The 57,671-nt window shown below is 45.7% G+C and carries 43 protein-coding genes, 2 tRNA genes and 3 rRNA genes (1 of these 48 running past the window's edge); 25 read left to right on the top strand and 23 right to left on the bottom strand.

Annotated features, from left to right (window positions below; translation table 11 throughout):
* Both HMPREF1535_RS13350 and HMPREF1535_RS13345 read left to right on the top strand, forming a co-directional pair.
* Window positions 1–830, top strand: the 3' portion of a protein-coding gene (locus HMPREF1535_RS13350) for an ABC transporter permease (protein ID WP_007657635.1). 481 nt of this gene lie to the left of the window's left edge; 830 of the gene's 1,311 nt are visible here — the last part of the coding sequence; its start codon lies off the left edge, out of view; its stop codon occupies window positions 828–830.
* Window position 831: 1 nt separating this feature from the next.
* A complete protein-coding gene (locus HMPREF1535_RS13345; protein ID WP_046146563.1) occupies window positions 832–1,356 on the top strand; it encodes a histidine phosphatase family protein in 525 nt (174 codons plus the stop codon).
* Between the two features lie 12 nt (window positions 1,357–1,368).
* On the opposite strand, the gene HMPREF1535_RS13340 is transcribed toward HMPREF1535_RS13345, so the two are convergent.
* The 6 genes from HMPREF1535_RS13340 to HMPREF1535_RS13315 all read right to left on the bottom strand — a co-directional run bounded on the left by HMPREF1535_RS13340 (window position 1,369) and on the right by HMPREF1535_RS13315 (window position 7,515).
* Window positions 1,369–1,782: a PaaI family thioesterase gene (locus HMPREF1535_RS13340; RefSeq protein ID WP_007657632.1), complete on the bottom strand. Its 414-nt coding sequence runs from the start codon at window positions 1,780–1,782 to the stop codon at window positions 1,369–1,371.
* Window positions 1,783–1,810: 28 nt separating this feature from the next.
* A complete protein-coding gene (gene xpt, locus HMPREF1535_RS13335; RefSeq protein ID WP_007657631.1) occupies window positions 1,811–2,377 on the bottom strand; it encodes a xanthine phosphoribosyltransferase in 567 nt (188 codons plus the stop codon).
* Between the two features lie 5 nt (window positions 2,378–2,382).
* Window positions 2,383–3,762, bottom strand: a complete 1,380-nt coding sequence (locus HMPREF1535_RS13330) for a nucleobase:cation symporter-2 family protein (RefSeq protein WP_007657629.1) — start codon at window positions 3,760–3,762, stop codon at window positions 2,383–2,385.
* A gap of 24 nt (window positions 3,763–3,786) precedes the next feature.
* A complete protein-coding gene (locus tag HMPREF1535_RS13325) occupies window positions 3,787–5,616 on the bottom strand; it encodes an endonuclease/exonuclease/phosphatase family protein (RefSeq protein ID WP_187386444.1) in 1,830 nt (609 codons plus the stop codon).
* A 226-nt stretch (window positions 5,617–5,842) separates the two neighbouring features.
* On the bottom strand, window positions 5,843–6,868 hold the full coding sequence (locus tag HMPREF1535_RS13320; RefSeq protein ID WP_007657625.1) for a threonine aldolase family protein: 1,026 nt from the start codon (window positions 6,866–6,868) through the stop codon (window positions 5,843–5,845).
* A 137-nt stretch (window positions 6,869–7,005) separates the two neighbouring features.
* The gene (locus HMPREF1535_RS13315; RefSeq protein ID WP_007657623.1) at window positions 7,006–7,515 is read right to left on the bottom strand and encodes an RNA polymerase sigma factor; all 510 of its coding nucleotides are present in this window, start codon (window positions 7,513–7,515) and stop codon (window positions 7,006–7,008) included.
* Window positions 7,516–7,698: 183 nt separating this feature from the next.
* Here HMPREF1535_RS13315 and HMPREF1535_RS13310 point away from each other — a divergent pair, with 183 nt between their 5' ends.
* Window positions 7,699–8,817, top strand: a complete 1,119-nt coding sequence (locus HMPREF1535_RS13310) for an IS110 family RNA-guided transposase (protein WP_046145437.1) — start codon at window positions 7,699–7,701, stop codon at window positions 8,815–8,817.
* Window positions 8,818–9,501: 684 nt separating this feature from the next.
* Window positions 9,502–10,887, top strand: a complete 1,386-nt coding sequence (locus tag HMPREF1535_RS13305) for an NfeD family protein (RefSeq protein WP_044246487.1) — start codon at window positions 9,502–9,504, stop codon at window positions 10,885–10,887.
* Here HMPREF1535_RS13305 and HMPREF1535_RS13300 read toward each other — a convergent pair.
* Window positions 10,882–11,538 (bottom strand): AlbA family DNA-binding domain-containing protein, encoded by a 657-nt coding sequence (locus HMPREF1535_RS13300; RefSeq protein ID WP_046146561.1) that lies wholly within the window; start codon window positions 11,536–11,538, stop codon window positions 10,882–10,884. The genes HMPREF1535_RS13305 and HMPREF1535_RS13300 overlap by 6 nt on opposite strands.
* 70 nt (window positions 11,539–11,608) lie before the next feature.
* Here HMPREF1535_RS13300 and HMPREF1535_RS13295 point away from each other — a divergent pair, with 70 nt between their 5' ends.
* Window positions 11,609–13,870 carry a cation:proton antiporter domain-containing protein gene (locus tag HMPREF1535_RS13295; RefSeq protein ID WP_007657617.1) on the top strand — a complete coding sequence of 754 codons (2,262 nt, stop codon included), beginning with the start codon at window positions 11,609–11,611 and terminating at the stop codon, window positions 13,868–13,870.
* A gap of 28 nt (window positions 13,871–13,898) precedes the next feature.
* The gene (gene kdsB, locus HMPREF1535_RS13290) at window positions 13,899–14,657 is read left to right on the top strand and encodes a 3-deoxy-manno-octulosonate cytidylyltransferase (protein WP_007657616.1); all 759 of its coding nucleotides are present in this window, start codon (window positions 13,899–13,901) and stop codon (window positions 14,655–14,657) included.
* On the opposite strand, the gene HMPREF1535_RS13285 is transcribed toward kdsB, so the two are convergent.
* On the bottom strand, window positions 14,638–15,471 hold the full coding sequence (locus tag HMPREF1535_RS13285) for a DUF6057 family protein (protein WP_007657615.1): 834 nt from the start codon (window positions 15,469–15,471) through the stop codon (window positions 14,638–14,640). The two genes, kdsB and HMPREF1535_RS13285, sit on opposite strands and share 20 nt — an antisense overlap.
* Window positions 15,472–15,707: 236 nt before the next feature.
* On the opposite strand from HMPREF1535_RS13285, the gene HMPREF1535_RS13280 reads away from it, so the two are divergent.
* The gene (locus tag HMPREF1535_RS13280) at window positions 15,708–16,826 is read left to right on the top strand and encodes an IS110 family RNA-guided transposase (protein ID WP_046145437.1); all 1,119 of its coding nucleotides are present in this window, start codon (window positions 15,708–15,710) and stop codon (window positions 16,824–16,826) included.
* A 649-nt stretch (window positions 16,827–17,475) separates the two neighbouring features.
* Here HMPREF1535_RS13280 and yidC read toward each other — a convergent pair.
* Window positions 17,476–19,374 carry a membrane protein insertase YidC gene (gene yidC / locus HMPREF1535_RS13275; RefSeq protein ID WP_046146560.1) on the bottom strand — a complete coding sequence of 633 codons (1,899 nt, stop codon included), beginning with the start codon at window positions 19,372–19,374 and terminating at the stop codon, window positions 17,476–17,478.
* Window positions 19,375–19,385: 11 nt separating this feature from the next.
* Window positions 19,386–20,990 carry a CTP synthase gene (gene pyrG / locus HMPREF1535_RS13270; protein WP_007657611.1) on the bottom strand — a complete coding sequence of 535 codons (1,605 nt, stop codon included), beginning with the start codon at window positions 20,988–20,990 and terminating at the stop codon, window positions 19,386–19,388.
* 231 nt (window positions 20,991–21,221) lie between these two features.
* On the opposite strand from pyrG, the gene HMPREF1535_RS13265 reads away from it, so the two are divergent.
* The 11 genes from HMPREF1535_RS13265 to HMPREF1535_RS13215 all read left to right on the top strand — a co-directional run bounded on the left by HMPREF1535_RS13265 (window position 21,222) and on the right by HMPREF1535_RS13215 (window position 32,474).
* Window positions 21,222–22,760 carry a DUF3078 domain-containing protein gene (locus HMPREF1535_RS13265; protein ID WP_046146559.1) on the top strand — a complete coding sequence of 513 codons (1,539 nt, stop codon included), beginning with the start codon at window positions 21,222–21,224 and terminating at the stop codon, window positions 22,758–22,760.
* A gap of 101 nt (window positions 22,761–22,861) precedes the next feature.
* Complete coding sequence (locus HMPREF1535_RS13260; protein WP_046146558.1) at window positions 22,862–23,281, top strand: SoxR reducing system RseC family protein; 420 nt, start codon at window positions 22,862–22,864, stop codon at window positions 23,279–23,281.
* A gap of 9 nt (window positions 23,282–23,290) precedes the next feature.
* Entirely contained in the window at window positions 23,291–24,256 is a 966-nt protein-coding gene (locus tag HMPREF1535_RS13255; protein WP_046146557.1) for a Fe-S cluster domain-containing protein, read from the top strand.
* A 12-nt stretch (window positions 24,257–24,268) separates the two neighbouring features.
* A complete protein-coding gene (gene rsxC / locus HMPREF1535_RS13250) occupies window positions 24,269–25,600 on the top strand; it encodes an electron transport complex subunit RsxC (protein WP_007657605.1) in 1,332 nt (443 codons plus the stop codon).
* Window positions 25,601–25,612: 12 nt separating this feature from the next.
* Complete coding sequence (locus tag HMPREF1535_RS13245) at window positions 25,613–26,572, top strand: RnfABCDGE type electron transport complex subunit D (protein ID WP_007657604.1); 960 nt, start codon at window positions 25,613–25,615, stop codon at window positions 26,570–26,572.
* Window positions 26,573–26,574: 2 nt separating this feature from the next.
* Entirely contained in the window at window positions 26,575–27,210 is a 636-nt protein-coding gene (locus tag HMPREF1535_RS13240; protein WP_044246484.1) for an RnfABCDGE type electron transport complex subunit G, read from the top strand.
* On the top strand, window positions 27,203–27,787 hold the full coding sequence (locus HMPREF1535_RS13235) for an RnfABCDGE type electron transport complex subunit E (protein ID WP_028728844.1): 585 nt from the start codon (window positions 27,203–27,205) through the stop codon (window positions 27,785–27,787). Before HMPREF1535_RS13240 ends, HMPREF1535_RS13235 begins: the two co-directional genes overlap by 8 nt.
* Before the next feature lie 18 nt (window positions 27,788–27,805).
* Window positions 27,806–28,378 carry an electron transport complex subunit RsxA gene (gene rsxA, locus HMPREF1535_RS13230; RefSeq protein ID WP_007657600.1) on the top strand — a complete coding sequence of 191 codons (573 nt, stop codon included), beginning with the start codon at window positions 27,806–27,808 and terminating at the stop codon, window positions 28,376–28,378.
* A 22-nt stretch (window positions 28,379–28,400) separates the two neighbouring features.
* Entirely contained in the window at window positions 28,401–29,441 is a 1,041-nt protein-coding gene (galE, locus tag HMPREF1535_RS13225; RefSeq protein WP_007657598.1) for a UDP-glucose 4-epimerase GalE, read from the top strand.
* Between the two features lie 299 nt (window positions 29,442–29,740).
* A complete protein-coding gene (locus HMPREF1535_RS13220; RefSeq protein ID WP_007657596.1) occupies window positions 29,741–30,103 on the top strand; it encodes an Hpt domain-containing protein in 363 nt (120 codons plus the stop codon).
* Window positions 30,104–30,116: 13 nt separating this feature from the next.
* Window positions 30,117–32,474, top strand: coding sequence for a hybrid sensor histidine kinase/response regulator (locus tag HMPREF1535_RS13215; protein ID WP_046146556.1), 2,358 nt, complete (start codon window positions 30,117–30,119; stop codon window positions 32,472–32,474).
* A 15-nt stretch (window positions 32,475–32,489) separates the two neighbouring features.
* Here HMPREF1535_RS13215 and HMPREF1535_RS13210 read toward each other — a convergent pair whose 3' ends face one another.
* The 6 genes from HMPREF1535_RS13210 to metA form a co-directional block, all read right to left on the bottom strand.
* Window positions 32,490–33,116, bottom strand: coding sequence for an HAD family hydrolase (locus tag HMPREF1535_RS13210; RefSeq protein WP_007657592.1), 627 nt, complete (start codon window positions 33,114–33,116; stop codon window positions 32,490–32,492).
* A 110-nt stretch (window positions 33,117–33,226) separates the two neighbouring features.
* Window positions 33,227–33,877, bottom strand: a complete 651-nt coding sequence (locus HMPREF1535_RS13205) for an NAD(P)-dependent oxidoreductase (RefSeq protein ID WP_007657590.1) — start codon at window positions 33,875–33,877, stop codon at window positions 33,227–33,229.
* Window positions 33,878–34,031: 154 nt separating this feature from the next.
* The gene (locus HMPREF1535_RS13200) at window positions 34,032–34,850 is read right to left on the bottom strand and encodes a peptidylprolyl isomerase (RefSeq protein WP_046146555.1); all 819 of its coding nucleotides are present in this window, start codon (window positions 34,848–34,850) and stop codon (window positions 34,032–34,034) included.
* A gap of 46 nt (window positions 34,851–34,896) precedes the next feature.
* Complete coding sequence (locus HMPREF1535_RS13195; protein WP_046146554.1) at window positions 34,897–36,738, bottom strand: peptidase U32 family protein; 1,842 nt, start codon at window positions 36,736–36,738, stop codon at window positions 34,897–34,899.
* 33 nt (window positions 36,739–36,771) lie between these two features.
* On the bottom strand, window positions 36,772–38,517 hold the full coding sequence (locus HMPREF1535_RS13190) for an ATP-binding protein (RefSeq protein WP_046146553.1): 1,746 nt from the start codon (window positions 38,515–38,517) through the stop codon (window positions 36,772–36,774).
* A 48-nt stretch (window positions 38,518–38,565) separates the two neighbouring features.
* A complete protein-coding gene (metA, locus tag HMPREF1535_RS13185) occupies window positions 38,566–39,498 on the bottom strand; it encodes a homoserine O-acetyltransferase MetA (RefSeq protein ID WP_007657582.1) in 933 nt (310 codons plus the stop codon).
* A 366-nt stretch (window positions 39,499–39,864) separates the two neighbouring features.
* Here metA and HMPREF1535_RS13180 point away from each other — a divergent pair, with 366 nt between their 5' ends.
* From HMPREF1535_RS13180 to HMPREF1535_RS13150, 7 genes are all read left to right on the top strand, one after another.
* Window positions 39,865–40,641: a DUF4469 domain-containing protein gene (locus tag HMPREF1535_RS13180; RefSeq protein WP_046146552.1), complete on the top strand. Its 777-nt coding sequence runs from the start codon at window positions 39,865–39,867 to the stop codon at window positions 40,639–40,641.
* 176 nt (window positions 40,642–40,817) lie between these two features.
* Window positions 40,818–41,906: an HU family DNA-binding protein gene (locus HMPREF1535_RS13175; protein ID WP_010800195.1), complete on the top strand. Its 1,089-nt coding sequence runs from the start codon at window positions 40,818–40,820 to the stop codon at window positions 41,904–41,906.
* Complete coding sequence (locus tag HMPREF1535_RS13170; RefSeq protein ID WP_046146551.1) at window positions 41,903–42,733, top strand: hypothetical protein; 831 nt, start codon at window positions 41,903–41,905, stop codon at window positions 42,731–42,733. Before HMPREF1535_RS13175 ends, HMPREF1535_RS13170 begins: the two co-directional genes overlap by 4 nt.
* A gap of 26 nt (window positions 42,734–42,759) precedes the next feature.
* Window positions 42,760–44,601: a hypothetical protein gene (locus tag HMPREF1535_RS13165; protein WP_046146550.1), complete on the top strand. Its 1,842-nt coding sequence runs from the start codon at window positions 42,760–42,762 to the stop codon at window positions 44,599–44,601.
* A 61-nt stretch (window positions 44,602–44,662) separates the two neighbouring features.
* A complete protein-coding gene (locus HMPREF1535_RS13160) occupies window positions 44,663–45,808 on the top strand; it encodes a fimbrillin family protein (RefSeq protein ID WP_046146549.1) in 1,146 nt (381 codons plus the stop codon).
* A gap of 41 nt (window positions 45,809–45,849) precedes the next feature.
* Window positions 45,850–46,830: a fimbrillin family protein gene (locus tag HMPREF1535_RS13155; RefSeq protein WP_046146548.1), complete on the top strand. Its 981-nt coding sequence runs from the start codon at window positions 45,850–45,852 to the stop codon at window positions 46,828–46,830.
* A 49-nt stretch (window positions 46,831–46,879) separates the two neighbouring features.
* Window positions 46,880–47,797 carry a fimbrillin family protein gene (locus HMPREF1535_RS13150; protein ID WP_046146547.1) on the top strand — a complete coding sequence of 306 codons (918 nt, stop codon included), beginning with the start codon at window positions 46,880–46,882 and terminating at the stop codon, window positions 47,795–47,797.
* A gap of 93 nt (window positions 47,798–47,890) precedes the next feature.
* On the opposite strand, the gene HMPREF1535_RS13145 is transcribed toward HMPREF1535_RS13150, so the two are convergent.
* The 7 genes from HMPREF1535_RS13145 to HMPREF1535_RS13115 all read right to left on the bottom strand — a co-directional run.
* Entirely contained in the window at window positions 47,891–52,390 is a 4,500-nt protein-coding gene (locus tag HMPREF1535_RS13145; RefSeq protein WP_082207535.1) for a multidrug efflux RND transporter permease subunit, read from the bottom strand.
* On the bottom strand, window positions 52,387–53,553 hold the full coding sequence (locus HMPREF1535_RS13140; protein ID WP_046146546.1) for an efflux RND transporter periplasmic adaptor subunit: 1,167 nt from the start codon (window positions 53,551–53,553) through the stop codon (window positions 52,387–52,389). Before HMPREF1535_RS13140 ends, HMPREF1535_RS13145 begins: the two co-directional genes overlap by 4 nt.
* Before the next feature lie 333 nt (window positions 53,554–53,886).
* A 5S ribosomal RNA gene (gene rrf / locus HMPREF1535_RS13135) occupies window positions 53,887–53,997 on the bottom strand.
* A gap of 104 nt (window positions 53,998–54,101) precedes the next feature.
* A 23S ribosomal RNA gene (locus HMPREF1535_RS13130) occupies window positions 54,102–56,980 on the bottom strand.
* Window positions 56,981–57,111: 131 nt separating this feature from the next.
* Window positions 57,112–57,185 (bottom strand) — tRNA-Ala (locus HMPREF1535_RS13125).
* A 23-nt stretch (window positions 57,186–57,208) separates the two neighbouring features.
* Window positions 57,209–57,282, bottom strand: a tRNA-Ile gene (locus HMPREF1535_RS13120).
* Between the two features lie 147 nt (window positions 57,283–57,429).
* Window positions 57,430–57,671, bottom strand: a 16S ribosomal RNA gene (locus HMPREF1535_RS13115); the annotation flags it as partial.

Here is a 57,671-nt window from a genome sequence, read left to right as displayed (position 1 = left end):
CCATAAAATGGAGTGAAGACGGAAAAGAAAGTGCTTCATCGGCAACCGTCGCTTCGATCATCGGGATGGTGTTCACGTTCATTATCTATATGTTTATTATGATGTATGGTGCAATGGTGATGCAGGGGGTTATGGAAGAAAAGACCAACCGTATCATTGAGGTGATGATCTCGTCCGTTCGTCCGTTCGACCTGATGATGGGGAAAATTATCGGTATCGGTTTTGTTGGTCTTACACAAGTATTCCTATGGGGTATTATCACGACCATACTGGTCAGTGTAGGAGGTTTTATGTTCTCCGGTGGAGTCGATGTGGCATCCCTGCAAGCTGGGCCTCAAATGGGGATGATGGATGCAAACGCTTTAGCCTCTTCTTCCGGGAATGAAATCATGGGAATCATCAATTCAATCAATATTGCAGAAATCGGTATCTCTTTTATTATCTATTTCATTGGAGGTTATATGTTGTATGCATCCATATTCGCGGCTATCGGCTCGGCGGTAGACAGCCAGGAAGATACCCAGCAGTTTATGGCTCCGGTCACGATCTTTATGATCTTTGCATTATATGCCGGAATTTACAGCATGGAGAATCCGGACGGACCGCTGGCATTCTGGTGTTCGATGGTTCCGTTCACTTCACCGATCGTCATGATGGTACGTATTCCTTTTGAAATTCCTTTATGGGAAAAATTACTATCAGTCTCTTTATTATATGCCTCTGCCATCGGCATAGTCTGGCTATCCGCCAAAATATACCGGGTAGGTATCCTGATGTACGGTAAGAAACCGAGTATCAAGGAAATGGTGAAATGGATTAAATATAAATAAGATGGACTCAACAATCTCACTTATATTAAGCCGTCATGGAGAGACGGAAGAGAATAAATTGCGTATTATGCAGGGACAGATGCCCGGGCATCTGTCTGAGTTGGGCAAACAGCAGGCGGAACAGTTGGCCGACCTGCTGGAAGAGGAAGAAATCGACGTTATTGTCAGCAGCGACCTGGCCCGGAGCTACGACACCGCTATGGCTGTTGCCCGCCGCAAAGGATTGGAGCCTGTCCGGACACCGCTGCTCAGGGAAATGGATTGGGGTATCTATACCGGAAAAGTGGCCAATGAAATGGATTTCAAGAATCTGCCGGAAAGCGTGGAAAGCGTGGAGGCTTTATATAAAAGAGCCGGAGAGTTTCTGCAATTCCTGCAAACGAACTTCTCGGGAAAACGTATCCTGGCTATCGGGCACGGAGGTTTCAACCGTGCCATTATCGTCCGTATAGAAAAAAGGCAGCAAGAGGAAATCCTGAAGCTGCCAATCATGAAAAACACAGCTTGCCTGCGCTTTTCACTCTAAATGATATTTACTTTACACCTGGGGCTGCACGACACTGAATGTACCGGATGCTTTGCTGACCAGTTTATCGTCGCAATAAATCTCACATTCACTGAAATGGACGTGCCGTCCCGGTTTGATAACCGTTCCTCTCGCGATCAGTTCCTTTCCCCAGGCAGCCCTTAAAAAGGATACTTTCAATTCGGCTGTCAATACGTCTTTATCGAGCGGCGTCATCGTATAGGCTGCAAAACCGGCTATCGTATCTGCCAAAGCCGCCAATACACCACCATGAATAACGCCGCTATATTGGCGTTGTTCATCATGCAAAGGCATACGCGCCTCAACGATCCCATCTTCAACAGTAGTGAACTGTACCCCCAAATGATTCACATAAGGGTTTGTCTTCACCCTGTCGAGTAATCTTTCTTTTACTTCTGCATTCATTATTTTTACTCAATTAGTTGGTTTCTTTCTAGCGGATAGTAATCTTACAATCATCCAGATTGTCGATAATAGCCAGGCTTTCCACATGGATACCCGACTCACGCAAGGCTTTTCCTCCATCCTGAAAGGCTTTTTCTATAATAAAGCCCATACCGGAAATGGTTGCACCCGCCTGCTCTGCCAGATCAATCATTCCCAGGGCAGCATTACCGAAAGCCAGGAAATCGTCTATAAAAAGAATATGATCGTCTGCCGTCAGGAAGTTATTACTGATACAAACCGTATAATCACGGTCTTTCGTAAAAGAATGGACTACCGTACTCAGCATGTTCTCCATCGTCTTCGGTTGCTTCTTCTTTACAAATACGACCGGCAACTGCAAAATATATCCCACCATAATAGCCGGAGCAATACCGCTGGCTTCGATCGTTACAATCTTATTAATATGTTCGCCTTTAAAACGATTGATGAACTCTTCGGCAACCTTGTACAGAAGCATCGGGTCCATCTGATGGTTAATGAAACTATCGACTTTCAGGATACCTCCCGGATAACATCTGCCATCTTGCAGAATACGCTGTTTAAGTAATTCCATGTGTTTTATTCTGTTTTATCTACTTGATCTTCCTTTACTCTTATCAAAACATTGGCTATGATAGCTGTTAATCCGCCAGTTGTTATACCTGAAGAAAAGATACCTTTAATCGCTTCGGGAGCCGTTTTCAGAATATCGGGCATCAACTCGACACCGAGTCCCAACGACAAACTGACCGCCAGCACCAGCGTAGCTTTCCGGTTGATTTCCTGTGCGGCAATAATACGGATACCGGCCGCTGCCACCGTACCGAACATCAATAAAGTCGCTCCCCCAAGGACCGGATCGGGCATCAAAGAGAAAATAACCCCGACAACCGGAAATAACCCCAACAGGATCAACATTCCGGCAATATAATAACCGACATATCGGCTGGCAACACCTGTCAACTGGATAATCCCGTTATTTTGTGCAAAGATAGAGTTTGGAAACGAATTAAAGACACCTGCGACGAAAGAATTCACGCCATCCGCCAACACACCGCCGGATACACGCTTCAGATACCCCTCTCCTTCAATCGATTTACCGGAAATCATGGAGTTGGCAGTAACATCGCCGGTCGCCTCGATCGCAGTAATCAGGTAGACTAGCCCAATCGCAATAAAGGAAGATATATTAAAATCCAACCCATACTTAAAGGGTACCGGAATATTGAATCCGCTCAGATTTTGTGAAGCGGCAGCGCTCATATCCACCATGCCCAAAGCAAAGGAGAGTCCGTAACCGATACACAGCCCAAGAACAATCGAGCTCATTCGCAGGTATTTATTTTTACAACGGTTGAAGAACAGGACGCTCAACAACACCGTCGCCGCCACTCCCAGATTCTCCAAACTACCGAACGTTCCGTTATCCATCGCTGCAAAGCCACCTCCGCAGGAGACAACCCCCACTTTAATCAAGCTCAAACCAATCAACAAGACAACGATACCGGAAACCAACGGTGTAATGATAGAACGCATATACTTAAATGTACGGCTGATAATCATCTCGACCGGAGCGGCAGCCATACAAACACCAAAGATAAGCGGCAACCCGCCAGCCAGGCCGGCAGAGATGATCGGTCCGATAAAAGAAAAACTCGTACCCTGTATACAGAGCAACCCTGCCCCTACCGGACCAATCCGCTTACATTGTATGAAGGTCGACACACCGGAAGCAAAAAGAGCCATCGACACCAAAAAACCGGTTGTTTCGAGATCCAGCTTCAATGCCCCCGCAATAATCAAAGGCGGAGTAATAATTGCGACAAAAATGGCTAATAAATGCTGCAAAGCGGCAAACAACGTCTCCTTTAAAGGCGGACGGTCATCGATGCCATAAATCAAATCTGTTTCTTTTACCGGGATAATAGTCTCTTCTAACTCCTCTGTGTTAATCTTCATCTTTACTTTATATATTGTATTCTATTACAGTTTCAAATCCTGCAAGGTCTCGCCTTTGGCATTCAATACACGCAACGTCATTTCCTTTCCTTTCTTCTGAAGGACCATCACTGTGGCACCGTCCATCCGGTATCCTCCTCCCACCATAATAGGGAAGTTGTTACCGTTGGCAGTACCTTTCGGATAATAGGCATGGCGGTGCGTATGTGCATTGATACAAATATTGAACGGTGCTTTTGCCAGCAGCCCTCCCCATAACTCCAAACACGGATTATAACGATCCACCTCCTTACCATAAATAGGTATATGATGGATTAAGACACGTTTTGCAGCCTGTTTGAATGGTTTCGAGGCCAGTTCTTCTTTCAGAAAACCGACCTGTGCTTCGCGCAAAGCCGAAAAATCATTCAAGCCATAATATACCCAGTGGTCATCCGGTTTGTCTTCGCCACAGTCGAGCATAACGATACGGGTATCGCCCCAGTTGAATGCTCCATACGTTTTATCACCTACATAATCGAACAAACTGCGCAGCCCGATTGAATAAGCATTTCTAATCTCATGGTTGCCACGCAGATAAAAAACAGGGACATCAGCTGCACCGACCGTCTCGTTCAGCTCCGAAAGGAAATGAGTCGCTTCGTCATGATCTTTCGGGTCATCGATGCAGTCACCATTAAAGATCACGAAATCATAGTCTACATCCTTCACTTGTTTGTATAGGGCTTGTAATGTCTCAGAATGTTTGTGCAGGTCGTTGAAGATAATAGTTGTAAAATCAGCATCGGAAGAAGCCGGTAAGGTGAATGAATGGAAATCGGAAACAGCCGTTTCGCCGAATACTTTCTTATAGGCCTGATAAAGCATTATTTCCTGTGAGCAAACACGATAATAATACGTCTTGCCCGGTTCCAGATCGTTCAGTCTTACTTTATTTTGCAAGTCATTGCAAATAACCTGTCCGTCCACGATCGTACGTGCTTTTTTCAACTGGTTCTTATCGGTTCCGTATTCCACCCAGCTATAAGCAGGCACCGTTGTCTGCCACATAACCGTGATACCGTTTCCTACCGGGTTCTGCAAATAAGGTTCCGTACGGAATATCTGTGCGGCAGGCTGCATAAAAGCAATCTCCGCCACAATCGGACGATGATCGGAGGCAGCCGGCTCATTCACGACATAAGCAGAAAGGCGGGTAAATGCCGTTGTGTCCTTGGCATAAGCAGCGATATAATCGATTGTTTCCGTAGGTTCGTCGGCCGGGAAAGTCGGTTGCTTGGTGTTTGTCAGGATAACGAAATCCTTTTGAACCTCCTGTATGACTTCCGAATCAGGATGGGCATTGAAATCGCCGGCTATGAATAAAGGTTTATTGGCTTTTGCCACTTCCTTACGGATGATATCCAAGGAGGCCAGACGATCTTCCCCTGTCAGCGACAGGTGGGTGCAGCAATAAATATATTTCTCAAATTCAACGATCAGCAAAGCACGTTCTTCCTCTCTTCCCGGAAGAGCCAGATGGTAATGGCGAAGCGGTTTCTCCTTACTCAGCATACCGATACCATATTTGCCGCCGTCATAATTTATTGCGGGAGCATAAACGGGAAACATAAGCGTCTTATCAGCCAATACACGCAAGATGTCGGTCTGGCCGCTTCTGCCCGTTACACTGTCCACTTCCTGAACAGCGACAACATTCGGACGCACCTTATTGATTACATCAGCCGTACGTTGAATATTGGAGACATTATCCAATCCTCTCCCGTTACGGATATTATAACTCATGATACGCAAGGAGTTATCCTCCCTTGCCCCTTTCTCCTGTGAATAAATATTACATAACGGCAATAACATAAAAAGTATCGCCATGAACCTACTCCCGTGTCTCATCTGTTTATTATTTAGTGATTAACAGAGGACAAAAGTAAGAAAAAGGAATGATTTTCCCTTTAGAGGTAGGTCTAATTTCATTTAGAGGTAGGTGTAAATCGATTTAGACGTACCTCTAAATTCATTTACACCTACCTCTTTTCTCAAAAGGTATGGTAGAAAAAACGAGAATGTTCTAAATATCCCGAAATTATTCTCCCATTATTTCTTTCAAATCCTGTTCGAACTGTGCAATATCTTCACCGGTCGTATCCCACGAAGTAACCAGGCGGGCCTCGTTATTTTCTTCGTTCCACATATAGAAGAAATAACGGTCCTGCAATTTCTTCAGCGGTTCTGCCGGGATGGTGAAGAATATCTGATTGGTTTCAACCTTCTGGGTAAACTGTATCTGGGGATATTGTTTGAGTGCCTCAGCCAGTTTAGCTGCACTGATATTGGCTTTCATCGCATTTTCAAGCCAAAGGTTGTTTTCAAGATAAGGAATAAACTGTGCAGACAGATAACGCAACTTGGAGGCCAACTGAGCCGATTGTTTCCGGTAATACTGCAAATTCTCCGTGATCTCAGGACGGAAGGAAACGACAGCCTCCCCCATCATCATTCCGTTTTTGGTCCCCCCAAAACTCAGGATATCCACACCAGCATCTACCGTTACCTGTTTCATGGAACAATTCAGATATGCACAGGCATTTGCCAGACGGGCACCGTCCATGTGCAGATACATATTGTGGGCATGCAGCAAATCGGCAATGGCTTTTACTTCTTCTACCGTATAGACCGTTCCCAGCTCAGAAACCTGGGAGATATAAACAGCTTTCGGTTGGGAATGATGGCAAACGCCGAAGTTATGCAAACGCGGTTTTATCAATTCGGGAGTAAGTTTGCCGTCGGTTGTCGGAATAGTAACAACCGCACAGCCGGTCATCCGGGCCGGAGCTCCGCATTCATCTACATTAATATGTGCCGTCTCAGCACACAAAATACTGTTGAAAGGACGCGTCACAGCCTGTAAAGCCACCGAATTAGCACCGGTACCGTTAAAAACAAAGAACGGAGAGGCTTCTTCACCAAATATGCTTTTAATCTTTGCCACTGCGGCACTTGTCCAGGGGTCGTCGCCATATCCGATTGCGTGATCCTCATTTGCTTTTATCACAGCCTCCATTACGAATGGATGGACGCCCGAATTGTTATCGCTTGCAAAACTTCTCATTGTGTTTTAGTATTTTGCGGCAAAAGTACGGATTTATTCATTAATATGTCATTTTTATCATCTATATATTAAAAAAGAAGAGGCCTCCAACCGGAAGCCTCTTCTTTTTATTAACTTGTTTATTAGAATATTAACCACTAACTCAGGCGAAAATCCTTCAAAACTTTCTGCAACTCCTGGCGGGCAAAGAAGATACGGCTCTTTACCGTTCCCAGTGGTACATTCAATTTGTCAGCGATCTCATTATATTTATAGCCACTTAAAAACATGGAAAAAGGAACTTTCAATTCATCATTCAATCCATTAATGGCTTTTGTGATTTCCTGAATCTGATAAGCTCCGTCCGGAGAATCAAATCCCGAATCATTCACGACGTCCAAATTATACAAATCAACACCCTGATCAACAACGGTTTGCGTACGAACAATCTTATGATAATTGTTTATAAAGATATTACGCATTACGGTCAAGACCCAGCCTTTAAAATTAATATTGTCAACAAACTTTTCCTGATTGTCTAAAACCTTCAGCGTTGTGTCTTGCATCAAATCCTGGGCGTCATCCCGATTTGCGGTGAGCATCAATGCAAAATTCATCATGTTTTCTTGCATGCTCAATAATTTTTTCTGAAATTGCAACGCATTCATATTACTTACTATTTATAAAAGGTTAATACCGGTTAAGTATAGCCCCTCACTATTGAGAGACAATACAAACTTACATAAAAATTGAGATTTATAAGCGCGTCTAATAAAAATAAAGACCACTCCCTGCTGTTATTCCACCGACTTTCGTTATTTTAAAGTTGTAATACAAAAAAACTATATCTTATGGACAGAGTTTGTGGTCTTGATGTGCATAAAGATAGTGTCTTTATGTGTATTCTCACAGCAAACGGTGAGAAAATTGAAGATGTGTTTGGAACTTTAACACCGGAACTGGATCGCCTTCGTGACACTTTAGTCTCTCATGGTGTTGGTAAAGTTGCAATGGAAAGCACCAGTATTTATTGGGTTCCTATTTGGCGCATTTTGGAATGCGATTTTGATGTTAAATTGGTTAACCCTTATTTCATCCGTCAACTCCCTGGTCGTAAAACTGATATTAAAGATGCCCAATGGATTGCGACTGTTCTTCAGAAAGAGCTAATTAAGGGAAGTTATATTCCTGATTCAAAAATACAGGAATTACGTCAGTACAGTCGTCGTATCTTCCATTTGACTCGTCGCAAACAGCAAGCTGAATCTGCTATCGATCTAACGTTGCAACGTTGCAATATTCGTTTGAGTAATTATGTTTCTGATATTGGTTGTAAATCCATGCGTAAGGTGGTCAATGCATTAATCTGTGGTGAAACTGATTCTGAAGTATTAGCTCTGTTGGTTCACAAGCGTATTCGTAATAAACATTGTCATGAGGTTATTAAGTCGTCTTTGACTGGTATTGTATCTTCATCAGACAGAGACATGCTTAAAATGAGTTTGGAAGAAGTGGAACTTTATGATCGTCAGCTTCTTGAGTGTAAAGAGAAAATGCGAATAATTTGCGAGGGACATTATGCCGAGGAACTGGAAATCCTTCAAACAGCTCCTGGGATAAAAGAGGAAAGCGCTATGAGAATCATAGCAGAAATCGGTGTTGACATGAAAGCCTTTCTAACAGCATCAGCTTTAGTTGGCTGGGCTGGATTAAGACCGCGAAATGATCAAAGTGCAGGAAAGATCAAAGGAAGAAAGACTTTACATGGAAACAAGTATTTACGTGTTATGCTTACACAATGTGCATGGGGAGCCTGCAGGACTCAAACATCTAAATTTTATAGCAGATATCATACCTTGAAAAAGAGAATGAATCACAACAAGGCTTTAATGGCAAATGCTCGAAAGCTACTCGTTGTTATTTGGAATTTATTAGCTAAAAAGCAACCTTATATGCCATTGGTGAATTAATGGTTGCTTCTTAATGAGCGTTCCAAGACCCTTATATTTGTGGTGGAGTAAACCCCGTTTTTGCAAACTGGTATACAGGCACGCTCTGGCAAGGAATTGCGTCTGAGACAAACAAGCTCGAAGAGGAAATTATTTATCACTCTCTACATAGACAAAATGTAGGGACAGCTACAAAGTGATCTTATTTTAACGGGAGTTCGAAATAAGGTTAGTGTAACTTTTATTACACAGAAAATAATAAGAAAAAAGGGACCCTTATACAGACTCCCTCCCAAAGATCATACATTTCATAGTCAAGACTGTGGCAATGTTATCTCTTTGTGTTTTTCATAGTTAAAATCTTTTCGTCAAAGGACAGGTTTATTTTTCTTTAATACAAACTTTTTGTTATATTTTTACACATACATGTTATTAAACATGGCTTGACTGTTATTCTGAGGAAGGTTATGGTACTTATTTCGAACTCACGTTTGTTTATTTATAGAGGAAATGTAGGAAATATTATTGATACTGGATGACGCTTTGAGGAATATTAATATTAAAAATCGTAACTTAATATATTTATAACAAATTCAGCTGAAAATGAACAGCTTTTACAAGTTTACAACTTGAAGAATTTCAAAATTTACAAGTTGTATGTTACAATTTTCAATTAAGTATAAAAAGTATAGCTAATTAGATAAAATGATGAAAAATTCAGGATTCTTATTATTACTGTTATTTATAGCGATAACAACCTTTAAATCAACAGCTAAAGAACAAAAACTAGTCTATCAAATCGACATAAAGAAAGAGATTGATAATACTACCCGCTTATACCTTCGTAACGGATTGGAAGAAGCGAAATCATTGGGGGCCGATGCCGTTCTTCTTCATATGAACACCTATGGAGGATTGCTCGAAGCAGCGGATTCAATGCGTACCGCAATCTTGTACAACCCTGTTCCCGTCTACGTTTTTATCGATAATAATGCCGCTTCGGCCGGAGCGCTGATATCGATTGCGTGTAAAAAAATCTTTATGAGGAAAGGCGCCAACATCGGTGCCGCGACTGTCGTTAACCAAACCGGAGCCGCTTTGCCTGATAAATATCAATCATACATGCGTTCGATGATTCGATCGACAGCCGAAGCACACGGAAAAGATACGATCATCCAGGGGACGGATACTACATACAGATGGAAAAGGGATCCGCTGATAGCCGAAGCCATGGTGGACGAACGTGTCATTGTTCCGAATCTGATCGACTCGGGCAAAGTGCTTACCTTCACTGCCGACGAGGCACTGGAATGGGGCTATTGCGACGGCATTGCGGAAACACCCGGTGAAGTGATCACAAAGTATCTGGGATACAACGATTATGAACTGAAGACATACGAACCGTCCTGGTATGACGACCTGAAAGGTTTCCTGATGAATCCGATGTTGCAATCGCTTCTTATCATTATTATTATAGGAGGTATCTATTTCGAAATGCAGACGCCGGGACTCGGCTTCCCGTCGGCAGCCGCCATCGTCGCCGCGATTCTTTATTTCGCTCCTTTATATATGGACGGACTGGCACAGAACTGGGAAATACTGGTCTTTATCATCGGACTACTGTTAATTGCAGCGGAGATATTTATCATCCCGGGATTCGGTATAGCGGGCATCAGCGGCATCATCTTTCTGGTTGCCGGATTGACACTCAGCCTGCTGAATAATACGGATTTCAACTTCGAAGCAGTTTCTTCCAAAGAAATCGGAGAAGCGGCATTGACCGTCCTGATCGGATTGGGGCTGGGCTTCGTGCTGATGATCTGGTTATCCAACAAAATCGGGACAAAAGGTATGTTCCGGAAAGTAGCGCTCCACAAAGACCTTGAAGACGCCCACTCCTCCCCTTCATTGACTCCGCTGATCGGGAAGGAAGGAACAGCCTTCACCGTACTTCGTCCTTCGGGTAAAGTAATGATCGACAACGAACTCTACGATGGTGTATCGGATTCCGGCTTCATTGAAAAAGGGACAAAAGTGAAAGTGGTCCGTTTTGAGAATGCACAGGTATATGTGGAAACCTCCGATCTATAACGCCATCTTATCGTTGCCGGGCACCCGTTGATAAAAAATACGTTTATCAACGACCACATATTGCAGGGCATCGATCGCCAGCAAATCGCTCAGAATATTTTTGGCCGTGTAATAATTTACATGGCCAATACGGCAAAGCTGACCTGCATTGATATAAGGATATTGCTCCAGGTAAGAGAACAGGCGCTCTACCGGCTTGCTGATCTTCACCAGTGTCCCGTCTTTCCGGCGCTTCTTCTCCCACGAAAGAACCAAAATCTCATTTGCCAGGATATTCTCGTCGGCTACACGGATATAGGCTTTATACTTATCCTCTTTATCAGGCGCCAGATGAGGTTTGTCCGCACTGGGCGCTATATAGATTTCCAAAACGGTTTTCCCGTTTATTTCCCAGCGGGTAGCCTCGAAAGGGACTTCCGGCTGAGTGTACATTTTAGATGCAGCCTCAATCATATAATATTCTTCCTCACTGTGGACACCGGAGATATTCCCATTGTCTTTCACCCCAATCAGCAACCGACCGCCATCGGTATTGGCAAAAGCAGACAAGGTGCGGGCAATCTTCTTACTGTCGCTCACTTCGAACTTAAAATCGAGTTGTTGATGCTCGCCCTGTTCAATCAATGCTTCTATCGGATGTTTCTTCTTCATTTTGGCTCATTATTTGACCTGCAAAATTAAAATAAATGTCTAACTTTGCCAACCGAAAAAGAGTGAAAGCATGTCACAGATCCCTTCATTAATTTCAGACCTGGCAGTAATACTGATTTCTGCGGGGCTTGTTACTTTGCTTTTCAAGAAATTAAAGCAACCGGTCGTACTTGGCTATATTGTTGCCGGAATTCTGGCAGGACCAGCCATTAAAGAAATCCCTACCGTTACAGACGTAGAAAGTATCCGTATCTGGGCCGACATCGGTGTCGTATTCCTGCTTTTTGCCCTGGGACTGGACTTCAGTTTTAAGAAACTGATGAAAGTCGGAGGCACCGCCGTTATCGGAGCAGTCACCGTCGTTATCGGGATGATGACGTTCGGCTATATCACCGGATTGTCGCTCGGCTGGGGGCACATGAATAGTCTTTTCCTGGGCGGAATGCTTTCCATGTCGTCCACGACAATCATATTCAAGGCTTTCGACGATATGGGGCTGCGCAACCAACGGTTTGCCGGAGTGGTGTTCGGGATATTAGTGGTGGAAGACTTATTTGCTGTCCTGCTGATGGTTTTGCTTTCCACACTTGCCGTCAGTAAACATGTCGAAGGGATGGAGTTGCTCGACAGCGTGATAAAACTGGGGGTATTCCTGCTCTTCTGTTTTGTAGTCGGTATTTACCTTATTCCTTCTTTCCTGAAAAGAGCACGGACTTTCCTCAATGACGAAACCCTGCTGATCGTCAGTATCGGCCTATGCCTGGGGATGGTCATGATCGCGACTAAAGCCGGATTTTCTTCTGCACTTGGCGCTTTCGTGATGGGGTCTATCCTTGCTGAGACAATCGATGCAGAACATATAGAACATATCGTAAAACCGGTAAAAGACTTGTTCGGAGCCATTTTCTTCGTTTCCGTCGGCATGCTGATCGACCCGGTATTACTTTGGGAATACAAAATACCGATCCTGATACTGACACTGGTCGTCATGGTCGGACAGATACTTTTTGCCACCTTCGGCGTACTATTATCGGGACAGACTGTCAAAGTCGCCATCCAGTCCGGTTTCTCGCTGGCACAGATCGGTGAGTTCGCTTTTATTATCGCCTCTTTGGGACTGACGCTCAAAGTAACGGATAATTTCCTTTACCCGATCGTTGTGGCCGTATCTGTCATAACGACCTTTTTTACGCCCTATATGATACGTATGGCCGAACCGGCTTATAAAATAGCTGAACGAGTCATCCCGGCAAGCTGGATGAGTTTTCTGGAACGTTATTCTTCTGGCTCCAACACGATCCGGCAGAAAAGTGCCTGGGACAAACTGCTGAAAGCATTGGTGCGTATCGTCGGCACCTATACGGCTGTCACGCTGGTACTGATCTTTATCTGGTTGCAATTCGTCGCTCCGTTCATTATCAATCAGCTACCGGGACTGCAAGGACAAATCATTTCCCTGGTTCTGATCCTTCTCCTGATCTCACCGATGCTGCGTGCCATCATGATGAAAAAGAACCATTCCGTAGAATACCAGCAATTGTGGCACGACAGCAAATATAACCGTGGTCCGTTGGTTTCCCTGATTGTGCTCCGTATTATATTATGTATAGGGCTCGTCATGCTGCCGATCGCACGCCTGCTGAACACTGCTGTCGGAATAGGGCTCGCCATCGCAGCCACCGTCATAGCCCTGGTTATCTTCTCTAAGCGGTTGAAGAAGCAGTCGATCCTGATGGAACGCCATTTCTTCACAAACCTGACGGCACGTGAACTGGAGAACGAACGAAACGCTCCCATCAACCAACGGTTCGCCAGCCATCTGCTGGAACGCGACCTTCACCTGGCTGATTTTGAAGTGAAGCAAAACTCCCCCAGTATGGGCAAGACACTCAAAGAACTTAATTTCAGGCAGAAATGTAATGTGAACATCGTTACTATTATCCGGGGAAGCAAGCGTATCAACATACCGGGAGGAAACGAACGGCTTTATCCGTTTGATAAGCTGGTCGTAGTCGGTGCGGATGACGACCTGGCCCATTTCCGTCAATACATAGAGGAGCGTTATAAAGAATCGCTAAATAACCTCCAGGAGACTAAAGAGGTGAATATGGAACAATTCTTTATCAGTGAAGGCTCCGGACTTATCGGCCGGACTATCCTTGAATCCGGAATACGCGATAACTCCGGCTGCCTGGTGATCGGTATCGAACGAGATGCCCGTTCAATCAAAAACCCGCCTCCAACAACCGTATTCGAGCAGGGAGATATTGTATGGATCGTCGGCGAACATGAGAAAGTGCTTCGTCTCAGTGAGGGTAAAACAGTAAAATAATTAACTAACGAATAAAAACAACCGGAGTATGAAGTTTATAGGAATAATACCGGCAAGATATGCCTCCACCCGCTTCCCGGGGAAACCTTTGGCCGACATGGCCGGCAGGCCCATGATACAGCGTGTGTATGAACAAGTGAAGGATGTACTGGATGCCGTTTGTGTAGCCACCGACGATAGCCGTATCGAAGCTGCCGTGAAAGCATTCGGCGGAAATGTCGTTATGACTTCCGACCAGCACCGGAGTGGCACCGACCGTGTTTACGAAGCCTACACTAAAGTTGGACAAGGATACGATGTCGTTGTCAATATCCAGGGAGACGAACCTTTCATCCATCCGGAACAGATCGAGACGTTAAAAGCATGTTTTACTGATGTCGGCACGCAGATTGCCACACTGGTAAAACCATTCCGTCCGGACGATGACTTCGAAACGACATTATTCAATGCAAACTCACCGAAAGTCGTTCTCAACAAGAATAACGAAGCAATGTATTTCAGCCGTTCCATCATTCCTTATATGCGCGGCAAAAATTACCAGGAATGGTTACCCAACCATACGTATTACAAACATATCGGTTTGTATGCTTACCGGGCCGATACGCTGAAAGAAATCACCCACCTGCCCCAATCACCACTGGAGCTTGCCGAAAGCCTGGAACAACTCAGATGGCTCGAAAACGGCTACAAGATAAAAGTCGGCATCACCCAGCAGGAGACAATCGGTATCGACACGCCTGAAGACATGGAGAAAGCACTTGCTTTTCTCAGCCAACAGCATGGCTGAACGCAGTAAGCGCCAGCAATACCAGTAAAAGTCCGGAAGTGACAGATACAGACCATACACTGATCTGCATATACCGGACTTTCTTAAACTGCGTAGCCACCAACACACAAGCCAGCATGATAGCCGGGAAAAATGCCGGAAGCCATGCCTGTGGATATTGATATGCCTGTTCTTCTGAAAGTGAGTACAGTTCTTTCAGGAATTCAGGCAGCACAGTACCCGTTATCAACAGCAAAGCCCAATACACCCAATGCTTCTCTCCTATTTCCGCCTCGTACAACAGTACAAGGATTACAAAAATAAACAACCGGCTCCCCACCATACAATAAACCGCAAACAACAAAATAAACCCCGTCACCCAGGAGAGCCATTTTACCTTTATCTGTATATAACCACAAAATATATACAAAACAATAACCAAAGAAAGAATAGAATTCAAATGATAATAAGGACTACAATAGGTTCCCCACTCCATAACAACCGGAAACAGAGCATACAAAGGAGCCATATCCCCTACATTGAATTTCCGCAGAATAAATAAAGAAGCCCACCATTCCAGCATCAACACGGCCGTAATCAAAACAGCCCCGCCACCGACAGGAACAAACAAAGACGTAAGTACTTTCGCCATTGAACAAGCCAGCCATGCAGGTTTCCCCCAATAGCCGACCAACACTTCCGGCAAACTCGCAACACTTACCACCTCTTCCTTCAGGAACAAATGATCCGAATCAAAAAACTGGAAAAAGATAACGCATAGCAATGCAAAGAGTCCAGCTACCCTCTTTTGCAAAAGCTTTTCTTTCTTATCCATCAGTGAACTATTTTTATACCTATTAAACTCAAAACGTAAAGCCGGTACTTGCTATTCCTACCGGATAAGTCGTCAACGTAAGCATAATCATCAATAGTTGACTTATATATCAATAGTGCAAACTTACATAAAAATTGAGATTTATAAGCGCGTCTAATAAAAATAAAGACCACTCCCTGCTGTTATTCCACCGACTTTCGTTATTTTAAAGTTGTAATACAAAAAAACTATATCTTATGGACAGAGTTTGTGGTCTTGATGTGCATAAAGATAGTGTCTTTATGTGTATTCTCACAGCAAACGGTGAGAAAATTGAAGATGTGTTTGGAACTTTAACACCGGAACTGGATCGCCTTCGTGACACTTTAGTCTCTCATGGTGTTGGTAAAGTTGCAATGGAAAGCACCAGTATTTATTGGGTTCCTATTTGGCGCATTTTGGAATGCGATTTTGATGTTAAATTGGTTAACCCTTATTTCATCCGTCAACTCCCTGGTCGTAAAACTGATATTAAAGATGCCCAATGGATTGCGACTGTTCTTCAGAAAGAGCTAATAAAGGGAAGTTATATTCCTGATTCAAAAATACAGGAATTACGTCAGTACAGTCGTCGTATCTTCCATTTGACTCGTCGCAAACAGCAAGCTGAATCTGCTATCGATCTAACGTTGCAACGTTGCAATATTCGTTTGAGTAATTATGTTTCTGATATTGGTTGTAAATCCATGCGTAAGGTGGTCAATGCATTAATCTGTGGTGAAACTGATTCTGAAGTATTAGCTCTGTTGGTTCACAAGCGTATTCGTAATAAACATTGTCATGAGGTTATTAAGTCGTCTTTGACTGGTATTGTATCTTCATCAGACAGAGACATGCTTAAAATGAGTTTGGAAGAAGTGGAACTTTATGATCGTCAGCTTCTTGAGTGTAAAGAGAAAATGCGAATAATTTGCGAGGGACATTATGCCGAGGAACTGGAAATCCTTCAAACAGCTCCTGGGATAAAAGAGGAAAGCGCTATGAGAATCATAGCAGAAATCGGTGTTGACATGAAAGCCTTTCTAACAGCATCAGCTTTAGTTGGCTGGGCTGGATTAAGACCGCGAAATGATCAAAGTGCAGGAAAGATCAAAGGAAGAAAGACTTTACATGGAAACAAGTATTTACGTGTTATGCTTACACAATGTGCATGGGGAGCCTGCAGGACTCAAACATCTAAATTTTATAGCAGATATCATACCTTGAAAAAGAGAATGAATCACAACAAGGCTTTAATGGCAAATGCTCGAAAGCTACTCGTTGTTATTTGGAATTTATTAGCTAAAAAGCAACCTTATATGCCATTGGTGAATTAATGGTTGCTTCTTAATGAGCGTTCCAAGACCCTTATATTTGTGGTGGAGTAAACCCCGTTTTTGCAAACTGGTATACAGGCACGCTCTGGCAAGGAATTGCGTCTGAGACAAACAAGCTCGAAGAGGAAATTATTTATCACTCTCTACATAGACAAAATGTAGGGACAGCTACAAAGTGATCTTATTTTAACGGGAGTTCGAAATAAGGTTAGTGTAACTTTTATTACACAGAAAATAATAAGAAAAAAGGGACCCTTATACAGACTCCCTCCCAAAGATCATACATTTCATAGTCAAGACTGTGGCAATGTTATCTCTTTGTGTTTTTCATAGTTAAAATCTTTTCGTCAAAGGACAGGTTTATTTTTCTTTAATACAAACTTTTTGTTATATTTTTACACATACATGTTATTAAACATGGCTTGACTGTTATTCTGAGGAAGGTTATGGTACTTATTTCGAACTCACGTTTGTTTATTTATAGAGGAAATATATAAATATTTTAATACAACGCACACCACATTTCTTCAAATTCAAGCGATTGTACAAAATATACAACTTATTGCATAATCCGGACACAAAAAAAGGCGTGCCTGAGTCTTTTCCGGACCGGCACGCCTCTCTTTTATTTATCTTGCAGAAAAAGCTGTTATCTTTTCTTTTTCTGATCCTGTTGTTTCTTCAACTGCTCCTGCTGCATACGCTGCGCTTCTTCCAGACGTTTCATGAAACCAGATTTCTTCTGAGGCTTCTTCTTGTTGGCTTCCAGCTTAGCCAGCAGCTTATCTTCATTAATCGTATAACGGAACACCAATGTCTGAACAATCGTGATCAGCGTAGAAATGAAGTAATAGTAAGTCAGACCCGATGCATACTGGTTGAAGAATACCAGGAACATCAGCGGCATCATATACATCATCGCCTTCATACCCGGCATCTGTTGCTGTCCGGTATTGGTCATTTCCATATTATACTTGGTATAGATAACGTTGGTGATTGTCATCAGCAGACAGAACAAACTGATGTGGTTACCAAAATACGGAGTGATAATAGGAATGTATTTGTTCCAACTGAAAATAGCATCGTATGTTGACAAATCGTGCGCCCAAAGGAAACTCTGGTGACGCAGTTCGATTGCCGACGGGAAGAACATGAACAAGGCGATCAAAATCGGCATCTGCAACAGCATCGGGATACAACCTGCCATCGGGCTTGCCCCGGCTCGGCTATACAATTCCATAGTTGCACGCTGGCGTTCCACCGCTTTATCCTGTCCCGGATATTTGGCATTAAGCTCTTCCACCTGTGGACGAAGCACACGCATCTTCGCTGACGACATATATGATTTATATGTCAACGGGAATAAAATCAGTTTCACGATAATCGTCATCAACAGGATGATCAGACCGTAACTCTTGATATATTTACCCAGGAAGTCAAACATCGGAATGACGAAATACTGGTTCACCCAACGGAAGACACTGGCACCCAGCGGAACCAAGCGTTCCAGATCCAACTGCTGGTCCGAAGCAACCCCTTTGTCATACGATTTCAGCAACGGATAGCTGTTCGGTCCGAAGAAATAACGGAAAGTCGTTGCCTCATTGCCTCTCAGGTCAAAAGGAACGGCTGTTGTAGTCTTAAACTCTTTAACGATACCGTCTGCCTCAACCATCTTTGAATCGAAAGTGGCGCTTTCAAAACCTTCATCGGCAATCATCACCGTCGAGAAGAATTTATCTTTATAAGCAATCCATTTCAGACGGCCCGACACCTTCTTGTCTTCGCTCTTGCTTTCGCTCAGCTGCTCCACATCATCGGACAGGAATTTATAATACAAGGCAGTATATCTGTTTTCATATTTGATACCCTGTTCCTGCTGGCGGATTTTCTGACGCCATACCATATCCAAAGCAGTCGTACTCGGAGCCAGGACACCGTTCAGGCTCGTTCCCTTAATATCGAACTGAACCATATAATCGTCCGGCTTGACTGTATAGATAAAGTCCAGTGAACTGCCTTCACCTGTATTCAGTCGCATCACCAACCGGTTCGGGTCCTGTGTTTTCACCGGAGTGAAATACAGGTCGGCTGTGTTCAATACGCGGTTGGTTGCTGTTACCAGGGTAAAGTCAAGCGAAGCCTCTTTTCCTTCAAACAGGATGACCGGCTTATCATCATACGTTGTATAATCCTTCAGGCGGGCATATGAAATACGTCCTCCCTTATTACTGATATGCAGTTCGATCAGATCATTTTCCAAAACAGTTACATCATCTGTACCTGTCATTGCTTCAGCGAATACACCGAAACTGCTCTTCAGCCGGGCATCTCTCGCAGAATCCGGCAAGCTATCAAAAGAATTATCGGCAGTGCTTTTGCTGTCTTCGCGTTGCAACTCCGCCTGTTTAGCCAGTTCGATCTGAGCGATCGAGTCCTGATAACGGCGCTGGGCTTCCAACTGCTCAGGCGTCGGTTTGTTAAACCAGCTGAATGCAAATAAAACAATACCAATAAGCAGAAAACCAATTAATGTGTTTTTATCCATCTATAACGTTGTTATTTATTATCAATAGCGGCTTTCACAAAGCTCACGAAAAGTGGGTTCGGATTAACTACCGTACTGTTGTATTCCGGATGGAACTGAACACCAACGAACCATTTCAACGCAGGAATTTCTACCACTTCCACCAGACCGGTTTCCGGATTCTCGCCTGCACATTTCATGCCGGCTTCTTCAAACTGTTCGCGATACTGGCTGTTGAATTCGAAACGGTGGCGGTGACGTTCCTGGATATGTTCTTTTCCATAAGCCTCATAGGCTTTGGAACCTTTCTTCAGGATACAGTCGTAAGCTCCCAGACGCATAGAACCTCCCATATTGGTAATGTTCTTCTGTTCTTCCATCAGGTCGATCACCTTAAACGGCGTATTCGGCTCCATCTCGGTCGAATTGGCATCCGTCATACCCAAAACGTCGCGGGCAAATTCAATCACCATACATTGCATACCCAGGCAGATACCCAGGCAAGGCACATCATTTTCGCGGGCATATTTCAAGGCAGCGAACTTTCCTTCGATACCGCGCTGTCCGAATCCCGGAGCAATCAGGATACCATCCATGTCCTTCAACTGTTCAGCCGCATTGGCTTCAGTCAGTTTTTCCGAATGGAACAAATGAAGATCCAGTTTGCGGTCGTTGTAGATAGCAGCCTGCAACAATGATTCGTCGATTGACTTATAAGCATCCTGTAATTCCACATATTTACCAACCAGACCGATCTTAACTGTTTCGGTAGCATCCGTCTTTTTCTTCAGGAACTCTTTCCAGGGTTTCATTTCCGGAGTCGGCCCTACTTCCAGTCCCATCTTTTTCAGGATAGTTACATCCATGTTCTGACGCTGCAATACCAGCGGAACTTCGTAAATAGTAGGAACGTCGACCGACTGCACTACAGCGTCGGCGTCTACGTTACAGAACAAAGCAACCTTGCGGGTAATATCATTACTCAGCAAATGTTCGGTTCTCAAGACCAGTACATCCGGCTGGATACCCAGTTCCTGCAACTGTTTTACAGAATGCTGTGTAGGTTTCGTTTTAAATTCTTTCGCAGCTGCGATATAAGGTACATAAGTAAGATGTACGCACATACAGTTCTTACCCAGTTCCCATTTCAGCTGGCGAACGCTTTCGATGAAAGGCAGCGATTCGATATCGCCTACTGTTCCACCGATTTCCGTGATCACAAAATCAAACTTGTACTTCGATCCCAGCAGCTTCACATTTCTCTTGATCTCGTCGGTGATATGAGGAACAACCTGCACAGTCTTGCCCAGATAATCGCCCTTGCGTTCCTTATTTATCACACTCTGATAAATACGACCTGTCGTAATATTGTTCGAGCGTGTAGTCGGAACATTCAGGAAACGTTCATAATGTCCCAGGTCCAGGTCCGCTTCATGTCCGTCTACGGTTACATAACATTCACCGTGCTCATAAGGGTTCAATGTACCCGGATCGATATTAATGTAGGGGTCAAACTTTTGGATAGTAACCTTGTAACCTCTCGCCTGAAGGAGTTTACCCAATGATGCAGCAATAATTCCCTTACCTAAAGAAGAGACTACGCCGCCCGTAACGAAGATGTACTTTGTATCTGCCACGATAGTAATATTTTAATTGTCTTTAATTGCTCACTCGCATTTCAAAACTGCAAAGTTAGTCATTTTCATTCAGACAGCAAGTGTCTCGGATATTTTTTCAAAGCACATTCATCCGCATTCCGGTTTCCCTATTAGTTCAGATTGTTATATGATGTGAAAGATTAGTAGATTTCATACTTTTTATCTAATTTCGCACCGTAGATACTTATAGATTGTAAATAAAAAGGAATTATGGTTATCAAGAGATACTTCATTCTATTTTCTATACTTTCATTATTGACAAACCTGGCAAATGCACAGGAAGTGACAACTATTACCGGAACCAATCTTAAAGATACAGTACAGAGTAATGCGGCTGATACTATCCCAATGATTGAAATCGAAGATCTGGACCTGGATAATATCATAAGCCTGCGGGCACAATTCGAGAAACAAAACCAGTCATATTCTGCACCGGTCACACCGAATGAAAATCTGCTTCGCTTCCTGAAAAAAGACGAAGTGGAACTGTCGGACGAAGCCATGTACTGGGCACGTCTGGTGCGCGATGCTTCCACTATCTTCGACGCGAATATGACATTTCAGGATACAGTCATAGCAGACCCGCTGTTTTTACCGCTCATATTCAAAGGGAAACTCCTTCCGAAAGATCTTTCCTTCTACGATGAAGATGCATGGAAAAATAAAATCGATATCCCGCAACCTTTTATTCAGGACACCATATTTAAAGAAGAGGTGTTCAGACAGCAGTTCCGCGAGAAAGCACAAAGAAATATAGAAGCCAACCATCCTGAATATTTCCGTTATTCAATGAGGGATCTACCTCAGGACAAAGTAGTTGCCAAAGTGATCAGAAAGCCGACCTACCAACCGGACCTGATCAAGGTAGAAAGCGAAGCAGACTTCAGTGACGTGGATGCACCGGTAAAATTCATTCCCGAAAGACGTTACTGGACGTCACATTTCGAAAGTTCTTTACAGTTTGCTCAGAATTACATCTCTCCGAACTGGCATAAAGGGGGTGTAAGTACGCTGAACCTGACCAACCGCGAACTGTTTACATATAATTATAATAAGGAAAAGATAAAGTTCGACAATTCACTGGAAATAAAGAACAACCTGTATACCGCTCCCAAAGATACTTTGCGCGATTACAAAGTCGGAGATGACGTGTTCCGTATCTACAGTAACTTTGGTTATAAGGCATTCAACAAATGGTACTACACACTGGATCTTGACTTCAAAACCCAGCTTTTCAGCAGTTATGCCGAAAACCAGAACGTTAAACTGGCCGGACTGCTCTCACCTTTCAGTATTAATTTCGGTCTTGGTATGAAATACGACCTGGATAAAACGTTCGCGTCGTCCAAACACAAAAAAGTAACGTTAAGTGCCAACCTTGCACCGTTATCTTATACGTACGTTCGTACATTAGATAAAGACATCGACCTGGGCCGGCATTTCCAAAAGAGAGACGGAGAAGAAGAGTTTCCTTACAAACAAAGCCTGTTCGGTTCTACCGTCAACGCAACTATGACATTCCAGTTCAGCCGGAATATCATCTGGTATTCGCGTTTCTATTACATGACAGATTATAAGCGTATCCAAGGTGAGTTCGAAAACCGTCTGAATATGGCAATAAGTCGATTCTTCTCGACTATCATCTCGCTGAACTTACGTTATGATGATGGTATCTCCAAGCATGAAGACTTCGACAGCTACTTACAGATTAACGAGTTGTTGAGCTTTGGCTTTAATTACAAATGGTAAGCTGAACACGATTATTTCTGTAATAAACTTTGTTAATCGTGACATAATATCCAAATAATCCTTACTTTTGCCCCTGATTTTGCAATGTCGAGATTACAAACATGAGTGAAAGTATCAATCACAACGGAATAATAGAGAAGATCGATGGCAATGCGGTCTTTGTCAGAATCATTCAACAATCGGCCTGCTCCGGTTGCCACGCACAAAGCATGTGCAGCGCATCTGAAAAGAAGGAAAAGATCATTGAAGTGAACGACAATAACCCTGGCAGATTCCATGTGAACGAAGAAGTAACCCTATGTAGCCAGAGTTCGCTCGGTCTGCAAGCGGTTTTTTTGGCCTTTGTGCTTCCTCTGATTGTTGTAGTTGCGGCGATTGTAGCAGGAAGCTGTTTGCAATGGGACGAAACAACCAGCGGGTTAACCGGTCTATTACTACTAGTTCCCTACTACAGTATATTATACTTTTTACGCGAGAAACTGAAAAGAAAATTTATATTTACCTTGAAAAAACTTAATTGATCAAATATCATGATTTTAATTGCCGTTATTTCATTAGGAGCCATTGGAGCCATCGGCGCAGTATTCCTCTACGCCGCCTCCAAGAAGTTTGAAGTATACGAAGATCCTCGTATCGCAGAGGTCCAGGAGGCATTGCCCGGAGCCAACTGCGGAGGTTGCGGTTACCCCGGTTGCGGTGGTTTTGCGGCAGCCTGTGTAAAGGCCGATTCACTGGAAGGACTGCTTTGTCCGGTCGGTGGCGCCGAAACAATGGGTAAGGTCGCATCCATCCTCGGTATGGAAGCTGCTACAGCCGAACCAATGGTAGCAGTTGTCCGTTGTAACGGAACCTGCCAGGCCCGTCCGCGCACCAACCAGTATGATGGCGTAAAAAGCTGTGCCATAGCATCCTCTTTGTACGGAGGCGAAACGAACTGTACGTTCGGTTGCCTGGGTTACGGCGACTGCGAAAGTGCCTGTACCTTCGACGCCATCCACATCAATCTAACGACCGGACTACCGGAAGTGGACGAGGAAAAATGTACTTCATGCGGAGCCTGCGTCAAAGCTTGTCCGAAAAACATTATCGAACTGCGCAAAAAGGGACCGAAATCACGCCGTATCTTCGTCAGCTGTGTAAACAAAGACAAAGGAGCTGCTGCCCGTAAAGCATGTGCGAACGCTTGTATCGGTTGTGGTAAATGTGTGAAAGAATGTCCGTTCGAAGCAATCACGCTCGAAAACAACGTGGCTTATATCGACTACCGCAAATGCCGTCTGTGCCGTAAATGCGTAGCAGTATGTCCGACCGGAGCAATTCACGAATTGAACTTCCCGCCCCGTAAAGAAGCCGCCCCTGCTGTGGACGCCGACAAAGTAAAGCCAGTAACGCCTAAAGCTGCACCGGCCCCTAAAGCCGAAGCACCGACAAAAGTCGAAGCTGCACCGGCAACAGCGCCTGAAACAATAACAAAAGAAGAAACAACTCAAAAATAAAAATCTAATAGTATGCTAAGGACATTTCGAATCGGAGGTATACATCCACCCGAAAATAAATTGTCTGCCGGGAAGAAAATAACCGGACTGGCTATACCCAAGCAGGTTATTATACCGCTAAGCCAGCATATCGGGGCTCCTGCCCAGGCTGTGGTAAAGAAGGGTGATACGGTTAAAGTAGGTACGCTTCTCGCCAAAGCCGGAGGTTTTGTATCGGCGAATATCCACTCGTCGGTATCCGGTAAAGTAAACAAGATAGATAACGCTCTCGACGCAAGCGGATACAAACGTCCCGCTATCTATATTGATGTGGAAGGTGACGAATGGGAAGAGTCGATCGACCGCAGCGAAACGCTCGTGAAAGAGTGCCCGCTTCCTTCCAAAGAGATCGTAGACAAGATCGCCGCAGCCGGTATCGTGGGTCTGGGTGGTGCGACATTCCCCACACAGGTCAAACTGATGCCGCCTCCCGGAAGCAAAGCCGAGATCATCATTATCAATGCCGTAGAATGTGAGCCGTATCTGACTTCCGACCATTCATTGATGATGGAGAAGGCAGAGCAGATTCTGGTCGGCGTTACGCTGTTGATGAAAGCTGTAAATGTAACAAAAGCAGTGATCGGTATCGAAAACAACAAGCCTGACGCCATCGCTCATCTGAGTAAACTGGCTACAGCCTATAAAGGTATCGAGATTATGCCGCTGAAAGTACAGTATCCGCAAGGAGGTGAAAAGCAATTAATCGATGCTGTGATTCGTCGTCAGGTGAAGAGCGGTGCACTGCCTATTTCCGCCGGAGCTGTAGTACAAAATGTAGGAACTGCTTTTGCAGTGTATGAAGCGGTAATGAAAAACAAACCTTTGTTTGAACGCGTCGTTACCGTGACAGGTAAAGCAGTTACCAATCCTTCCAACTTCCTGGTCCGTATGGGTACGCCTATCAGTGCACTGATTGAAGCTGCCGGTGGTGTTCCTGAAAATACAGGAAAGATAATCGGTGGCGGCCCGATGATGGGAAAAGCCCTGATTGCTCCGGAAGTACCGGTAACGAAAGGTAGTTCAGGCGTATTGCTCCTGACAAAAGAAGAGTCTGTCCGCAAACCGATGCGCGACTGTATCCGCTGTGCCAAATGTGTCAGCGTTTGTCCGATGGGCCTCAACCCTACCCTGCTGATGAATGCAACAGAATTTGCAGAATGGGATTTGGCCGAGAAGAATTATATCACCGACTGTATCGAGTGCGGTTCTTGTAGTTATACCTGCCCGGCCAACCGTCCGTTGCTGGATTATATCCGTTCGGGTAAAGGAAAGGTAATGGGTATCATACGGGCACGAAAGTCATAAAAACAGAGCAATATGGAAAATAATTTAATAGTATCTCCTTCGCCCCATATCCACGGCGGCGATAGCATAAGCAAAAATATGTATGGTGTACTGATTGCCCTTGTTCCGGCTTTCCTGGTATCCCTCTACTACTTCGGGCTGGGTGCGCTGATCGTTACTGCAACATCGGTCGTAGCCTGCGTCCTCTTTGAATATCTGATCCAGAAGTTCCTGATGAAAAAGGAACCGACCGTATGTGACGGTTCGGCTATCCTGACCGGTGTACTGCTGGCATTCAACCTGCCGTCGAACCTGCCTGTATGGATCATCCTGATCGGTGCACTGGCAGCAATCGGTATCGGTAAGATGTCATTTGGCGGACTGGGTAACAATATTTTTAACCCGGCATTAGTCGGACGTGTATTCCTGCTGATCTCTTTCCCGGCACAGATGACGATGTGGCCGGAAGTCGGACAGCTGACAGCCTACACCGACGCAACCACCGGTGCAACTGTTTTATCACTGATGAACGAAGGGGCACTCGACAAGTTGCCTACCCTGGTAGATATGTTGTTTGGTAAAATGGGCGGCAGCCTTGGTGAAGTAAGTGCACTGGCATTGCTGCTGGGACTCGTCTTTATGTTATGGAAAAAGATTATTACCTGGCAGATTCCGGTTTCTATCCTGCTGACCGTATTTGTATTCACAGGTATTATGCATCTGGTTAATCCGGTACAATACGCAAGTCCGTTCGTTCACCTGCTGTCGGGAGGTCTGATGCTGGGAGCCATCTTTATGGCAACCGACTATGTGACTTCGCCCATGAGTAAGAACGGTATGCTGGTTTACGGTGTCGGTATCGGTATTCTGACCACCGTTATCCGTCTGTTTGGTTCTTATCCGGAAGGTATGTCGTTTGCTATTCTTATTATGAATGCATTTACCCCGCTGATCAACAGTTATATCAAACCTAAACATTTTGGAGGGAAATAAGCATGGCAAAACTAAAATCAACATTACCCAATATGCTCTTGTCGCTTACCATCATCTGTTTGGTTGCGGGAGCGATATTAGCCGGAGTAAATATGTACACTACCGGCCCGATAGCAGCCTCCAAAGCTGCTGCGCTGGAAGCTGCTATCAAAGCTGTTACACCTGAATTCAACAACAAACCGTCAGAGGACGCTTATATGGCAGTTACAGGCGACGGCGATTCCCTGAAAATCTATCCGGCTACCAAAGGCGGAGAGTTCGTAGGTGCAGCTGTCGAAAGTAATACAAAAAAAGGATTCAGCGGAGAGATCAAAGTGATCGTCGGATTCGATAAGGAAGGCAAGTTATTGAACTATTCCGTATTACAGCATGCGGAAACTCCCGGTCTGGGAGCTAAAATGCAGGAATGGTTCAGTACGGACAAGAATAAACAAAGCGTTTTGGGACGCAGCCTGTCCGCCGGACCATTAAAAGTAACTAAAGACGGTGGCAACGTGGATGCTATCACAGCAGCAACCATCACCAGCCGTGCATTTCTGGATGCGGTGAACCGTGCTTACAGCGCATTCGCCGGAACTGACGGAGTAACCGGTGCAACAACCGCTAACACTAACGAGGGAGGAAACGACAATGAGTAATATGAAAGTATTGATGAACGGTATCATCAAAGAGAACCCGACATTTGTCTTGTTGCTGGGTATGTGTCCAACTCTGGGAACAACTTCTTCAGCATTGAACGGTATGAGTATGGGACTGGCAACCATGTTCGTTCTGATCTGTTCCAATATGGTTATTTCAGCCTTGAAGAACCTGATCCCCGACATGGTACGTATTCCGGCCTTTATTGTCGTAATCGCTACATTCGTAACCGTCGTGCAGATGTGCATGGAAGCATTCGTTCCGGCTCTTTACGCCAGCCTGGGATTGTTCATCCCGCTGATCGTTGTAAACTGTATCGTGTTGGGACGTGCGGAAGCATTTGCCGCTAAAAACGGAGTGATCCCTTCCGCATTCGACGGATTAGGTATGGGACTCGGCTTTACGCTGGCACTTACCTTGCTCGGAGCTACCCGCGAATTGCTGGGAACAGGTAAACTGTTCGGCCTGACACTGATGCCCGAACAATATGGTTCGCTGATCTTTGTATTGGCTCCGGGTGCCTTTATCGCGCTGGGTTACCTGATTGCTATTGTTAATAAATTGCGTAAAGCCTGATATTAAAAAACGAAAGATATGGAATATATACTAATATTTATCGCAGCCGTATTCGTCAACAACGTAGTGTTGGCGCAGTTCCTGGGTATCTGTCCGTTCCTGGGCGTATCGAAAAAGGTGGAAACGGCAGCCGGTATGGGTGCAGCAGTAACATTCGTGTTGACGATCGCAACCATCGTTACTTTCCTGGTGCAGAAATATATCCTGGATAAGTTCGGACTGGGCTTTATGCAGACCATCAGCTTTATCCTGATCATCGCCGCGCTGGTTCAGATGGTCGAGATCATCCTGAAAAAGGTTTCTCCGGCTCTTTACCAGGCACTTGGTGTATTTCTTCCGCTGATCACCACCAACTGCTGTATCCTAGGTGTCGCCATCCTCGTAATACAAAAAGAATATAATTTATTGGAATCTGTTGTATATGCAATATCAACAGCTATTGGATTTGCGCTAGCTTTAGTTATCTTTGCAGGGATAAGAGAACAGTTGGCTTTGACACGTGTTCCCGAAGGTATGAAAGGTACCCCTATTGCGCTGATAACAGCCGGTTTACTGGCAATGGCGTTTATGGGATTCTCCGGAATCGTATAATTTAATCTAAATAGAGACTAGCATGAAAAAGAAAATCTTAGTAGCAGGTGGAACCGGATATATTGGCTCACACACTACAGTTGAGTTGCAGAATGCAGGTTATGATGTTGTTATCATCGACGACCTGTCAAACTCCAATATCGAAGTGTTGGATGGCATTGAAAAGATCACAGGTATCCGTCCTGAATTCATCAAACTGGATTTAAAAGATAAAGAAGGAACCCGCGAAGCATTGAAGGCTCATCCGGGTATCAACGGTATCATCCTTTTCGCTGCAAGCAAAGCTGTTGGCGAATCGGTTCAGCAGCCGCTGAAGTACTACCGTAACAATGTTGTTACGCTGGTAAACCTACTGGAACTGATGCCGGAATTTAATATCGAAGGTATTGTATTCTCTTCTTCCTGTACCGTTTACGGACAGCCTGATCCTGAAAACCTGCCTGTAACAGAAGATGCCCCGATCAAACCGGCTACTTCTCCTTATGGCAACACCAAACAGATCAACGAAGAGATCATCCGCGATACTATTCACGCAAACGCTCCGTTCAAGAGCATTATCCTGCGTTACTTCAACCCGATCGGTGCTCACCCGAGTGCAGAAATCGGCGAATTGCCTAACGGTGTTCCCCAGAACCTGATCCCGTATCTGACACAGACTGCAATCGGTATCCGCAAGGAACTGAGCGTATTCGGTGATGACTATGATACACCTGACGGCTCTTGTATCCGCGACTATATCAATGTAGTCGACCTGGCAAAAGCACACGTAATCGCTATGGACCGTATGCTGGGTGGTAAAACTGAAGAAAATGTTGAATATTTCAACCTGGGAACCGGTAACGGTGTAACGGTGTTGGAACTGATCAATACATTCGAAAAAGCTACCGGTGTAAAAGTTCCTCACAAAATCGTAGGTCGTCGCGAAGGTGATATCGAAAAAGTTTGGGCTAATCCGGAACGTGCCAATAAGGTATTGGGATGGACTGCTAAAGAAACATTGTCCGATACATTGGCTTCTGCCTGGAAATGGCAGGAAAAACTGCGCGAACGCGGTATCCAATAAAAGAAAAGTCTTTTTTAAATAAGCATGCCGGAAGATTCTCCAGAAATTTCTTCCGGCATTTTTCTTGATCCCCCACATTGCAACCGGAACTTATCAATGAAACGTCAACTGAGCTTCAAAACCAACATCAGACATCAAAACAGGCTCGTCGGAGGACCGGATTCGTCAAATAGCAGAAAAAAGCATACATTCCTATTGAATTATAACGTTTTTTCCATCTCCATATATATTTTTTATCTACTTTTGGGGATTCCTTTCGTAACAGACAGATGATTTGTTATATAAATGGCAATAAAAACATGACAAGCGAATATAAAGAGAAGTTACAAGCATACGGAGTTAACCTGGACAGTGCATTAAACCGTTTCATGGATAATGAACAGTTTTATGAAAGAATACTCTCCAAATTCCCTATGGATGAAAACTTCATCCTGATGGAAAGAAGCCTCAATGAGAATAATATTTCCCAGGCTTTCAGACATGCCCATACATTAAAAGGACTGGCGGCAACGCTTGACCTGACAAATATATCGGACATATTGATCCCGATGACGGAAAAACTCAGAGCCGGAGAGAGTGAAGGTATACAAGACCTGTTTGATCAGTTGAAAGTACAATACAAACTAATCTGCGACCTGATTACCGAACACAAAGCAAGATAATAAAACAAACTGCATGGATAAGAGGCTTACATCAAATAAATCATTGGCTAACTACCAATACCTCATGGATACTATCTGGACTATCTACCTGGAGGACGGAAGTGTCGAAATACAGAAAGACTCCATGATTCCGGAGTTGGAAAATACGAAACATGATTACGTCATTCTCAATAACACGATAAAGAATGATGTCTATCCGCCTGACCATATTTTATGGGACGAAACAGTTTCGCTTGAAGCCTTCCATACAATGATAGCCGAAGGATGTTTCCACAAAAAATTCGACATGCGTTTCTGTAACAAACATTTCGGTTTTGAATGGCACGAAGCCTTTATAGATATCTTGACTAACAAAGAAGGCATACCCGACAGGGTTGTCCTCTCCAGCCACAATGTTAATGATTTCAGGAAATCACAAATCATTGAAACAGCCGTAAAAGCAGAATACGACTATGTGATTTATATCGAAGCTTCTAAAAACAGTTATGTCATGTACACTTCCGGTACGGAAAGCGAAACTCCTCCCCCGGTAGCCAGCAGTAACTATGAAGCGGTAGTTGCAGAGTACAACCGACAGTATATGGAACCGGAATTTTGTGATGCAATGACCGAGAAAATGAGTATCGCCCACGTCGATCCGATACTGCGACAGCATGGAGAGTATATTTTATATGGTACCATGATAGAAAACGGTGAAAAACGTGAAAAGAAAATGCGATTCAGCTACTTCGACAGGGAACAAAACATCTGGTTGATGACCAGGACCGATATAACTGAAATCAAGGAAGAGAGAAAACAGAAGCTATTGTTGCAGGAAGCCCTACAGAGCGCAACTGCCGCCAACCGTGCCAAGTCAGACTTCCTGTCGCGGATGAGCCATGACGTACGTACTCCCATAAATGCAATCGTGGGTATGACGGCAATAGCCGGTCTTCATATGAACGACCAGAACCGCATAGCCGATTGTCTGAAGAAGATAACCATATCTTCCAAGCTCCTGCTCAACCTGATAAACGAAGTACTGGATATGTCGAAGCTCGAAAGCGGTAAGATCATGCTGACGGAAGAGACATTCAAACTCGATGAACTGCTGGAAAGTTTATTTATCATGGTGCAGTCGGCCTTTGAAGCCAAAAAGCAAAAGTTAGTAATACACAGCAAAGTAAAGCACGAATGCCTGATCGGTGACGTACAACGCATACAACAAGCACTGTTGAATATGCTGACAAATGCAATCAAATATACCCCGAACAAAGGACTAATACAAATTTCAGTCGAGGAGAAACCTTCCGTTTATAACGGTTACGGGCAATTTGAAATAGCCGTCACGGACAATGGCATAGGAATGAAACCTGAATTCTTAAGCAAAGTATTCGAGCCGTTCGAACGGTCGGACGATAAAGCCATCCGCAATATCCAGGGTACCGGACTCGGTATGGCGATCAGTCGTCATATCGCCCAGATGATGAACGGGGATATCCTGGTAGAAAGCGAATATGGAAAAGGTTCCAAATTCACCATGAGATTCCATGTCAAACTGGGAGGCATGGATGAATACGACAACAATCTATTAATAGACCTGCCGGTATTGGTTGTGGATGATGATGATATATCCTGCGAAATAGCCTGTGAAAACCTGCAAGAATTAGGGATGAAGCCGGAATGGGTTCTTTCCGGTCAGGACGCCGTACAGAAAGTAAGCGACGGGAACAAGTATTTTGCAATCATCATAGACCTGATGATGCCCAACATGAATGGCATTGAAACAACCTACAAAATACGGGAATGCGTAGGACCGGATGTTCCTATCATCATCATTTCGGCTTACGACTATTCCGACTACGAAATCGAAGCCTTGAAAGTTGGGGTTAACGGTTTCATCTGTAAGCCTATCATGAAGTCCAAACTGTTCCTCCTGATGAAAAAGTTTGCCACAAACAAAAAAGAGGAAGAAGAGGTCACTATCGTACCATCTATCGTCGCCTCTTTCCCAGGCAAACGGATACTCGTTGTGGAAGACAACGACCTGAACCGTGAGATCGCTTATGAATTGCTACAGGAAACCGGTGCTGAAATTGAAACAGCCAGCGACGGGCTGGAAGCCGTAAACAAGGTTTCCGCTTCCCCTGAAGGATATTACGATTTCATAATTATGGATATACAAATGCCTGTCATGGACGGTCTTGAAGCCACCCGGCAAATCCGTCTTCTCGACCGGCAAGACACCAAGGACTTACCGATCGTAGCCATGTCGGCCAACGCTTTTGCCGAAGACGTGCGGCTAAGCCTGGAAGCCGGAATGAACGAACATATCGCCAAACCCATAGAAATAGACAGGCTTTACAGTGTTATGGGAAAGTGGTTCCGTTGAATACCCCCAATCGGTTTATTTCAACAGCGCATCGATAGCTTCACGCCAATCTTCCCCGTTTTGGGGTTGGTAGGTGATGAAGCCCAATGTACGTCCTACTTCGATATTGCTTTTACCATCATCCACAAAGAGCGTCTCTGCCGGAATCAGTCCGCTGTCTTTGATCATATAGTCAAAGATACGCCGGTCGGGTTTCGTTACGCCGACTTCATACGAGGTGTACATTTTGTCAAAATAGGCACCGATCGGACGACCTGCCGGAGTAAACTCGTTTGTCCTTGCCCACCCTTCCTGGATGATGGGATTGGTATTGCTCAACAGATAAACATTGTAGTGCTCGCGAAGTTTCAACACATAATCGAGCTTATATTGAGGCGTATCGGCGATAAATCCCAGCCAACCGGATTTTATATCTTCATACGTCAGGTCCTTCCCCGTATGCTCCTGAAGCTTTTGGCAAAACTCGTCAGCACTGATCGTACCGTTTTCTACTTCCAGAAAGATACCTTTCTGCTCATAAGGATCCAGCAACTGTTCCGCATCCTCCACCCCGATCTCTTTGAAACGACGAACTGCCTGATCATGGTCCAGGTCTATAAAAACTCCTCCTAAATCAAATACAATGTTTTTAATCTTTGCCATAATTATCTCTTTTTACATCTATCTTTATCTCTACTTCCTGACAAAGATAAGCATAATAAGTGTAAAGCAACAACTATTCAAATGACTGCAACTGTTTTTGCCAAAGACACTTAGTACCCGAGTGTAAATCGCTCCTGATGATGCTTTTCCTGTTCCAGTTCATCAATCATGGCTACAGCGAAATCTTCTACGGAGATATTGCTATCCCCACTTTCATCGACAATCAGTTCATCTTTTCCCAGACGGAACTTTCCGGTACGCTCTCCCGGTGCCATATTAGCCGCAGGACTCAGGAAAACCCAATCCACCGACTTTTCCGGCAACAACAAATCGGTATAAACCTTTGCCATCCCTCGTATTCCCGGTAAAAGTTTCTTGGGAACGTCCGGTTCATCCATCAGCTGACGACCGGGAGCCACCAACAAACTGCCTGCTCCGCCAACCATCAGGAAACGATGCACACCGGAGTTGCGAACGGCACAAAGGATAGAGCCATAGCCTTCCAGTGTCTCTTCATAAATATTGGGATTCGACCAGCCCGGATTAAAAGCACTGATCACCGCATCCGACTTAGCCAGTTCGCGAGATAAAAAGTCCGTATCGGTCACACTCCCTCCCACGACTTTCAGATGCGGATGGATTAAAGTCAGTTTCGACGGATCTCTGACGATGGCTTTTACTTGATGCCCTCTGCCTAATGCTTCTTTCAGAATAGCGGATCCGACATAGCCGGTCGCGCCTATGATAACTATTTTCTTCATGACTGTATGTTGTTTGATTACTTTCTATAGAACAACATACGATGGCAAACTGTTCCCGTGCCTGACACGGGATCGCAAAGGCACCGCCCATATATCCTATTATCAATTGATACAGACAGCCCTTATGCGGTCCCGTGTCAAGTACGGGGACTAGTTACTTTTGAAATACTTTCGTCGATTTGATCATAACATCCCGGATAGGCCGATCATTCTTATCTGTTTTCACCAGCGACATTTTCTCTACGATATCGAAACCGTCCACCACTTCTCCGAAGATCGTCACGGAACTATCCAGGTGGGGCACTCCGCCAACCGTCTTATATACTTCGCGGTGTTCGGCGGGAATAACATACGGGCCCAGGTCAGCCAATGTATCCTCCACCATAACCAAAGCACGGTTTGTCAGTTCCGTTTCCAAAGAGTCGGCAGCCAGTGCCGGGTCTTCTTTCTTCAACCGGTCCAGAAATTTATAATATAACCAGTTACGGCGAATCTGGTTGATCCGTACCTCTTTCTCATCCAGTTCAGCATCAGAATGTTTCTTCCCCTGCACAAAACAAAACTGAGTTCCGGCCGATGCACGTTCGGGATTTACATCATCGCTTTCCTTGGCATCGATCAGAGCACCTCGTTTATTGAAATGGTTGGGAAGTATCTCGGCAGGAACGGTATAACCACCATCACCGTCTCCATACAAAACACCTGGTTCATGGGCTTTGCTGGTCGGATCACCGCCTTGCACAACAAAGTCTTTAATGATACGGTGAAATAGCATCCCCTCATATTCACCCGACTGGCACAACCGGATGAAGTTATCACGATGCAAGGGAGTGTCATCATACAACAGGACAGTAACATCTCCCATAGTCGTTTTCACTGTCACGTAAACGGGTTTCGAAGGGTCCAGCGGTTTATCGCCACAAGAGATCAAAGTAAACAAGACGAGTAAAAAGGCGAATAGTTGTTGTTTCATAACGAGTCGTTTTTATTATTAATGCAGTCATTATCAGAATTGATTGTTACTTTTGACTAGGTGCTTCATACACCAGCATCTGACACCGCTTACAATCAAACTGCAACCTCAGCCGGGTATCCTTATATAAAAGGTAATAGGGTTCCTTATAAGGTGACTTCTCTTTCTGATACGTCGGACACCATCCCATGCTATACCGCAAGCAATGCTTGCTAAACATCAACGGAACATCTTTCTCCGGCTTTAATTCGAAAGCATCTGCAACCGTCTCTACTCCATGCGCCTTATAAAAAGCTTCCGCCCGGCTATTTGATACATTCCCCAGATAAGTCAACTGGCGTTCCGGAAAAGGAACCTCTTTCGCAGGTTCAACCTTACGCGAGAGTTCACGCTGATAACGGATCATACGATCTGACTGCAACTTCTCTACGGCCTTGCGACGCATATCCGCCAGAAGAGACGACGGGACGAACCAGTTTTCCCCCATTCCTATATGTACTTCCGATGCTTCAAACGGCGTGTTCCCCAATTTGGCAAGTTGCGTCCGGATATTGTCGGCCTGGTCACGACGTGCCAGCTCTTTATCGAACGGCTCGGTCAGCATCACACGTGCTCCCGTTTCATCTTCCATCACCAACGTAAAACCGAAAGGATTATTCAGGAATTCGATCTTTACAACCAGCTTACGTTCGGCAGAAGGTTTCGCCAACTGCTTTTCAAAAACCTGGTCAAAGTTACGATACAAAGGCGTCTTGGGCTTTATATCCGGCATATCCAACGGAAAGACACGATTCGCCTCTACCCTGTTGACACGAAACCCTTCCAACTCACCGCGACTATTGAAGAATACCAAGCCATCCCCATTATTCAGTTGCTTCACTCCGGCGATGGTAAACGAATTGCCTTTCAGTTCCTTGACGGTTCCGACAGGTTCACCTAACGATTTCGGAGTATTGAAAGCTGCTATATCTTTTGTACGTTCATGCAGGAAGAAAGGAGTAAATCCCCGGTTGAAACTTTTCTCGGCTACCGGCTCAAACTCATAGGTACTCTTACCCGCCGATGCACGGCAATATTCCGGACGACGTGCTAGGATAGCATCCAGTTTCTTCCGGTAATAAGCCGTTATATTCTTTACATAAGTGACATCTTTCAAGCGCCCTTCTATTTTAAAAGAAGAAGCACCCGCATCCAGCAGGGCTTCCAGTTGGTCGGAACGGTTCATATCCTTGAGTGATAACAAATGTTTGTTATGAACGATCTCCGTCCCGTTCGCATCCACCATCGAATAAGGCAACCGGCAATATTGCGCACACTCTCCCCGGTTTGCGCTTCGCCCGCTCAAAGCCGCGCTCAGATAGCACTGCCCGCTGTAACTCACACATAATGCGCCATGCACAAAAACCTCCAGCGGGACAGAGACCTGTTCCGATATGCAACGAATCTCATTCAACGACAATTCACGCGCCAGAACCACCTGTGTAAAACCGGCCGCCTCCAGGAACTTCACCTTTTCAGGCGTACGGTTATCCGTTTGTGTGCTGGCATGCAGCGGGATAGGCGGCAGATTCAAGCGAGTGATCCCCATGTCCTGTACGATCAGAGCATCAGCTCCTGCCAGATAGAGTTGCCGGATCAGTTGCTCCGCTTCCGGCAATTCTTCTTCCCGCAGAATGGTATTTAAAGCCACATAGATACGGGCATTATATAAATGAGCATATTCACAAAGAGCACGAATATCCTCCAACGTATTTCCGGCAGCGGCACGGGCTCCAAACTTCGGCGCACCGATATACACGGCATCAGCCCCATGATTAATGGCTTCAATACCACAGTTCAGATCTTTAGCCGGCGATAATAATTCTATGCAGCGGGGTTTTATTGGCATATTGTTATTTCAGATTTATCAAAAAAGTACAACTCACAAAACAAATTCGCGCATTGCCTCCGGTTGCCAGCCACGGTAAACAGCGGCTAGCAGGCGTAAGCGGGTGTTACCGGTGCTACTGAGTATCTTCTCGTCAGTAGCGTAACGGCGCAATTGTTTTTCGGCTTCCTGCAATAAGGCTTCCACATCGGTTGTCGTATCATCCCGTTTCAGGAATTTCAACTCTACCAAATAGGAATATTGCATATCCGGATAGTTTGCCAGGTTGGGCATCAGGTAAAGATCGGAGAAACCACGGCCTGCCTCAAACTCAGGCCAGATAATAAAGTAATCCGTCAACCCCATATAAGCAACCATCAGTGTTTTAATGGTCGACTCCTGATAGATCACATCACGAAGAACCGCTTTCTTATCAACCTGACGGGCAAAAAAGTCCAAAGCAGCTTCCCACTCCCCGAAATAAGCCATACGCCGCATCCGGTCGGACAAGTCCATAAAAGGAAAAACGACCGACTCGCGTTCTTTCATCGCTTCCACCAGATAACTGTAAATCTGTTCGCGGACGGCCAGGTTGGGTACTTTCATGATCGTTTCGCCATATTCCATCCGGTCATAAGTCAACAAACCGAAATAATATAACAGTGAGGTAAAGTTACCCGGATCGGCCAGGTTCTCTGCTGGAAAACTGTCTTTTATCACGTTTCCGTTCACTTCGCCGGTATCGATCAACTTTGTAATGACCGAACAACCTTCTTCCTGCATCCTGTCGATACGGATAAAATGGCGCAATTTGCTGTAATCCGTCCGGATATTACGGTCGACCATTTCGGAAGGCGGACGTTTCCTCTGCAAATAATTATTCAGGAAATAGAGCACCATATCCGAATTATACATCGTCTTCCCGATACATTCTTTGGCAAAACAGTAATTATCGTACCAGGGTTTCATCATCCGGACAATATCATCGATAGAATCGACCAGCATACCTTCCGATTGGTAATAAGATAACATCTCATGCAGTTCCGATTCGCTGAAACCGACCATCGAATTAAACCGTTCATCTGTCGTTATATTCGTCCCGATATTGAAACCACTCGTCACGTCATCCAACGTAACAGGCGACACACCGGTAATGAACATTCGTTTCACAGGGGCTTCCGCTCCGGTGGTAACACCTTTTACCACATAAAAAAATGAGCGATAGAAACCTGAATCGTGCGTCAAAGAATGATACACATCATTTCCTTTAGAGGATAATATCGTATTGGTAAAATTATCGTATTCGTCGATCAGCAAGTAGATAGACAACCCTTGTTCTTTGGCACACAGGCAAATATATTCCAAACGTCCGGCAGCCTCCGGAATCAATTTTAGCTGTTCCTGGAAATCAGGTTTAAAATAAGAAGCATATACGCTGGCAAAATACGCTGTTTCCAGACTGATATGCCGGTTGAAGGCAGCTTCCAGTTTATCGTCCGTAGCCCTTACCATGCTGAAATTAAAACGTAAAACCAGGTATTTACCCTGTTCAGCAGTCGGATGATTGCCGATGTATTGATTGCCGAACAGTTCCTCAAAACGGTCGGCATATTTCACATCGTAATAGCAGTTAAGCATATTCAGGAACAACGATTTCCCGAAACGGCGCGGACGGATCAGAAACAGGAAAGCTGCTGTCTTTTCCAGATCTTCAATATATTTCGTCTTATCCACATAGTAAAAATCTTCTGTTACAATACGAAAATAATCCGTTAATCCGTAAGGTATTTTCTTTGCCATATATACTCTCTATTTAATCGTTTCGTCAGCCCCTTTCGGTAGCAATATTTACAAACTCCCCAAATTCTTTATATCCTCAATATTGAACGGAGTTGCCTGGTAAACGTAATAGTTCAGCCAGTTTGTGAACAACAGGTTCGCATGGCCGCGCCAACGGACTACAGGGCCCTGGGCCGGGTCGTTGTTGCGGTAATAGTTGTGGGGAACGGAAATAGGAAGGCCTTTATTCAGGTCGCGGATATATTCATCGCTCAACGTATAAGGCGAATATTCGGAATGGCCCGTAATATAAAACTCACGTCCGCCGCGCGACATCGCCATATAAACGCCCGACTCCTCGCTCTCCGAAAGAAGCGTCAACTCCGGCACCTTCCGGATATCTTCGCGACGTATTTCGGTATGACGGCTGTGAGGCACATAAAACTCATCATCGAACCCTCGGAATATCGGCAGATAAGGCTCACGCAACGTATGCCGGAACACACCGAACATCTTTGCCGGCAAATCATATTTAGGCACACCATAGAAATGATACAATCCCGCCTGCGCCGCCCAACAGATATATAATGTAGAGGTTACATGCGTACGCGCCCAGTCAAAGATCATCGTCACTTCATCCCAGTAGCTCACTTCCTCAAAAGGCATCTGCTCCACAGGTGCACCGGTAATGATCATACCATCATAATAATCGTTCTCTATATCGTCGAAGTCCTTATAAAACTCCTGCATATGTTCGATCGGAGTATTCTTTGGGGTATGGCCCTTTATCTTCATAAAGTCCAGCTCCACCTGCAAAGGGGTATTACTCAACAGACGGATCAAGTCTGTCTCTGTCGTGATCTTCAACGGCATCAGGTTCAGCACTACGACACGTAGCGGACGAATATCCTGGGATGATGCACGCAAGGAATCCATCACAAAGATGTGTTCCTTCTTCAGAAGCTCGATAGCGGGTAAATTCTTTTGTAAATTTAATGGCATTGCAATTCCTCTCTATTTATTTTTCAGAAGTACAAACTTAAACAAAATATACGATTCGGTAGCGTATCCCAGACAAGATTTTTTTATTACGACTTTACTCTTTCTGAAGGGGAAAAATAAATTCGAAGAACAAACAACAGACTTTTTATATAATAGTTCTTAATGAACTAATCTTTTATTAACCGCCACAAATATAGGAAGAAATATTGATATACAAAGAGTATAACAATTTATTTCATTATAAATAAAATCACTCAAAAGCATACCGAATTAACTATTTTTCAGATTCTAAGTATTGATTTATAAGACTTTGGATATTCATAATTTACCATAGTTCATTAAGAACTATGATAAAATACATTCATTATGGCAACAAACGATCCTAAAAAACACAGCATTACCGGCAATCTAGTAGCAAATATGCTGACAGAGCGTGAAGATGATTATACTTTCAATGTCACCTACACAGCCAATCGAACAATCAAAGACCTTTGCAAATTGGCCGCCAAAGGTAAAAGTAAATTCACAGCCTCCGAACTAGAAAATGCCTACAACGATCTTGAGGAACAGGCAAAGATAGAATTATTCAATGCCGCTACTGTCGAGTTTGGTCTTGCCAACAATTCATTAGGCGTTGACGGTTCATTTATCGGACCGGGAGCTAAGTTCGATCCTAACCGCAACAGCGTCACACTGCGCTGTTCCCCACGTGCCATATTAAAAGAAGAGCTGGAAAGTATCAGTGTCATAGTCGGCCAGGTATCGGAAGGATTGCCAACCATTACCAAAGTAACCGATGTAGTCACAGGCGAAGTAAATGGCCGGATCACCCCGGGCGGCAGTCTCAATGGCGAAGGAAAGCGCGTACGTATTGTCGGTGAAGAAGGCAAACCCATCGGTTTCTTCTTTATCAAGACAAGCGACGAGACCGAAACGGCCGTTCCTATGACAGCCCTTTCGCGCAACGATCCTTCCTACTTCTCATTTATCATTCCCCAACTAGCCGATGGGACCTATTATCTGGAAGTAGCTACCCAGGCGGGAACCAACAGCAAGACACTGGTAAAAGAAGTGCGGCGCAACCGTTTTCTCTATGTCCTCACTGTCGGCAACGGCGGAAGCGATCGCCCCGAAATAGAATAATACGCTCTACCCTCTTTGACGGTCATCGTCAACGATCGTTGACGGCGACCGTCAACGATCGTTGACGGCGACCGTCAAAGAGAACCGACGACAACCGTCAACACGGGTTGATGCCCTCCGTCAAAAAAACATCCGAATACACCGCAAAAAGCAAACAATTTTCTCATCCTATAAATATGAATAAATCAGACTTAGCCAACCATGTGGCGAAACGCCTGCACATCAGCCATAGCGATAGTCTACGCTATCTAAACACACTGATAGAAGAAGTGGAAGCGATTCTGGCTGGGAACGAATATCTCACGATACAGAATTTCGGAACATTTTCACCCTGGCATCAGGCGGCACGTCCGGGCCGGAACCCGAAAAACGGAACGAACCATGCGATACCGGCACGTACCAGCGTGAAATTCAAACCCGGAAAAAGAATGCTTGAAAAGCTGAACCCGACCCTCCGTGCCATCATCTGCCTGCTATACCTGTCGGTCATGGCGGGATGTTCCGTCGAAGAGCAACCGGCAACCGGAGAATGGATTCCGGTAGAGGTCAACATAGGCGGCATCGAGCAGATAGAGGTCAGCCCGATGGGGACGAAAGCCTGGGATACCGAGCTACCTCCCATCGTTAAAACAAAGTTTAATACAGGCGATGAGATCAAGCTGACTTATACACTGGACGGCACCCCTGTAACCGAACCCTTTGTATTAAACGCCGAGGGAAAGTGGGAAAAAAAAGACGGCACTACATTCTTTCTCCCTGCAACCGCAGACAACAGCGCCCCGGTGAAGATAAAAGCGGAATACGGTACCCCGATACCGGACAATCCCGGTTATAGCACTGAGGAATACCTGATTGCCGATGCAGTTACGACTTACGATTCACACTATTATAATTGCAATTTCGGCCAGTTCAAACGTCCGGCAGATTATACCTGTTTATATATAAAAATCCTGATCCTTAATCCTCCCATTCAGGCGGGCGACAGAACTTTATATTTCACAAATGCTAAATTCTACACTACCCCAGACTGGACGGGAGGAGGAGAAACGACACCCGTGTTTCCGATTACCGATGAAACCATCAATGTATTTTACAAAGGTTCCTTTACAGCCTACGGTGTCTATCTGACCCCGATGGAGTCAGGTACACACGACGATATAGATATCCCGTTGTTCAACGCATATGACGAGAGTACTTATATAGAATTCAATTCCGGTATCATCACCCCGGTTCAATTAATAATTCCATTCACGCCTGAATCATGAAGTTTTACTACCTGTCTATCATCATCCTGCTGACAGTAAGTTGTTCGAACGAACTGGCAGAGAAACCGCATGCCGGAGGAACTCCCATCGGTATCGGAGAGATCAGCACACGCGCCGACGGAACGCCCACGTGGGTGTGGCTGCAAAACGATCAGTTGACCGCAACCGTCAACGGCCTGACAGCCGTCTACACCCGTACTGGCTCCGGAGGATGGACATGCGGCAATACAGGTTTCACCAAGGAAGCGCTCGGCACAGTGGCCGCCAACGACATCGCCCTCACGTTCGGCACACAGGCGCTCATCACCGACCAGACATCCCCGGAGAGCTACCGTCTGGCCGACTATATGACAGGTAACGGATCGCTCGATTTCCTGACGATCGACGGTACCCTCTCCCATCGATACACCGACCTGGTGATCGAAATAACCGAAGGCAACGGCTGGACCGAAGGACAGTTTGCATCGACAATGGCAGACGCTTCCGAGTTAACGGTAAACGTGTCGAACCCGGCCGGCCGGGTATCCGCCTGTCATAATGCGGCTACTTTCCGTGCCATCATTCCCCCCGCCAATCTGCCGAAAGGCACGGGCGTGTCACTGGCAACCCTCACCCTGGGCTCAGGCAGCGGAACGCCTGCCTCCCTGAAAGGGCAAACGGCTACCATTACTTACAACAATACAAACAACGAAGCAGACCTGGAAGGCAAACGCCTTACGCTCACTGCCTCACTGGATATCTCACTCGATGTTACGATAACCGTGACCGGTATCACAATCGCAGACTTTTACTATCAGCCTGTCGGTTCAACTTTCACCCCCGATTAATATCCATACAATAATACAGATCAGCAATGAAATCATATCGCATACTCAGTAAATACATAGCAGGGATATTGGCACTGACAGGTGCCTTGTCCGGTTGCACACACGAAGAAACAGAGGACGGATCCAAAGTACCCCTCAGTATCTCCGCATCCTTTCAGGCCTATACCGGCGAGGTCAGTTCCCGTGGTGCAGGTAATCCGACGGTCACGATAGCGTTGAATACCACTCCGGAGGAATATAGCACCTACGGTAAAACGTATCAGGTAACCTCCACCTCCCCTATCACCTTCACACCAGAGACTCAGGGAGAAGCCTTGACGATAGCAGGCAGCGCCGCCTCCACACCGCTTACCATATACGGATGGCTGGACGAAAACACACCGGTCTGCTACACCAACGACAACATATCCGTCAGCAACGGAAACATAACAAACGTCCAGCTCTCACCCGCCTATGCCTGCATCGGCGTACGCATACTGAAAGACGACCAGAAGAGGGAAACAGCCGGAAAATATACGATCGGGAGCGCTTTGCTGAGGATAGGGACATGCTCGACAAACAAGAACTGGAATACAGAACAAGCGAAACCGCAGTTAATCGGTGTTTCGGGATCGTCAACGATCCTAAACACCGATATATCACCCTCCAGGGGTGACTTGGCAACCGATCTCCCCTCCGAATATTTTATGCGGATAGTTCCACAGAAAGTGTCGGCGAATTTCCAAAACCTGTTTACCGTTACCCTTCCGGACGGAACAACACTGAGCATTCCTTCCGGTAGCAGAGGCTTTCCAGTCCCCTTCGAGCCGGGCAACTGCTATCTGTTCGACGTGAACATTAGCCGTGATGCCGAATTACAGATCGAAGGGATCGAAACAATAACCATGAATAGCAGGGTAGATGTAGCGGCTATTGATGTCCAAAAAGCCAGGTTGGGTATTTATACGTTGGAAGATTTGAAAGCATTCAGGGATGCGGTGAATAATCGTGGTGATCTCGCCAGATGGACTAGTAGAGAGGCTGGTGAAGATGTTATCAACTTATATATGGATATCGATCTGAAGAATGAAGAATGGATACCGATCGAAAGCTTTGATGGCACTTTCAATGGCAATGGGCATACGATATCTAATCTGAATTTAGACATGAAAGGACCTTATAATTACTTAGGATTCTTCTGCGCAGCTAATTCAAACAGTGAAATAAAAGGACTCACGATAGACGGAGTTACTATGACTGAAAATCGTTCAGTGCCAGTTATTGGAGCTATTGTCGGACTATCAGAAGGCTCCATTACCGATTGCCATGTAAAAGGTCGTATTCAACTTACCGCCGAGGGATATGCCGGAGGAATAGTGGGAGAGTATGCTGGGAATTATATGGCGGACAGGAAAATTCTTGCTGCATGTACAGCACAAGCGGAAGAGGGTTCTTCCATAGTAGGAGGTCGCTATGCCGGTTGTATAGTCGGTAGGGTAATCGTAAATTCATATGTTATAGGTTGTATTGCGCATGATATCACTTTGTCCAAAAAGGAGGAAGACGCGCTGGCAGCGATTGCAGGGCAAAATAACGGTTTGATTTATTGTTGTCTGATGTACAATTGCCAGGTCAATGATAATCCTGGTGATAGTTATGTCGGAGCAGTTACCAACAGAATGGAAAAATGCTATTACTATAATGTCTTTGGGATAACGGGGAGAGATAACTATATGCTATCATCGCTCGAAGAACTCAGCGAGGAAAATCTTATTGGTGAACTAAATCGTGAAATAGAAACTCAAGGTCTTTTTGCCTGTCACTACAAAGCCTCACCCACCCCGTCTGAAACAGGTCCGACTATACACATGAAATATTATTATGAGTAGGTCCTGATCATATTAAAGCCGATTTGCAAACGATTGATGTAACATAATATTGAAAGAGAACATGCATACATTGAAATATCCCCTATTTACAAACTGGAGAAAACTCCTGACAGTATTCGCACTGTCAGGAATTGGGTTGTTGTTTGTCGCTTGCGGCAAAGATGATCCGGAACCGGGGCCTGTGCCGCCGGATCCTGTACCTCCCACACCGCCAACACCCGTTGTGCCGGATGCTCCGCGTGCGGTGGCTCTCCGCCTGCTGGCCCTTCCAGCCGGAGATAATCCCGAACCGTGGTCGGTAGCCGATACACTGCATCTGGTGCTGGCGGAGCCCAATGGCCGCACGGCTTTGGGCGATACCGCTTTATATCGTTATGCTTTCGGGGAGGGTGCGGATCATCCGGGACGCTTCCTACCCGTATCCGTAGCCGACAGTGCATTCCTGCCGTCCGATAGCAGTGAGGTAGACCTGATGGCCTACCGTCCGGCTTCGGCCGCCCTGCAATCCGACAGGCTCCGGCTACCGGTAGACAGCCGCGAACTGACAGCCCTGGGACGCCCCCTGATGACGGCGGCACGTACCGCTGGAATCCATGCCGGACAGCCCGAAGCAAGCATTATGCTGGTACACCGGCTCACACGGTTGTATGTAAGTCTGAATAAAGCGAGCAAAGCTAATCTCCAAAGAAGCAGTGTCTCCGCTACGAAAGCAGACGAAACGACCATCACATTCCATGGTAACCCGGCACAGGGTATCTGGAGCCTGCCCGACGAGGCATTCGTGGAATATGGCGAGCCTGTCTCCCAGCCTTTTATCGTACAATCCGACGGAACGGGCGGATACCTGTATGCACTGCCGGGATGGCCCGGACAGCCGGATGGGCAAAAGCCGGAACTGTCGCTAAGCATACAGACACTGGGACGCGATCCGCTGGAAGTCCCCCTGAACAAATACCTACCGGAAGGAGTATTGCAAGCAGGTATTTCCATCGATATACAGATAGAGATACCGGAGGAGCCTGTACCCGACCCGGATCCCACACCTGATCCGGATCCGGATCCGACACCTGACCCAGAGCCAACACCGGATCCCGATCCGGATCCAGACCCGGCTCCCGACTCGGATATCCTCCGTATTAAGGTCACCCTGAGCGATTGGGAGAATATCATTTACGATATTACCATTTTACCGGACGGGAGTAATTGAAGATAAAACATGAACAAATAGACAATTAAAAAACAGATAATATGAAAACAATGAAATTCACTTATGCAGCCCTGACCTTTAGTTGCAGCCTGGCAATGCTAACCGCCTGTGTAGGGAATGAAACTGAGGTCAATCCAAATGAGAATGCTCCGGTAGCTATCTCCGCTTCCATAAGCGGAGAGGTAGTGACTAAAGCGGACCAAAACTACCAACCGGCAGAGGGAGACAAGAAAATCTATCTGTATTATAAAGATGGTAGTAATACAACGGCATACGAAAAAGGAGTTTATGTCTATAACGCCGGCTGGGCAAAAGAATACGCAGGAACCGGCATCTTTTGGGATGATCTCGAAGCTGTTAGCGGGAAATATCCTTTCTTCGCCGTCTCCCCCAAAGATCTGGCCAACGCAACAACAGGCTCTGTCGAACAAGACCAAAGCAGCAACGATAACTTCGCCAACTCCGACCTGCTGATGGCATTCACAGAGGTCACCACGAAAAAGGCGAATGTTCCTCTTGTTTTCAAACACATGCTGGCCAAGCTGACAGTAAAGGTGAAGGTTGGTGCCATAAGCAATCTTACGTCTTCTGAAGTTGTTATTCAGAATGCCCAAAAGAAGTATACAGTCAATTATACCTCTACGGCACCTACCGCAACCGTTCCGGCTACAGTAGCAGTCAAGTCTGAAGCCAGTGTGGTAGAGCTCACGCCGCATGCCGAAGCAGACGAAACCTATGAGACAAGCAGTAGTTCAAAAACGATAAAGGTCTATTCCGTCATCCTCCCGGCACAACAGATCAGCAGCAGTGGTGCAAAAGTAAAAACGACCACTACGGTCGGAAGTGAAAACAATACATATACCTATGCCCCTTCATCCCCTGTCGCTCTGAAAAACGGCACACACACCATCCTGACGCTGACAGTACAGGGTACAAGTGTCGAACTGGACAACATACAGGTAACCGACTGGGAAACGGCCACGGCAGACGGCGATATCACAATCGATACCCCGCAATCCTGATTAGCATACAACTATAACACTTTTTATTCACTAATTAAATATCAAAATTATGAACACAAAATGTATCGTAAGCGGCACAGCCGCTTTAGCGCTTAGCGCACTGTTATTCACCGCATGTAATAACGAGAATGACCCGACGCCTGCCATCGGCAGCGAGTATGTAACGATTGCCCCCACCGTAACAGGCGAAGTGATCACAAAGGCAGGCAGTGTCTACGGAGAGACAGGTGACAAGCTGTATCTGTATTACAACACTGCCGGAAGTTCAACTACCGGCCAGTATGCCGATTTCCGCTACGACGGTGCCATCTGGGATCTGGGTACGGATAAGATGAAATGGACTACTTTGCATACTGCCGCTGCCGGTAGTACTCTCCCTTTTTATGCTACCGCTCCTGTTGCTGCCCCCACCACAACCAAAGTGGAAGCAGACCAAAGCACAGCCGACAATTATAAAAAATCGGACCTGCTGGTTGCCTACAAGTCGATAACAAAAGCCGAAGATGCCACCAAATACACCGCGCTGTCTCTCGACTTAAAGCATGCGTTAGCCAAGCTGACCATCGAAGTGAATGCAAAAGCGATAGAGGATGCCGTTATCAATTTGGTTACGATCAAAGATGCCGTAGCTGATTATACGGTTACATACAATAGTACTGAAACAACCCCGGCAACGACAGCTGTTAGCGGGACCTCTAAAACGAATATCAAACCGCTGGAAAACGGTAGTATCTTCAGTGCTGTCCTGCCGGCACAGATTATCCAGAAAACAAATGGTATCACAATCGCTATTGCCGTCGGAGATAATATATTCACCTATCAGCCGACAGAAGCCATCAATTTACTGCAAGGCAAAAACACCACGCTCAAGCTTCGTTTGAATGGTGAAGGAGTAATCCTGGGTGATGTCACTGTTTCCGACTGGGGTGAAGGTGATACTGAAAGTGATAATATCACAGCTGATTAAGATTGAAAGGAAGGTGACTTTTTAACTTATATTTTTCGCCCCGCCCAACCTTCATATAGGTGATCGCGGGGCGAATTCTTTTTAAGATAGCTTCTATTGTACCTGATAACCTCCCCCCAATGCTTTGTATAAATAAACTACCGACAGCAGTTCATCCAACACCGCATTATTCAGGCTGATCTGGGCATCCAAATAACCACGCTGGGCATCCAACACATCAATATAATTGGTTACTCCGTTTATATATTGCAGTTCTGCCAGTTGCACGTACTTTCTTGAAGCAGCTTCCAGTTTTTCCTGCGAGCGACGGATGTCTTTTGCCATATGGATAGTTACGATTGCATCGTTCACTTCTTTGAAAGCGCCGATCACACTTTTCTGATAGCTGTACACTTCCTGTTCGTAACGAGCTTTTGCAGCCTTCAGTTTTGCTTTGTTCTTACCCATAGCAAAAAGTGGTTGCAGCAGATCGCCGGCCAAAAACCAGGCCGGACTTTTCAGCAGGTCGCCCAGTTCTTCACTTTCCGCTCCTAAGTTACCGGTTAGACTGATCTTAGGGAACAGGTCGGTATAGGCAACTCCTACTTTAGCATTCGCTTCACGTAACTTCAACTCCGCCTGGCGCATATCGGGACGACGTTCAAGTAACGCCGAAGGCAGTCCTACAGGTAGGGCGTCCGGCAAATGCTGTTCACTAAGAGACAAGCCACGGGGGATATATCCCGGATACTCGCCCAACAGGAGAGACAGGTCGCTTTCCTTTATCCGTATCTGACGTTCCAATGACGGGACGAGAGTTTCCGTACGTGCCAATTCTACCAGAGCCTGGTTATAAGAAGTCTCGGAGGTCAAACCGCCGTCATAACGAAGTTTGGCCAGGCGAACACCTTCCCTACGGGCATCGAGGGTTTGCTGAACAATATTTAGACGACGGTCGAGGGCACACAGTTCGTAATAAGCAGCGGCAACTTCGGCGACCAGTGTCAATTGTAAACTACGCTGTGCCTCTACTGATTGCATATAGGCAGCAATACCCGCTTCATTTGCCCAACGAAGATTACCCCATAAATCCAACTCCCACGATAGGGTGAGTTTAGCACCGTATTCAGGATCAGGTTTAGGGTTATCACCACCATAATTCAGCCGTTCTTTCTGACCGTAGATACGTGCACCGATCTCCGGGAACTGGTCGGCAAAAGTGATACGTTTGGCTGCAATCATTTCTTTGATCTTGGCGGCTGCTATCTTCATATCTTTATTATTCTCCAGGGCAGTCGTAATAAGCCGTTGCAAAGTGGTATCGGCATACAGGCTTTCCCAGGGAATATTATCCACGGAAAGACTGTCGGCACCGGCCTCCAATTCAGTCGGAAGGTTCAACTCCGGACGGGCATATTTCTCTCCTAGTTTACAAGATGAAAAAGAGAAGGTAACAGCCGACGCAGCAACCATAAAAAAGAGCATCTTCTTTTTAGGTATTATCCGCGCAACACGATCCATCCGCAGCGTTCGTTTAATCTTATAAATCAGAACAAAGAAGAACGGCACCAATACAATACCTACCGTAATGGCAACCAACATACCAAAGAACACCCCTGTACCGATGCTATGGCGTGAAGCTGATCCCGGTCCACTAGCCAACACCATCGGAAGCATACCTAATACGAATGCCAGGGAAGTCATCAGGATCGGACGGAAACGCATCCGCGCCGCATGGATAGCAGCCTGAACAACATCTACTCCGGCATCGACCTGTACTTTGGCAAATTCAACGATCAGGATCGCATTCTTCGCCGCCAGCCCGATCAGCGTGACAAGCCCAATCTGGAAATAGACATCGTTATGTAACCCGGTAGCCCAAATTCCCAGATAAGCACCCAAAGCGGCAACCGGCAAAGATAAGATAACAGCGATCGGAACGATCCAGCTTTCATACTGTGCGGCCAGGAACAGGAACACAAAGAGAAATACGAGTGCAAGGACCATGCCCGTCTGGCCGCCAGCCTTCTTTTCCTGATAGGACAGACCACTCCATTCCAAACCTATGTTATCGGGTAAATGTTCGCGGGCAATCCGTTGCATGGCAGCCATCGCTTCACCGGAACTATAGCCGGGGGCAGCCACTGCACTGATGGCAGCTGTCGAGAACATATTGAACTTCTTGATCGTACCCGGTCCGGTCGTATAGCTCGTCGTACCCAAAGCGGTTAGCGGAACCATCGAACCGTTTTGTGCACGGACAAAGAACAGTCCAATATTATCACGGGTGGCGCGATAAGGAGCTTCTGCCTGGATATATACCTTATATATACGGTTGAACATATTGAAGTCATTCACGTAGACGGAGCCCAAATAGGCTTTCATCGTCGAGAAGATATCCGTCAGAGGGATACCCAGGAACTTTGCCCGGTCACGGTCTACGTCAAAGTATAGTTGCGGAATCTCCGGTTGCAGGGCGGAAGATACGCCGGTCAGTTCGGGAGCTTTCGACGCATATAGCATAAATGTATCGGTGGCGCTTACCAAATTTTCCCAACTGGCTTCACCGCGGGCTTCCAACTGCATTTCCAAACCTCCGCTTTCTCCCAGACCGGGTATTACCGGCGGACGATTCAGATAAGCGAGTATCTCCGGATAGTATTCAAATTCTTTACGGGCCACAGCCATCACATCTTCAACCCCCATACCGGAAGACTTACGTTCTTCCCAGGGTTTCAGAATAACGGTAAGCGTGGAGCGGCTTTGCGAAGTTCCCACACGGGTACTGCTTCCCGTCACGTTCTGGACATAGGCGACAGCCGGTTGTTTTTCCAGAAATTCTATCGCCCTGTCAGTTACTTTACGGGTACGCTCCAATGTCGCACCTTCGGGCATAACTAATTCCACCGTAAAAAATCCCTGGTCTTCCTCCGGGATAAAACTGGTAGGAATAATCCGGTTCAGCACAAAGATAAAAACAAGTACCATACCGAATCCGGCCAGAATTCTTTTGGGATTAGTAATCGCACGGGTCAGCAAATGGATATATTTATTATTCCCTTTATGCAGCCATATATTGATCTTCCGGAAGACGAAGTTTTTCTTCCCTACAGTCGGACGTAATATCAAAGCACACATCGCCGGGCTTAATGTCAAAGCAACGACAGTCGACAACAATACGGAAACCACGATCGTAATAGAGAACTGGCGATACAGTTGTCCCGTAATCCCGCTCAGGAAACTCACCGGAACGAACACTGCTGCCAACACCATCGATGTAGCAATCAAAGCTCCCGATAATTCACGCATCGCTTTATGGGTGGCTTCGCGGGCTGTAAGCCGTTCTTCATGCATGATACGTTCCACATTCTCCACTACGACAATCGCATCGTCGACCACAATACCGATCGCCAGGATCAGTCCGAGCAAGGTCAGCATATTCAGGGAGAATCCCATGATAAGCATAAATCCGAATGTCCCGATCAATGATATGGGAACAGCGATAGTCGGGATTAAAGCGGCACGCCAATTCTGTAATGACAGGAATACAACCAGTATAACCAGGAACAAAGCCTCAAACAAGGTTTTATAAACTTCATGGATAGACTGTGATATATATTCGGTCATATCAAAAGGGAACTTATATTCCAGCCCTTCCGGAAAGTTCTGGCTGATCTCTTTCATCGCTTCTTTTACATTCGTTGCCACTTCCAGAGCATTGGCACCCGGTAGCATATAAATACCCAGGATAGCCGCATTCTTTCCGTTTATTCCACTTTCCGTAGAATAAGAAGAGGCTTCCAAAGATATTCTCGCGACATCGCGCAAACGGACAATCGATCCGTCAGGATTGGCACGGACAACGATATCTTCAAATTCTTTTACCGTAGACAGACGTCCGCGGGCAGTGATCGGCAAAGTGATATCCACGTCGATAACCGGCTGTTTACCTAATTCTCCGGCAGCGGATTCACTGTTCTGTTCTTTTAGGGCAGCCTGGATATCTTTTACCGTCAGTCCCATATTAGCCAAACGGTCCGGATATACCCATATCTGCATACCATAGTAACGGCTACCGATATTGGAGACACGTCCCACACCCGGAATACGGCGAAGTACGTCGAGCACATTGATCGTTGCGAAGTTACTCAGATAGATTTCATCAAAACGCGGGTCATCCGAACTCAGGCTTAACGTCATCAACTGGCTGGCCGATTGCTTTTCCACGGTGATACCATTCTGAACAACATCGGAAGGCAGGCGCGATTCAGCCAGCTTCACACGGTTTTGTATTTCCACAGCAGCAAGGTCAGCATCAGCAGAAACATCGAATGTGACTGTTATAGTCAAACCTCCGGAGTTCGTACTGCTGCTCTGCATATAGATCATACCCGGAGTACCATTCAGTTCCTGTTCGATCGGTGTTGCAACAGCCTGCGACACCGTCAAGGCACTGGCTCCCGGATAAGAAGCACTGATCTTCACAACCGGAGGTGTGATCTGAGGATACTGGTCCACCGGTAACATCATCAATCCTATAACCCCGACAATAACGATCAATAAAGATAGTACGGTCGAGAATACGGGACGGTCTATAAAGAATCCCGGCTTCATTCTCCTGCCTCCTCTCTATATGCTTCGATGGCTTTGTCATCCCCCGCCTGAACCGGACGCACCAGCATACCAGGAACTAATTTATGATAGCCTTCGATAACTACTGCTTCATTTTCTCCCAGACCACGTTCAATAACGATGTTATTTCCGATTTCAGGTCCTGTTTGCACGAAACGCTTTTCCGCTACATTATCACGCCGGATAATATAGATGAAGACACCGCCTTGTTCTATGGAAATAGCCTTTCGGGGAACAACGATTGACCGTTCACGTACATCTAATAATAGTTTCACGCGGGTGAACTGTCCGGGAAGTAATTTCTGATTCGGATTAGCCAATTCTGCACGTACACCGAAAGTTCCTGTTTGGGGATCTACAATCGGATCGGCAAAGTCGACTACGCCTTTGACCGGATATTCGGAATTATCGGCCAGCGTCACGGTTACAGTCGGCTGCCAGGAACGGGTCGTATCCTGCTCACCGAACTTAATGTTACGGCGTTCGGCACGCAGATAATCCAATGCAGTCATTTTGAAGTCGACCAATACTGTGTCACTTTTTACCACGGCCGCTAATTTGGAGTTAACACCGGGACCAACCAGGGCGCCGACATCGACAAAACGCTCACTGATATATCCGGCAATCGGTGAAGTGACTGTTGTATAACCCAGCTCCAGTTGTGCCTGATCAAGGTCAGCTCTGCTCATTGCGATATTTGCCTCCGAATCATCCAGGGAAGCTAATGCGTTATCAAGATCCAACTGGCTGGCCGCATGCTGTTCGTACAACGGCTGTAAACGCTCTACATCTCTTTTGGCTTTTGCCGCCTGAGCTTCGTTCTTCTTTAACTGTGCTTTCGCTTTCTCTACGCGTGCCTTATAAAGTGCTGAATTTATTATAAACAAAGGTTCATTTTGTTTCACCTGTTTACCTTCTACAAACAGCATCCTTTCCAGATAACCTTCTACGCGTGCATGTATCTCTACATAACTTGCGGCACGAATACGGCCTACATATTCACCAAAAATTTGCACATCTTCTTTCTGAGGCTTGTCAACTATGACAAGAGGACGCAACGGCTCTTCTTTTTTTCGACATCCTGTTGCCAACATTAAAAGGGCGACTAATACGATACCTCCTTTTACTAATCTTTCTCCTACCATTACTAATATCTATAAATGACATTTAAATTTTCTATTGTTCTATCTCTATATTGTAAGAATGAAATAATCGTACCATTGTTCAATACAATCTGTTAAAAAACGCTATATCCCTAAATACTAACCATATAAATAAACAACCAAATAGAACAACTTCTTTATTAAAAACGGGGTTCGTAGAATTATTCCACAGACAAATGCTACATAATCCACAAAACAAATATAAACCAAATACAAATAATGTATTTATGGATAGTCAGAGTCATCAGCTATAAACACAAAAAGGAACCAACCTTTCGATTGATTCCTTTCATTTGTTTGGAGTTCTTGACTCTAAAACGGCGGCTATCTACTCTCCCACTTTTACGCAGTACCATCGACGTGGTTGGGCTTAACTTCTCTGTTCGGAATGGGAAGAGGTGGATCCCCAACGCTATAACCACCTTAATACCTTTTAAGATGTTTGACCTGGACAACGCTACTCTATCAGTAACTTTCGCTTTGTTAGTATCTCTACTAACCCTGCTGATATATCAATCCTTCCTCTCGGAAATAGAAAGTCTCGGGCTATTAGTACTACTCGGCTTCGACATTACTGCCCTTACACCTGTAGCCTATCAACGTCGTAGTCTACAACGACCCTCAGGGAGATCTTATCTTGAGGCTGGCTTCGTACTTAGATGCTTTCAGCACTTATCCAATCCAGACTTAGATACCCGGCGGTGCACCTGGCGGTACAACCGGTAAACCAGAGGTCTGTCCAACACGGTCCTCTCGTACTAGTGTCAGAGCCACTCAAATCTCCTACGCCCACGATAGATAGAGACCGAACTGTCTCACGACGTTCTGAACCCAGCTCGCGTGCCACTTTAATGGGCGAACAGCCCAACCCTTGGGACCTTCTCCAGCCCCAGGATGTGACGAGCCGACATCGAGGTGCCAAACCGCTCCGTCGATATGAGCTCTTGGGAGCGATCAGCCTGTTATCCCCGGAGTACCTTTTATCCTTTGAGCGATGGCCCTTCCATGCGGAACCACCGGATCACTATGCTCTAGTTTCCTACCTGATCGAGTTGTCTCTCTCCCAGTCAAGCACCCTTATGCCATTACACTCTACGACCGGTTACCAATCGGTCTGAGGGTACCTTTAGAAGCCTCCGTTACTCTTTTGGAGGCGACCACCCCAGTCAAACTACCCACCATACAGTGTCCTCGTTTCCACGAGTTAGAACTCAAACAACCAAAGGGCCGTATTTCAACGGCGACTCCACCGACACTGGCGTGCCTGCTTCGCAGTCTCCGGCCTATCCTACACATTAGTTGCCCAAATTCAATGTAAAGCTATAGTAAAGGTTCACGGGGTCTTTTCGTCCCATCGCGGGTAATCGGCATCTTCACCGATACTACAATTTCACCGAGCTCACGGTTGAGACAGTGTCCAGATCATTACACCATTCGTGCAGGTCGGAACTTACCCGACAAGGAATTTCGCTACCTTAGGACCGTTATAGTTACGGCCGCCGTTTACTGGGGCTTCAATTCAAACCTTCTCTTGCGATGAGCTCTCCTCTTAACCTTCCAGCACCGGGCAGGTGTCAGGCTGTATACTTCATATTTCTATTTCGCACAGCCATGTGTTTTTGTTAAACAGTTGCCTGGACCTATTCTCTGCGCCCCGCCATCGCTGACAGGGACCCTTTATCCCGAAGTTACAGGGTCAATTTGCCTAGTTCCTTAACCGTGAATCACTCGAGCGCCTCAGTATTCTCAACCCAACTACGTGTGTCCGTTTACGGTACGGGTACTCTATAGATATGCTTAGCGGATTTTCTAGGGAGCCTGTTTACATCCATATTGCCTTGTACAAGTACTCGGCATACTCTCAGGTTCGACTCTCACGGCGGATTTGCCTACCGCGATCAACGTCTACACCCTTTAACCAACTATTCCGTCAGTTGGCAGGACTGTCACTTCTCCGTCTCCACATCGCTCTATAAAGTAGTATGGGAATATTAAACCATTCTTCCATCGGAATCGCCGTTCGGCTTATCCTTAGGTCCCGACTTACCCTGATCCGATTAACGTTGATCAGGAAACCTTAGTCTTTCGGCGAGGAAGTTTCTCACTTCCTTTATCGTTACTTATACCTACATTTGCTTTTCCAGCTACTCCAGCAAGGGTTATCCCTCACCTTCAACGCCACTGGAATGCTCCCCTACCATCCATTACTCTGGATCCATAGCTTCGGTAAACAGTTTATGCCCGAGTATTATCCACGCCAAACTCCTCGACTAGTGAGCTGTTACGCACTCTTTAAATGAATGGCTGCTTCCAAGCCAACATCCTAGCTGTCTCTGCAGTCTGACTTCGTTAGTTCAACTTAACTGTTATTTGGGGACCTTAGCTGATGGTCTGGATTCTTCTCCTCTCGGACGCGGACCTTAGCACCCGCGCCCTCACTCCTTATCAATATATAACACGCATTCGGAGTTTATCTGGACTTGATAGGCGGTGAAGCCCTCGCATCCAATCAGTCGCTCTACCTCATGCTATACTAAATAAAGGCTGCACCTAAATGCATTTCGGGGAGTACGAGCTATCTCCAAGTTTGATTAGCCTTTCACCCCTACCCACAGTTCATCCGAAAGCTTTTCAACGCTTACCGGTTCGGTCCTCCAGTTAGTGTTACCTAACCTTCAACCTGACCATGGGTAGATCACTTGGTTTCGCGTCTACTCCCTCCGACTATACCGCCCTGTTCAGACTCGCTTTCGCTTCGGCTCCGTATCTGAAATACTTAACCTTGCCGGAGAAAGTAACTCGTAGGTTCATTATGCAAAAGGCACGCCGTCACAACTTACGTTGCTCCGACCGCTTGTAGGCAGACGGGTTCAGGGTCTATTTCACTCCTCTGTTCGAGGTTCTTTTCACCTTTCCCTCACGGTACTGGTTCGCTATCGGTCTCTCGGGAGTATTTAGCCTTACGGGATGGGCCCCGCTAATTCACACAGAATTTCTCGTGCTCCGCGCTACTCAGGATACCACTAGGCTTCGTTAGAAAGTCGTGTACGGGATTTTCACCCTCTATGATCACTTTTTCCAAAGTGTTCCACTTTCCTAAGTTCTTGCCACAGCGTGGTCCTACAACCCCGGTATTGCCTAAACAATACCGGTTTGGGCTCTTCCGCGTTCGCTCGCCACTACTTGCGGAATCATTTTTATTTTCTCCTCCTATGGGTACTTAGATGTTTCAGTTCCCCACGTTCGCCTCCCTTACGGGATGACAGGCCTTCAACCTGCCGGGTTGCCCCATTCGGAAATCTGAGGATCAAGGATTATTTGCATCTCCCCCCAGCTTATCGCAGCTTATCACGTCCTTCGTCGCCTCCGAGAGCCAAGGCATCCACCGTCTGCCCTTGCTTACTTTCTTATTTCCGGTCACATCGCTGTGAACCTGGATTGATATATCTTCAGCTTGCTCTTGTTACTTTATTTTACGTTGTCCATCATGTCAAAGATCTTGTCGTTACTTTATGTTTCTGATGTCTCGGTAACTTTTTGTGGAGAATAACGGATTCGAACCGTTGACCCTCTGCGTGCAAGGCAGATGCTCTAGCCAGCTGAGCTAATCCCCCAAAATTCTCTCTCAGAGATTCTGTAGTCCCAGGCAGAGTTGAACTGCCGACCTCTACATTATCAGTGTAGCGCTCTAACCAACTGAGCTATAGGACTGTCAACTTTGCCTTGGTTTCCCTCAGCATCATTTTTCTCTCTTGCCGACACTTTATTGCCGGTAGATCTATATTTTATACATATTCAACCGTAGTACAAGTTAACTAATACCTCTGAGTCAACTTGATAACGAACTCTGCGCTCCAGAAAGGAGGTGTTCCAGCCGCACCTTCCGGTACGGCTACCTTGTTACGACTTAGCCCCAGTCATCGGTTTTACCCTAGGCCGATCCTTGCGGTTACGGACTTTAGGTACCCCCAACTCCCATGGCTTGACGGGCGGTGTGTACAAGGCCCGGGAACGTATTCACCGCGCCATGGCTGATGCGCGATTACTAGCGAATCCAGCTTCACGAAGTCGGGTTGCAGACTTCGATCCGAACTGAGATG

This window comes from Parabacteroides goldsteinii DSM 19448 = WAL 12034 (genome assembly GCF_000969835.1).
GTDB lineage: Bacteria > Bacteroidota > Bacteroidia > Bacteroidales > Tannerellaceae > Parabacteroides > Parabacteroides goldsteinii.
The sequence above is the reverse complement of the archived record's forward strand: the minus strand, read 5'-3'. Positions and strand labels throughout refer to the sequence as shown.

Bases quoted from the DNA above. Each gene is read 5' to 3' on its own strand.
- HMPREF1535_RS13345 (WP_046146563.1), top strand. From the start codon at position 832: ATGGACTCAACAATCTCACTTATATTAAGCCGTCATGGAGAGACGGAA.
- HMPREF1535_RS13340 (WP_007657632.1), bottom strand. From the start codon at position 1,782: ATGAATGCAGAAGTAAAAGAAAGATTACTCGACAGGGTGAAGACAAAC.
- xpt (WP_007657631.1), bottom strand. From the start codon at position 2,377: ATGGAATTACTTAAACAGCGTATTCTGCAAGATGGCAGATGTTATCCG.
- HMPREF1535_RS13330 (WP_007657629.1), bottom strand. From the start codon at position 3,762: ATGAAGATTAACACAGAGGAGTTAGAAGAGACTATTATCCCGGTAAAA.
- HMPREF1535_RS13325 (WP_187386444.1), bottom strand. From the start codon at position 5,616: ATGTTATTGCCGTTATGTAATATTTATTCACAGGAGAAAGGGGCAAGG.
- HMPREF1535_RS13320 (WP_007657625.1), bottom strand. From the start codon at position 6,868: ATGAGAAGTTTTGCAAGCGATAACAATTCGGGCGTCCATCCATTCGTA.
- HMPREF1535_RS13315 (WP_007657623.1), bottom strand. From the start codon at position 7,515: ATGAATGCGTTGCAATTTCAGAAAAAATTATTGAGCATGCAAGAAAAC.
- HMPREF1535_RS13310 (WP_046145437.1), top strand. From the start codon at position 7,699: ATGGACAGAGTTTGTGGTCTTGATGTGCATAAAGATAGTGTCTTTATG.
- HMPREF1535_RS13305 (WP_044246487.1), top strand. From the start codon at position 9,502: ATGATGAAAAATTCAGGATTCTTATTATTACTGTTATTTATAGCGATA.
- HMPREF1535_RS13300 (WP_046146561.1), bottom strand. From the start codon at position 11,538: ATGAAGAAGAAACATCCGATAGAAGCATTGATTGAACAGGGCGAGCAT.
- HMPREF1535_RS13295 (WP_007657617.1), top strand. From the start codon at position 11,609: ATGTCACAGATCCCTTCATTAATTTCAGACCTGGCAGTAATACTGATT.
- kdsB (WP_007657616.1), top strand. From the start codon at position 13,899: ATGAAGTTTATAGGAATAATACCGGCAAGATATGCCTCCACCCGCTTC.
- HMPREF1535_RS13285 (WP_007657615.1), bottom strand. From the start codon at position 15,471: ATGGATAAGAAAGAAAAGCTTTTGCAAAAGAGGGTAGCTGGACTCTTT.
- HMPREF1535_RS13280 (WP_046145437.1), top strand. From the start codon at position 15,708: ATGGACAGAGTTTGTGGTCTTGATGTGCATAAAGATAGTGTCTTTATG.
- yidC (WP_046146560.1), bottom strand. From the start codon at position 19,374: ATGGATAAAAACACATTAATTGGTTTTCTGCTTATTGGTATTGTTTTA.
- HMPREF1535_RS13265 (WP_046146559.1), top strand. From the start codon at position 21,222: ATGGTTATCAAGAGATACTTCATTCTATTTTCTATACTTTCATTATTG.
- HMPREF1535_RS13260 (WP_046146558.1), top strand. From the start codon at position 22,862: ATGAGTGAAAGTATCAATCACAACGGAATAATAGAGAAGATCGATGGC.
- HMPREF1535_RS13255 (WP_046146557.1), top strand. From the start codon at position 23,291: ATGATTTTAATTGCCGTTATTTCATTAGGAGCCATTGGAGCCATCGGC.
- rsxC (WP_007657605.1), top strand. From the start codon at position 24,269: ATGCTAAGGACATTTCGAATCGGAGGTATACATCCACCCGAAAATAAA.
- HMPREF1535_RS13245 (WP_007657604.1), top strand. From the start codon at position 25,613: ATGGAAAATAATTTAATAGTATCTCCTTCGCCCCATATCCACGGCGGC.
- HMPREF1535_RS13240 (WP_044246484.1), top strand. From the start codon at position 26,575: ATGGCAAAACTAAAATCAACATTACCCAATATGCTCTTGTCGCTTACC.
- HMPREF1535_RS13235 (WP_028728844.1), top strand. From the start codon at position 27,203: ATGAGTAATATGAAAGTATTGATGAACGGTATCATCAAAGAGAACCCG.
- rsxA (WP_007657600.1), top strand. From the start codon at position 27,806: ATGGAATATATACTAATATTTATCGCAGCCGTATTCGTCAACAACGTA.
- galE (WP_007657598.1), top strand. From the start codon at position 28,401: ATGAAAAAGAAAATCTTAGTAGCAGGTGGAACCGGATATATTGGCTCA.
- HMPREF1535_RS13220 (WP_007657596.1), top strand. From the start codon at position 29,741: ATGACAAGCGAATATAAAGAGAAGTTACAAGCATACGGAGTTAACCTG.
- HMPREF1535_RS13215 (WP_046146556.1), top strand. From the start codon at position 30,117: ATGGATAAGAGGCTTACATCAAATAAATCATTGGCTAACTACCAATAC.
- HMPREF1535_RS13210 (WP_007657592.1), bottom strand. From the start codon at position 33,116: ATGGCAAAGATTAAAAACATTGTATTTGATTTAGGAGGAGTTTTTATA.
- HMPREF1535_RS13205 (WP_007657590.1), bottom strand. From the start codon at position 33,877: ATGAAGAAAATAGTTATCATAGGCGCGACCGGCTATGTCGGATCCGCT.
- HMPREF1535_RS13200 (WP_046146555.1), bottom strand. From the start codon at position 34,850: ATGAAACAACAACTATTCGCCTTTTTACTCGTCTTGTTTACTTTGATC.
- HMPREF1535_RS13195 (WP_046146554.1), bottom strand. From the start codon at position 36,738: ATGCCAATAAAACCCCGCTGCATAGAATTATTATCGCCGGCTAAAGAT.
- HMPREF1535_RS13190 (WP_046146553.1), bottom strand. From the start codon at position 38,517: ATGGCAAAGAAAATACCTTACGGATTAACGGATTATTTTCGTATTGTA.
- metA (WP_007657582.1), bottom strand. From the start codon at position 39,498: ATGCCATTAAATTTACAAAAGAATTTACCCGCTATCGAGCTTCTGAAG.
- HMPREF1535_RS13180 (WP_046146552.1), top strand. From the start codon at position 39,865: ATGGCAACAAACGATCCTAAAAAACACAGCATTACCGGCAATCTAGTA.
- HMPREF1535_RS13175 (WP_010800195.1), top strand. From the start codon at position 40,818: ATGAATAAATCAGACTTAGCCAACCATGTGGCGAAACGCCTGCACATC.
- HMPREF1535_RS13170 (WP_046146551.1), top strand. From the start codon at position 41,903: ATGAAGTTTTACTACCTGTCTATCATCATCCTGCTGACAGTAAGTTGT.
- HMPREF1535_RS13165 (WP_046146550.1), top strand. From the start codon at position 42,760: ATGAAATCATATCGCATACTCAGTAAATACATAGCAGGGATATTGGCA.
- HMPREF1535_RS13160 (WP_046146549.1), top strand. From the start codon at position 44,663: ATGCATACATTGAAATATCCCCTATTTACAAACTGGAGAAAACTCCTG.
- HMPREF1535_RS13155 (WP_046146548.1), top strand. From the start codon at position 45,850: ATGAAAACAATGAAATTCACTTATGCAGCCCTGACCTTTAGTTGCAGC.
- HMPREF1535_RS13150 (WP_046146547.1), top strand. From the start codon at position 46,880: ATGAACACAAAATGTATCGTAAGCGGCACAGCCGCTTTAGCGCTTAGC.
- HMPREF1535_RS13145 (WP_082207535.1), bottom strand. From the start codon at position 52,390: ATGAAGCCGGGATTCTTTATAGACCGTCCCGTATTCTCGACCGTACTA.
- HMPREF1535_RS13140 (WP_046146546.1), bottom strand. From the start codon at position 53,553: ATGGTAGGAGAAAGATTAGTAAAAGGAGGTATCGTATTAGTCGCCCTT.